The following is a 40,805-nucleotide window of genomic DNA, read 5'->3' on the forward strand; positions in this document are numbered from 1 at the left end:
CATACACACTATCTACCCATTTTTTTTGCTGAAGATAATCTTCTGCAAACAATGGATTTTTAGTCTGTGAAATTCCTGAAAAGGAGATAAGTAAGAAAAATAAAAATGCGTAAAACCTTTGGGCTTGCTTCAACTTCATTAATTCAGAAAACGTTTATGCCAGCTTTCAGATGCCGGAACTTCCCAGTCTGAAAGGTATTCGGCTTTATTATTTACAAGATTATTAAAAACGATCGTGTTTGGTGACACCGCCTTTTCTTTGGCCATTTTCCTAAAATCGGTAAGGCTTTTATATGCGACAAATTCTCCCTGCTTATAAGATACATTCATCTTATCTAAAAGATCAACGTTATAATCTTTCTCTAATTGTTGAATAAATTGAACGGAAGCATCTATAGAGCATCCAGAAGCAGCATTTAACTGCTGATCCAGACCTATCGTGATAAAACGCCTGTATTTTATATCGTAAGAAGCTTTTAGATCGGCTCCATGGGCGGTCCACTTCTCGATGAAGATATCTAACTTATTTGAAATTTCCTGAATTTCTTCTTCTGTAAAAGACCTGTTTGCCTGATAAATCCACACTCGGGAACTATCGGGCAGGCTTTCAAAGGGTACTAACATAAGGGCTAAAATTGAGTTGTTACAAATCTAATTTATTTAGCCTTCAGGTCAAATATAGTACCGGGATTTAACTTTTAGAATTTCATCTAGAGATCTTCTGCGCTGGCGATCATTTCAGCAACGTCCATTACCGCCACACTGTCTTCTTTCTCCTTGTTTTTCACACCGTCTGTCATCATCGTATTGCAGAAAGGACAACCCGCAGCAATAATTTCAGGCTTTACTTCTAGTGCCTGCTCCGTTCTTTCAATATTTACATCTTTATTTCCCGGTTCCGGCTCTTTAAACATCTGTCCGCCACCAGCACCGCAACATAGACCGTCTTTTTTGCATTTACGCATCTCCACAAGCTCTACTTCAAGTTTTCTTAATAGATCCCGTGGTGCTTCATATTCATTATTTGCACGACCTAAATAGCACGGATCGTGAAATGTGATTTTCTTACCCTTAAATTTCCCGCCTTCAACTTTTAATCTGCCTTCGTTCAAAAGCGCTTTCAAAAATTGAGTATGGTGCATCACTTCGTAATTCCCACCTAAAGCAGGATATTCATTCTTTATGGTATTAAAACAGTGTGGACACGCGGTAACCACTTTTTTTATTTCGTATCCATTGAGGACTTCAATGTTAGTGGCTGCCTGCATTTGAAACAGAAATTCATTTCCGGCCCTTTTTGCAGGGTCACCTGTACAGCTTTCTTCAGTTCCTAAAACAGCAAAATCTACTCCGGCTTTATGAAGTAACTTTACAAAAGCCTTACTGATCTTTTTAGCTCGATCATCAAAACTTCCGGAGCAACCAACCCAGAATAAGACTTCGGGCTTTTTACCTTCCGCCATATATTCGGCCATTGTAGGAACCTTTAGTGCTTCTGCCATATTGTTGATCTTTATCTTATTCTTTAATTCTTAATTTTTTTCCTGTGCCCAGTTCAAACGATCCATCTGATTATAAGGCCATGGAGCTCCGTTATTTTCGATATTGGTCATCGCAATGGCCAATTCGTTTGGTGCGGCACTTTCTTCCATTACCAGGTATCTTCTCATATCTACAATGATAGACAGAGGATCTATCCCTACGGGACAAGCTTCTACACATGCATTACAGGTAGTACAGGCCCATAGTTCTTCTCTTAAAATATAATCATCCAGCAATTTCTTGCCATCATCTTCAAATTTCCCATTCTTATTAATGAGTTCTCCTACCTCCTCAACCCTATCGCGGGTATCCATCATAATCTTTCGAGGAGATAGTTTTTTTCCTGTCTGATTAGCAGGGCATTCAGAGGTACACCGCCCACATTCAGTACAGGTATATGCATTTAATAACTGTACCTGGTTTAGATCAAATATATCTGAAGCTCCAAATTTTTCAGGTTCGCCTTCGTCTTCCCCTTCAGCCGGAGCCGCAAAAGGATCAGCATTTGGATCCATCATGAGCTCTACTTCTTTTTTAACAGATTCCAGATTATCAAATTTTCCCTGTGGTGTTAATTTTGACAAATAAACATTTGGAAAGGCAAGGATAATATGCAGATGTTTGGAATAGTAAAGATAATTTAGGAAAAATAAGATTCCTAAAATATGTAACCACCAGGCGGTTCTTTCAATAATGATTAATGTTGCATTGCTGAAACCATCCAGCAGCGGCAACAAAAACTGACTCACAGGAAAGCTTCCCATAATTCCTGCTTCTGAAGCATAGTGATCTGCACCGTTTAATTGCAATTGGTAATCGGCCGCATTCATGGTAAGAAACAGGATCATCAGTACCATTTCAAAATAAAGGATATAATTGGCATCATTTTTAGGCCATCCCTTTAATTCCCTGGCTAAAAATCTTCGAATATTATTTATATTTCGTCTTATCCAAAAAATAACCACTCCTACAAAAACTAATAAGGCGAGTATTTCAAAGCTGGCAATAAGGATATTATAGAAGCCTCCCATAAAAGAGAAAATTCGGTGGGTACCAAAAATCCCGTCAATAATGATTTCAAGGACTTCAATATTGATGATAATAAAACCAATGTAAACGATAATATGAAGAATTCCTGCAATAGGCCTTTTTACCATTTTGCTTTGACCCAAGGCTATTCTCGCCATTTTGCCGAAGCGTTCCCCGGGATTATCTGAACGATCAACTTCTTTCCCAAGTTTTATATTTCGAATTACTCGTCTAATGTTCCTGGCGAAAAAACCAATTCCTGCCACGAGGGCAATTACGAAAAGGATTTGGGCAGCAATTTGCATGGTTGGTTATTTTAGAGAATCTTTCGGCTCGTCATATGGACCCGGATTTTTACCAAATACGGAAAAATGAACATATCGTTTAGGATTCAACTTGATATCCTGTAATAATTCTTCAAGTTGTTTGGTGGCCCTATCCAGATTATTATAAACGGCGTCATCATTAATAAGTTTCGCAGCAGTTCCTTCTCCATTATTTAGTTTATCTGAAACTGCCTCAAAGTCTGCAATTACCTTTTCAAGATCGTTGGTGATCTTGTTAATATTCATATTGGTAAGCGTATCTGAAAACTTATTGAAATTGGTAGACATTTCATCAAGATTGGTAAAAGTCCTGTCCAGTTTTTCAGAATTACCCTGAACCAGCCCCTGTAGTTCGTTAGCGGTTATCTTAAAGGAAGAAACCGTAGCATCAAGATTTTTAAAAGTACCTCTAATGTTATTTCTGGTAGAATCATCTAAAATTTCTGAAATTGCGGTTAACATGGAATCGGCACTTACGATAGTTCCTTCCAGTTTATTTTGGAGCGGTGTAAGCCTGTCATTGACCAGCTCCATGATACCTTCCTCCTTATCGCCTGGAAGTGTATCCCCAGATTTCGCCATTCCAACTTTAGCATCATATTCCGGTACAATGGCTAAAGATTTCCCGCCAATAATACTTCCTCCATATATCTGAGCCCGGCTATTTTTAGAAAATTGAAAATCTTTTTTTATCGTAAAGCTTACGATTAGGTCTCCCGAATTATTCAGAAAGTCTATTCCTGTAATCTGCCCAACTTTAAGTCCATTAATAGTGACTTCTGAAGATGGGGATAATCCCTCAACATCCTCATAGACTGCATAGAAGGTTCGACTGTTATCCAGCAGATTTTCCCCCTTCAGAAAACTATACCCGAAAATTAAAATAACTATAGCAGTAATAGCTAATAAGGCAGTCTTGACCTCTCTGGAATATTTCAAAAGCAATTTTTTTAATGAATACGCACAAATTTAGAAATAAAAATAGAAAAGCCGTTCTATTTAAGCTTAGATTTTAACGCGTCATTAACCGTTATTTTTTGATCATCCTTAAAAGCAACTATATAACTTGTTGAATATCCTTTCTTTATAGCATCCTGATGTAACTGCTGTATTTTCAAATAATCAGAGGTTTCTCCATAATAGTACTTGTATAATTTTCCTTCTTTAGCCCGGTCTACGTTATTGAGGCCTTTAAAATTATAGGGTTTGGGATCTATTTTTTTTGAACCAGCCGCTAACTGAATCCTAAATAACACGTCCTCATAAATTTGAGAAGTTGGTTTGTGGGCTGTTTCATTATTACTTAAAGGATGGCTCTTTGCAATACTTTCCAGAAGATTAAGGTTAATAGTATGGCTATATTCTATAATGGCAGCGGTGATCGCCCTGGCCATATCTTCCTGACCTCTATTACTGTTCAAATAGGGCCCTTCCTGATTGTTGGTTAAAAAACCTGTTTCTACCAGTACACTGGGCATGTAAGTTTGATGCAAAACTATCAATCCCATTTGCTTTACCCCCCTATTCTTTCTTTTAAGATCATTGGTAAACTCTTTTTGTACCATATCTGCCAGGAGGATACTTTGATCCAGGTATTCTTCCTGCATAATAGTGAGTCCTATAAAAGACTCTGGTGAGTTGGGATCGTAACCTTCATATTTAACCTCGTAGTTCTCTTCCAGGTAGATTACCGAATTTTCCTTCTTGGCCACTTCAAAATTTGTTTCATTCCTGTTGAGTCCAAGAACAAAAGTTTCGGTTCCCGAAGCCTGTGAATTATGAGAGTTACAATGGACAGATACAAAAAGATCTGCATTTGCTTCGTTTGCAATCCTTCCTCTTTCAAAAAGTTCTACGAATACATCTGTTTTTCGGGTATAGACAACTTTTACTCCGTCATACTTTTCCAGGGCTTTTCCTATTTTCAGGATAATACTCAAAGCAATATCCTTTTCTTTAAATCCATTACCCATGTTACCAGGATCCTTACCTCCATGGCCTGCATCTAAAACCACTACAAATTCTTCTTTTCCCGGTGGGACTTCTGCGGAAAAACCGGTACTGGAAAGACTGAATAAGATAATTGTGAATACGAAAAGTTTAAGTAAGTTCGTTCTCATAAAAAGCTAACGCTTATGTGTGGTGAATATTTTAATTGATATTTTTGCTGCACTCTCAAAACTCAGCTTAAAAAATATATGTAATTTTGAATTTGCAAAAAGCAAGCCAATCTGTACAAAAATAGCACTTAAAGCATTGCAAACAAATATCCCGAATAGTCTTTTTTGCTTAGTTTTCATGCTGCTCTTTTCCCACGTTTTATACCCGCAGGAGGTCGAAACTTCATCTATTCCTGTGCCCGCGGAAAAGGATACCATAGCCCCTGCCATAAATGCACAGGAAATATCCCAGCAATTGCAATTACAGGATACTGTGAAAACAGACAGCCTTAGAAGACCACAATTTTTAACTGATATTGTTGACTATACCGCTAAAGATTATATGAGACTGAGTCCCAAGGAAAATAAAATGTACCTGTATAATGAAGCCAAAATCATTTATGGTGATATGACTATAGAAGCGGGACTCATTATTATTGATAATGCGAAGAATGAGGTCTACGCCTATGGAATCCCTGATTCTACAGACACCTATTCACAGGCTCCCATCTTTACTCAGGCTCAACGAACAGTAGAACCCGACTCCATTAGATTCAATTTTGACACGCAGAGAGCACTGGTATATAATTCCCGCACCCAGGAATCTGAGTTTAATGTTAAGGGAATGGTGACCAAACGGGAGAATGACTCGGTGTATTTTATGAAAAACGTACGTTTTACCACCTCTGAAGATGTAGATGATCCCGATTATTTCTTTTATGCCCGAAGGATAAAATTTGTTCCGGATAAGAAGATCGTATCCGGTCTGGTAAATATGTATATCGCAGATGTACCCACTCCGCTTGGTTTGCCTTTTGGTTATTTCCCGCTGACAGATGAAGAAACTTCAGGTTTCATTATCCCGTCTTTTGGGGACAGTCAATTTGGTTATAATCTACAAAATGGCGGTTATTATTTCGCGATTAGTGATTATGTAGATCTATTAACCCTGGGTAGTTATTACACCAATGGTTCTTATACTTTGGAATTTTCTTCTAATTATGCCAACCGATACAAATATAGAGGGAATGCCAGGATACGATATGAAAAACTTTTTAATAGCCAGCGTGGGTTTCCAGATTTTAGTGAACGTTCAAGTTATAATATTCAATGGTCCCATAGTCAGGATGCTAAAGCCAATCCAACTTCGAGATTTTCAGCCTCTGTAAACCTGGGGAGTAGTGAATATTATCAGGAATCGATAAATCAGGCTAATCAGGGAAATTATTTAAACAACACCTTAAGTTCCTCGGTTTCATATAGCAAGACCTTTGCAGGAGAACCTCAGGTAAACCTTAGTCTTGCCGCTAGACACTCTCAAAATACAAGGACAGGTGACGTAAACCTTAGCCTACCTACCCTACAGTTAAGTATGTCTCGAATTTATCCGTTTGCACCTCAGGGAGGAGCCAAGAATGGAATAATTGAAAATATTAATTTACAATACAGTTTAAGAGGAGAAAATCAAATAAATACTGTTGACTCCCTATTTTTCAAACCTGAAATGTTTGATGCTGCCAGGTTGGGCGCTCAACATTCTATTCCTATTTCTACCAATTTTAAAATCTTTAAATTCTTAAGTGTTAGTACAGGAACCAGTTATGAAGAGACCTGGGTTTCTAAAACCTTCGAAAGGAGCTTTGATCCTACTTTAGACGAGGTGGTGATTGACACGATTAGCGGATTTGATTCTTACAGAACCTATAATTTTAATGCGAGTATAGGTACTACCGTATATGGTTTAAAGAATTTTGGAAAGGATAAGAAAATACAAGCGATTAGACATGTAATGCGTCCTTCTGTAAGTTATAATATTAATCCTGCTTTTGATCAGTTTTATGATTCGTATGGAGTACCTGATCCTTTAGACGAGAACCAGATAGAACTTGTGGATTATTCAAGATTTGACGGCACACTCTATGGTGCGCCCGGAAGAACTTTTTCCAGTGCTCTTGGATTTAGCCTCAGTAATACTTTTGAGGCAAAAGTGAGAGATAAGGACAGTACTGCAACAGAACCTAAGAAGATAACGCTCTTAAATAATTTTAGCCTTAGTACCAGCTATAATCTTGCCGGGGATTCTCTTAAATTATCCCCTATCTCTGTAAGAGGTTCCATTCCCATTATTCAAAAAAAATTAGATATAAATTTTGGTGGTAGCCTGGATCCTTATGCTTTGGATAATAACAATAGAAGGATTGATAAACTGAATATTGAAAACGGAGGGAGTCTTTTCAGGCTTACAAGCGGTAGTGTTAATTTTGGATATTCCTTCTCGAATAAAGATTTTGAAGGTAAGAATGAAGAAGATACCGATGAGATGGACAACGAAACTTATAGAAATGGAGGTAGGCCAGATGATCTATTTGGCAAAGGAATGGGGCTGGATGGGGATTTATTTGAAGATGAACCATTTGAGGGAGATGAAGAAGAAAATGAAAGTGAATGGTATAATTACACAATTCCCTGGGATGTTCGACTGGCCTATTCAATGAATTATTCGAACAGAACCAGACAAAGTGAAATTTCAGCTCATTCCATCATGTTCAACGGAAATGTAGAGCTTGCCCCTAAATGGCAGGTGGGGGTTAGTTCGGGATACGATATTGTGAACAATGGTGTGACCCCTACGCAGTTTAGATTTCAGAGAGATTTAGACAGTTTTACGATGAGCTTCAGCTGGGTACCCTTTGGCCCTAGAAGATCCTGGAATTTTTTAATCAGAATTAAATCCAGTATCCTGAGCGATATTAAATACGATAAACGAAGAGCTCCAGATAGGAGGTTGTAGTGAGTTTTGAGTAAATTACTATTTCTTAATAAGAATAAGGACAGAAAAAGTTTTCTTTAAAAAATTTCTAAATCAATTAAAATGAAAAAAGTTGTAAAAACAGAGAATGCGCCTGCACCTATCGGGCCATATAATCAGGCGATATTGGCGGGGAATACGCTATACATTTCTGGACAGATCGCATTAGACCCTGGAAGCGGTGAATTAAAAATTGATGATCTTGAAGAGGAGACTGTACTGGTTTTAGAAAATTTAAAAGCTATTCTAAAAGAAGCCGGGTTAAACCTTAACCATGTAGTAAAAACCTCTATTTTTATTAGTGATATGAATAACTTCGGAAAGATTAATGAGGTTTATTCCCGTTATTTCAATGCAGATAATGCCCCGGCACGCGAAACTTTAGAAGTAGCAAACCTTCCAAAATTTGTAAATGTGGAGATTAGTGCAATTGCGGTGAAATTCTAGTTAAGCCAAACCTTTAATCAGCAATCTGGCTGTTGCAGGATTGGTTGCTAAAGGAACATTATGCACATCACATAACCGCATTAACATAAAGATATCTGGCTCATGCGGGTGCTTATCCAACGGATCCCTGAAAAAAATAACCATATCTACCAAGCCTTCAGCAATCCTGGCGGCTATCTGAGCATCACCTCCCAAAGGGCCGGAAAGCAACTTTTCTACCTCATACCCTGCAGCCTCAGTTTTGGCTCCTGTGGTTCCAGTGGCAATGATTTTTAATTGTTTAGATTGAAGTGTCTCGCGGTTCTCATTAAGAAACTGGACCATTTCAGGCTTTTTCCCATCGTGGGCGATAATAGCGATCGTTTTCATCTGTTTTTATTTATTCTTTTTATTGTCCCGATGCAATTCGTAAATTTTTATATATGTAGATATCGGAAATTTTGGTTCCTATCCTATTAGGTAGATAATATTTCAGAAATTCTTAGTAGATCTTTGTTTATGTTATGCTTTCCTTTTAAAGCCTGGTCAAGGCTACAGGACTCCATTTCATTGTTCAGCATTCCTACCATAAGGTCTTTTTTACCATCTAATAGTAATTCCACCGCTTTAACCGAAAGTCGGCTTGCCAATACCCGATCAAAGCAACTGGGTCTTCCCCCTCTTTGTATATGTCCCAACACCGTAACTCTGGCATCGTAATAAGGAAGGTTCTTCTTAACATATTCAGCGAGCTGAAAAACATTTTTCCCAATCTTATCACCTTCAGAAACGACTACGATACTGGAAGTTTTTCCTGCTCTTCTACTTCTTTCCAGAGAATCTAATAATCTTTCTAATCCGAGATTTTCTTCGGGAATAAGAATTTCTTCAGCACCTGCACCAATACCGCTATTCAGCGCAATAAAACCAGCATCACGACCCATCACTTCCACAAAAAACAACCTGTTATGGGAACTTGCCGTATCCCTTATTTTATCAATGGCTTCCACCACCGTATTTAAAGCTGTATCGTAACCTATCGTATAGTGAGTGCCATAGATGTCATTATCTATGGTCCCGGGTACGCCAATTACAGGAATCCCATGTTCCTGGCTCAATACCTGCCCCCCTCGAAAGGTACCATCTCCACCAATAAGGATCATGGCATCTACATTTGCTGCTTTCAAATTTTTAGCGGCTTTCGCCCTTCCCTCTTCAGTGAGAAATTCTTTTGAACGTGCAGATTGTAAAATAGTTCCTCCCTGATTCACAATATTACGAACACTTCTGGCATTCATATTTATAGAATTCCCGTTGATCATTCCCTGAAATCCCTGGTAATATCCTACGCAATCTGTATGATAATAAGCACAGGTCCTTACTACTGCCCTTATTGCGGCATTCATCCCGGGAGCATCACCTCCAGAAGTCATTACTCCTATTCGTCTTATTTTGTTACTCATAAAAAATCTTATTGAAATTTAAATCTACAAACTATATTTCAGGAAGCAAGTATGTATCCCTGTTTACCCCAAAAATATAGGGAAAGATTAGAAAGAAAATTAATCGAATAATAAACTTTCAATTCTCATCTGCTTCAGGAAAGTTTATATAATCTGGCGCAAGTGATTTTGCTGATTCCTTTCTTTCTTCTTCTTCTTCTTCTTCTTCTGAATTAGATTTAGCAATCTCGGTATTGGCAATCTTTCGGATCAATTCTTTGAAGGTATTAAAATCTACGTTGTAAGATAATCCTACCCCCTGCGTAAAACCTATCTCCTCCCCTATAAACTGAATATTATTTTCCCTATTAAATACCTTAGCTCGAAGTGTTCCATCTTCATTCAGTAAAAATTCTATTTCCAGGTCTCCAATAATCACCGATTCTGTTACCCCGCCTATAGGAACTCCTACCTGACCATTAATAATCACCCGGTCTGAAATCTGGGTAGAAAGGGTTAACCCAAACCTATCTACGGTTTGTTGATCTGGAGTACGATCCCCCTGCACATAATTCACCCCAACCTGAAATTTACCATCATCATCTGCAAAGATATCATTAACGATACTCGAGGCACGTTCAGCAAGTGTTCCATAAATTGCAGCTCCCCGAAGACCAAACTCACTATAAAAGGTACCCTGGGTAACTAGAAATAGTGCCTGCAACTCGGTAGTTGCACGGTCATCGATTCTATATTGTAACTCTGATTTTACTGTAGAACTGGCATTAGGAAAATCTATTTCAAAACCAATGTCCGGCTGTTCAATTTGTCCCTGAAGGTTGATTACCACTTCCACGGGGATTTTTCTATTAACAGATGGGTTTTCCAGCAAGACCGCGGGATTTGCATTTAAGGAATAAATAGCACTTACATCTAATTGGGCATCTGTAGGATCGCCATCCCAATTGATACTACCACCAGATTCAACCGTAAAAACTTTTTGAACCAGACCGGCATACTTAAAGTTATAAACACCTTCATAGACTATAAAATCGCCCCACATATTGAACTTACCATTGGTGTTTATTTCAAGCAGAAGGTTACCGGAGCCACGACCTCTTAGGGTACTGCCACTGGTTTTATCTACCACAACTTCTACTTCAGCATCATTAGTAATATCCAGGTCGAAGATCATCTCTATTCCCTTCACCTCTGGTAATTCCAATTCTTCACCAGCCAGTCTTGCTGCTTTTTCTTCAGGGCTTAAAAATCTTATAAACGAATTATCACCTACAGATTCTGTATCGCTCAAAGGGATTTTAAAAACAGTGCCTCTTTCAGTAGCGGCATTCACATCAATAATAAGCTCATCTGTAGGGCCTTTTATACTTGCTTCCCCATCAATAAATGCAGTTCCATAATAGAGGGCATCTTCATCTGCTTCTGTATCCAGTACCAGGAGTCGGTCTGAAGTAAGGGAGAGATCAAGAAACCATTTTGAAAAATTACGGTGCGAAATAATACCATCTAAAACTCCCCTGGTATTATATTTTGTATCAATAATATCAATATTATCAAATACAAATTGCTGCTTGGTAAGGTTAACTCTGGCCTCATCCTGGAAATCAAGATCTACGTTTAAATATGGGATTTTAAGCCCGGCTTTGTTTAATCTTAAACTCCCCGAAAAATCGGGATTTTTATAATTACCCGTAACGAATGCACGACCCGATGCAAAACCTCTGATATCAGTAAGCACGTCTGCTCCCAGCGCTGTAAAAATAGACATATTAAGCCTGTTAAGGTTTAATTCAAGGTCTATGGCAGGTTCACTTCCGCTAACATCAATGTTACCAATTGCTGAAAGGGACTCCAGGCCTTCTTTTTGCAAAACGGAATACACAGAATAATTGGTAAGATCGGTATTTCCTTCAACCTCCATTTTAAGATTTCCCATGTAGGTGTCGTTTACCTTTAGTGAATCTATCTTAAGATTGGTATTGGGATAATAGGCGCCTTCTTCCTGAAGCAGATCCAGGTCACCATTTAAAGTACCAGCAAGATCCAGACTATCAATTTCAGGAGTTATTTTACCAATATCCACATTCTCAAATTTCATTTTGAAATTTTTATAGGTAGAATCCCTCATTTCTCCACTTAAGCGTATTTCTTCGTTTTGATGGCTTAATACCAGAGAATCTATTTGCAGATCTCTAAAATTGTTGTCAAAAATAATTTTATTGCTGCGATCCCTGTCTTCATTTAGATACCAAACCTTATCCTTGAATTTTAAATCGGATTGCTGAATTCCAACCACCGATTTATTGTTTTCATTTATCGTATGGAAAAGATTCAAATTAAAGGCATCATTATTATTTTTTCCGCCTTTAAATTCTGAACGAATAAAAAGGGTATCCCTTTGCGTTACATTGATAAAACTGAATTCAGAAAAATTATAAAAATCGGTCGCTACACTATCAGCTTCAAAGAAAGTATTATAGATAGGATTGGTATTATCTACCTGCAGGTTGATCTCTTCGGCCATATTATCAAAAAGATCAATTCTGGGTGATTTAAAAGTCAGTCGGAATTCCGACTCGTCCGATTCTACCCTTCCTCGGATAAAGGTGTTTGGGGCCAGTTCTATTTCAGGATAAAAAACCTCCACGATTTGATTATAAATATCAAAATCGAATTCCATGTACTGATTCGTCGTGATAGTCTTCGGTTGATAGTTGGTATAAATACTACCAATCGAGTTTTCTACAAGTGCCCCCACTTCATTCAGTTTAAAAATACCGGTCACTTCCCCATTGATCACATCAGGAGAATTTATAGTAATTGTTCTAACCGGGCCTTCAAAACTGGAGGAGACAGTTAAATCATCAAAATAATAAAGATCGTTTTGATTCTTATAAGAAGTATTCAGGAGCATTATATTTCCAAAGGCATTATCTATGGTGGTTCCCTTCATGTTCATGATCACATCTCCCTTAAAAACTGAAATGCTATCCCTATTTACAAAATTTAAGGTGCTGAGATCTGCATATTCTATAGAAGCTTCAAAATCATAAACGTTAATATCTTTAGATAAATCTGCCAGCCCGTTGAATTCCATTTGCAGATTAGGGTCATCAGAAACAAAATACCCATTGAACAAAGGGGTTCTAAGATTTCCTATTACCCGAATATTAGAATAGGTATATTTATTATATGTGAATTTTGAAATAGTACCTTTTAGCTGTGTGTTGAGATCTTCGCTGGTTAAACCGCCCCCGTCAAAATTTAGATTGAAACTGGTTTTTCCAAGTTGGTCATTATCTATTAATCTTCCAAGATTGAAGTTTTTGAAGATCAGTTTTCCCTGGTAAGTAGATGCCGAAGAATTATTAAAGTTACGCAACTCAAAATCGGCTTCCGCAGAACCTAACTGGCTGGTTAAATAAACATCTGCGTCCAGGGAAGAATTGGTTACCAGCGTATTTCCTTTCATGTTCACATTCCCAAAATCCCGGAGCGATTCTGGCAATTTACTCAATAAAGCATCGGGAAGGAAATTCACCATATCGTAATAATTGGTATTAAAATCTGAATAACTTCCATTCAAACTAAAATCTCCCGACTGCTTTGAAAATGATCCTTTAACCTGAAATTCACCATAAATCTCTGTTCTATCCAATCCCTGAAGCCTGAAATTGGCCAGATGAAAATCATTGAGAGTTCCTGTAAGTTTTGTTTGAAATTTTAATAACTGGTCATCTCCAAAACCGTCATAAAATGCTTTTAGATCGTTACTGGATAAAGTACTTTCTCTAAAATCTGCCTCTACCTGAACCAAATTCTCAAAATCGGAAAAATCTGAAAGGTTATAATTAAAATAAAGATCAGCATCAATTAATGAACCTGGGGTTTGAAGTTCCATATTTACCAGGTTCATCTTATTTGGGTCATAATGGAACTGAGTAGAGAGGTTTTCTATTTCTATTCCACGGTGTTCATATCCTTTTAAACTACCAATATTTATATCTATATTTTCATCATTTATTAAAAGTTCATTGGCATATATGTTCAGGTTATCTATCACCAACACATCCTTTTTATCAAGGTTTTCATCAAAGTAACTATATTTGCTGTTGAGAATTTGAACGTTTTCAGCACGCAATTCAAAATGGGAAGGATTACCGGTAGGCTCTTTCCTTAGCTTCTCTATAAGAACGCCCAGATTATCTTTATCTTCATTTTTATAGCGCCTCATCTGCATATTTAATCCTTCAATCCGGGTATCTACTAAATTAGGAGAATTGTTGATAAGGTTGGTAAAGCTAATGATGGAAGAACGTATCTCTTCAGCAGTTAATAAGGTATCCTTATGATGATCTTCCACATATACCTCGTTGAGTTTTATATCTCCAAAATAGCCAAGGGAAACCCTGCCAATGGAGATATTCACATCATTCTTTTCACGAAGGGAGTCGGTAAGCCTTTTTGCCACAGAGGTTTGTACGGCAGGGATAGAAAAAACTATCAATAAAATAATGAATAACAAAACGAGGGCTACCAGCGTTTTAGTTAGTATTTTCAATAATTTTTTGATACGTTTTTATGTTTTAACTTTGCGACTAATTTACAACTTCTATGCCCAATAATTTGTGATGCCAAACCAAAAAATAAACATTCTCGCGATAGAATCATCCTGTGATGATACAGCCGCTGCCGTACTCTGCAACGGAAAAATCCTTTCAAATATTGTTGCCACTCAAAAAGTACATCAACAATATGGCGGAGTGGTTCCCGAACTTGCCTCCAGGGCGCATCAGCAAAATATTGTCCCGGTAATCCACCAGGCACTGGCGGGGGCAAATATCGATAAAAAAGATGTTTCTGCAATTGCCTTTACCAGAGGCCCGGGATTAATGGGTTCTTTATTGGTTGGCACCTCTTTTGCCAAGTCGCTATCCATGGGATTAAATATTCCCCTCATCGAGGTTAATCACATGCAGGCACACATCCTTGCTCATTTTATTGAAGAAGATAATTTTGAAAAACCTGTATTTCCTTTTCTGGCCATGACCATTAGTGGCGGGCATACGCAAATAGTACAAGTTTCTGATTATTTTGAAATGGAAATCATAGGAGAAACTTTGGATGATGCAGTTGGGGAAGCTTTTGATAAGAGTGCTAAAATCCTTGGGCTGCCTTATCCCGGCGGACCTTTAATAGATAAATATGCCCAGGAAGGAGATCCTAAGGCTTTTAAATTTCCCAAACCAAAAGTTGAAGGCTTAAATTTCAGCTTCAGCGGATTTAAAACCGCCGTGCTTTATTTTGTGCAGCGGGAAACTAAAAATGATCCTGAATTTATTGAAAAAAACCTGAAGGATATTTGTTCGTCCATTCAATATAGCATCATTGGTATTTTAATGGACAAGCTAAAGAAAGCGGTAAAAGAAACAGGGATCAATCAGGTTGCCATTGGTGGTGGGGTTTCGGCTAATAGTGGCATAAGACAGGCACTAAAGGATGCTGAAAAGAAATGGGGATGGAAATGTTATATTCCAAAATTTGAATATACTACAGATAATGCGGCAATGATAGGAATTGCAGGATATCACAAATTTTTAAAAGAAGATTTCGCAGATTTTTCCATCACCGCCCAATCCAGATATAAATTTTAATATGCAGCTATTCTATAATCCTGAAATTTCTGAAAAGGATACCCAAATCATTTTTCCCCGAGATGAAAGCAAGCATATAGTGAAAGTGCTTCGTAAACAGGAGGGGGATATTTTAAATATCACCAACGGCAACGGGTTTCTCTTTGAAGCTGAGATCATAAAAGCAGATCTTAGACAATGCCTGGCGAAAGTTATCACAGTAGAAAAACAACCTGCACCACCCTTTTATGTACATATGGTCGTAGCTCCCACCAAAATGAACGATCGCTACGAGTGGTTTTTAGAAAAGGCCATGGAAATTGGGGTGCATGAAATCACCCCAATTATTTGTGAGCATAGTGAGAGAAAAGTGGTGAAAATAAATCGTTTCGAGCGCGTGCTTCAAAGTGCGATGAAGCAATCCCTGCATTATAGAATGCCTAAACTGAATGAACCTATAAATTTTTCAGAGTTTATGACTGAAGAAATATCAGGTGCTAAATTCATTGCGCATTGCGAGGAGGAAACTGAAAAAGCCTATCTTCAGAATAAAATTAAACCTAAGGAAAAAGTAAATATCTTAATAGGCCCCGAAGGCGATTTTAGTATAGGAGAAATTGAAGAAGCTTTGAAGAATGGCTGGGAAGCGGTAAGTTTAGGAGACAGCAGGTTAAGGACTGAGACTGCTGCCATTGTTGCCTGTCATAGTGTAGCTTTGGTAAATCAGTTAACATAAGAATGCAAAATTTAAAATACTTAATATTAATTTTAATTTTCGCGGTATCCAGCGTGGGAAATACCCAGGAAATCGCAGTTTTAAAATATAATGGTGGTGGTGACTGGTATGCGAACCCTACTGCCCTGCCCAATCTTATTAAATTCTGCAATGCCAATATCAATACCCGGATAAAAAACAAACCAGAAACCGTAGAGCCGGGCAGTATTGATATTTTTAGATTTCCTTATGTGCACATGACAGGACATGGGAATGTGATTTTTAGTGATGATGAAATCGAAAATCTAAGAAATTATCTTTTAAGCGGCGGATTACTTCATATTGATGACAATTACGGTATGAATGAATATATAAGAAAAGAGATCAAAAAATTGTTTCCTGAAAAAGACTTAATGGAATTACCCGCGAACCATCCTATTTTTACGACTGCTTTTAATTTCCCAAACGGACTTCCTAAAATTCATGAGCATGATGCATTAAGACCTCAGGCTTTTGGAATTATGGAAGATGATCGATTGGTTTTACTTTTCACATTTGAAAGTGATCTGGGTGACGGTTGGGAAAGCCCTGAAGTTCACAATGATTCGGAAGAAGTACGCCAAAAAGCCTTAAAAATGGGTGCAAATATTCTTAAATATGCTTTTGAAAATTGATGGACCAACTTACTCACAACGAAATTACTTTTCAAAAACAAAAGTTTCCAGTTGTACTTTTGCTGGATAATATTACTGGGGAAGCAAACCTTGGAAGTATGTTCCGGCTTGCTGATGCTTTTGGAATTGAGAAAATTATATTTTGTGGTAGTAAGCCTAACCTTAATAGTAACCGACTTAAACGCACGGCCAGAAACAGCTATAGAACGGTAACTTTCGAGTTCGAAGAAGACCCAATAAGAAGTATTAAATATTTTAAAGACAAAGGTTTTAAATCTTTCGCCATCGAGATCACTTCTTTCAGTAAACCTATGCACAAAATTGACCTAAACACACACGATAAATTACTGCTGGTTGCTGGTAATGAGCGACATGGCATTAGCCAGGAAGTATTAAACCTGTGCGAAAAGCATTTCCATATAGAAATGTTCGGAAAAAATAGCAGTATGAATGTGGCACAGTCTGTTGGCATTGCGTTATACGAAATCACCAATAGATTCAACAAGTTTCATAAGAAATAATATATTTACGCTGTGAAAGCACATGATTTTGCAAACGGAATTCTAAGAGCTACAGGTATCATGATTGGTATCGTTCTGTTGCTCTATTTTTTATGGGAAGTACAATCGGTGATCGTTTATGTTGCAGTAGCGGCAGTTATCGCCCTTATTGGTAGACCTATTGTTATTTTTCTTCGGAATAAATTAAGACTGCCTAATCAATTAGCCGTTATTATTGTCTTAATTTTGGTTCTGGCGATATTTATTGGAATAATATTCGTTTTTGTTCCAATTATTATTGAACAAAGCAAATACCTGGGGCAGATAGATATTGAAGCATTTAAAAGCGACTTAAACGCTTTAAATGACCAGGTTAATAATTATCTGGGTGTTGAAGAAATCAATATTATTGAAGGCCTAAAAAGAAGTGAGTTTATTCGCAATTTCGACGTAAGCTTAATTCCACAATTCTTAAATAATGTATTTGGAATACTTGGTGCCACTTTGGTCGCAGTTTTTTCCATCCTGTTTATTTCCTTTTTCTTTCTAAAAGATAGCAAGCTAATGCTGAATAGCATTTTGGTCTTTGCGAATCGAGGGGATGAACAAAAATTTCAAAGGGTATTTAATAAAATTAAAGTACTTCTATCGAGGTATTTTGTAGGCTTAACCATGCAAATTGCTGTATTATTTATACTTTATACTATTCTGCTTTCGGTTTTTGAAATTAACAATCCTATCGCTATTGCTTTTATCTGTGCTTTTTTAAATCTTGTTCCATATTTAGGCCCTCTATTAGCGGGGATTCTAATGGCATTATTTGTGATTTCAAGTTTCCTGGGAGCAGATTTCAGTAGTATCATCCTCCCAAGGCTTATCTACGTGATGCTGGGTTACGGAATTTGCCAATTGATAGATAATTTTATTTCACAACCCATGATTTTTGGGGCAAGTGTAAAATCACACCCGTTGGAAATCTTTCTTATTATCCTCATTTCAGGACTTATGTTTGGAATTACGGGAATGGTGGTGGCTGTTCCTTTTTATACTGCTTTAAAGGTAATTGCAAAGGAAACACTTAGTGAATATAAGATCGTAAAAAGGTTAACAAGAGATCTCTAAAAGTATGCTGAATAAGGCACTGCTAGATCCTGAAGTTTTAAAGTTCATACAGGAAAATTTTAAAAAAGATCTTCCTTCCCTTATTTTAAAGGGAAGTCCGTTTAAGTATATTACAATTAAGGATCTGGCAATTCAATTAAAAGGATTGAAGATTGCCGAAAAGAAATTTCCGGAGCTATATCAAAATCCCAAAATCCTCTATCCCCCAAAACTCAATCTGGAGCAAACGTCTTCTGAAATTACTGCTAAATATAAAGCTTCGCTTATTTCAGGAAAATATGGGATCGACCTTACCGGAGGTTTAGGGATCGACAGTTATTTTATTTCTCAAAATTTTAAACAATTTCAATATTGTGAACTGAATGGGGAGCTGGCAGAAATAGCCAAACATAATTTTAAAGCCTTAGGTGCTGATAACATTACAGTGAGTATCGGTGACGGACTTTCAATCCTGAACAATTTTAAAACAAATTTTGACTGGATCTATGCAGATCCTGCAAGAAGGAACGACCATGGTGGCAAGGTTTTTAAATTTGAAGACTGTGAGCCTAATATTCCTAAACATCTGGATTTAATTTTTAGTCGGTCGAACAACCTGATGCTGAAAAGCTCACCTCTTGTGGATATTACTGCCGGAATCAACGAATTAAAATTTGTTAAGGAAATTCATATTGTTGCGGTTAAAAATGAGGTAAAAGAATTGCTCTGGATCCTTGAAAAGGATTATAAGGAAAATCCCATAATCAAAACGATCAATTTTGAAAAGGATGAGGTTCAGGAATTTTCAGGTATGTATGCCAGTGAAGTCGATGATACGGAATTCAGCTTACCCAAAAGCTTTTTGTATGAACCAAACGCAGCTATGATGAAAAGTGCTTTGTTTGAACAACTTGCATTAAAAACCAGGACGCAAAAGCTTCATCAGCATTCCCATTTATATACTTCAGAAAAGTTGCTGGAGTTTCCAGGTAGAAAATTTCAAGTATCTGATATTAAAGAATATAAACCATCATACTTAAAAAAATACTTTAAGAATAAAAAAGCTAATATCACAACCCGAAATTTTCCTGATTCCGTAGAAAATATTAGAAAAAAATTCAAAATTAAAGATGGAGGAACTGATTATATTTTCTTCACTACAAATAAGCATGAAGAGAAGATCGTTATTTTTTGTAAAAAAACTAATGATCCCGGGTAAAAATGAGTTGCAAAAATATCTCTATTACTTTTTTCCATTGATGAAAAAAGTAATCAAAAAAATCTAGGCTTACGAAACTTTATCTAAATTTATCTTTCACTGGCTAAATTTTAGGAACTCGCGAAAGTTTATTTTTCAAAGTAAAAATTTTAGATTCGCTCAAACAGCCTAAAATTTTACGCCAGTTTCACTTCAAATTTTACTATAAACTTTCGGTATGCCATTAAAAGATGTACTACTTCAATTCAATAAAATCTCTGCCTGCTATTTAAATGTAGAATTACTCAATAATGAGTTTGTAAATCATTCAATCTTCTAATATCTAAAGTCTCTGAAAACCACAGGTTTTCTACTCCCTTTTGTGAACTTCAGTTGTGTAATTTCTTCTGATTTAATAGTTTTAATTTCCGGAGCAACATTAAGTTGTGATCTAAAATAATCTTTTAACTCATCCGTATCTTTAAAGGAATCAGGAACTATAACCTGAACCTGATCATTACCAACTTCATCTAACCTGGCTTCAATCAAAAATGAATGAATCCTACCATAACTATTCAACACTTCAATAATATGCTGAGGATATAGACTGGTGCCCTTCAGCTTGATCTTTTGTTGCTTTCTGCCAATTACAGGGCTTAATCTTCTCGTATTTCTTCCGCATTTACAGGTGGAATCATGATAGCTAAGTATATCACCGGTTGCGAACCTTAAGAGCGGCATGGTTTGGCTACCTAATGGCGTGACCACTAATTCGCCGGTTTCACCAGGCTGAACATTCTTTCCATTTTCATCAAGAATTTCAGTGTAAATAAGATTTTCCTGAACGTGATTTCCCTTATGTTCAGGACACTCAGTAAAAGCAGTAGCCATTTCGGTGGAAGCATAGGTAGAAAAAAGTTCAATATCCCATAATTCTTTGATCTTACGCCCCAAAGAATTTAGTTGAAAGTCTTGATCCCTCAATGGTTCACCAATGCAAATCGCAGCCTTTATGGAAGAATTTTCATAATCTATATGATGATCTTCAGCATACTGAATCATTTTTAATAAAAAAGACGGCACTGCGACCAGGTAATTTGGCTGAAACCTTTGAATACTTTCCCATTGCAATTGAGGTAAACCACTACCTGTTCTTATAATTCCCGCGCCGAGTTTTCTTAAACCCAGAAAATAAGCCAGGCCGGCCATAAACCTCCTATCCAGCGTGGTAGTGATCTGAACTTTATCTGATTTCTTAACCCCGGCAAGCTTGAAAGATTGATATTCATTTTCTGCCAGCCGATTTAAATCTGCCTCATTCAGTGCAAAATTCACAGGATTTCCAAGCGTTCCGGAAGTAGTTACAAAATCGATAATATCGTCTTCAGGAACGGCGATAAAATCCTTATTGAATTGCTGTAGCTCCTCCTTCGTGGTCACAGGAATTTTATACAGATCATCAGGAGAGTTGATTTCTTCTAGCGAAATAGAATATTGCTTAAAAATTCTTTTATAATAAGGCGAATTTTGAGAAATATATTCCAGTTGCTTTTTAAACAATCTCCATTGTTCCGCTTTTAAGTGTGCAGAATTTTTAAAGGATTCATCTCCCATATTATAATTTTCGATAACTTTTTTCGATCATTTTCTCGATCATTTCTACATCCGAAGCAGTGGTAACTTCTCTTTTCCCGGCTTGCTTAAAATGAATAATGGCATTATTAAAATCGGCATTACTAAAATATACTTTTCCGGCAAGAAACCAGGCTTCCCAAAAATCTGGATTTAGATTCACTAATCTTTCTGCCGATGCTTCTGGAACCGCAATTTTATTTGATAATTGCTCTTTTACCTGTATTTCAAGTTTTCGAAATTCTTCATATTCCTGAAATTTTTTAGTGTGAATAAAATCACTTTCCGCTATATTTTCTTCAGTAACAGCAACAGATTTATCTATGATTCCGTATTGAAACTTAGAGAAAGCATCCTCCAGGTCATAGGCGACAAATTCACCCATTTGATAAGGATTGGAAGAAACCCATACTTTCCTTTCCTTCGGCTTAAAAATAATCCCATGATGAGCCAGAAGCTGGTTGATCGCTTTCTCATTGCCATAGCCAATTTTTTTATCCTCCAGCCCTTTCATATTTCGCAATACGGCCACAGCTTTCTCCGGATTTAGCTTTTCGGCTTTAGAGATCAGCTCCTGCATCCTGTTATAACGATATTTGGAGTGGCTTTCTTTAATAGTTCGTAAGTTCCGCTTATCTCTTTTATAGGCTTCACTTTGAAAGTGATTACTGCAAATTAGCTGGTTAGAATTCTGAACTTCAAATACTCCAAAATTGGTCGGAGAAACTTCAATTAAAATCGTTTTACGTTCATCACCGCTTCCTACCATTATAGATTCTGAAACAAAAACCTCCCTTTTTTTGGCAATTTCAATCGCTTCAGCAGTGCTACCGGCATATTGTAAAATCTCTCTTGCCACCAGACTGATTGGAGTTTTCGCCAGAAGCGGCATTTTAGATTTTCCTGCATTAATGGTAACCGTAATTCCTTTTTCGTTCATGCCGCTAACCGCACCAATGAATCCGCCCCAGGTGTACATCATAAATTTATGTCCCTGATCTGGATTCACAAAAGCAGCAATTTTCTGTTCTCCAAAATCATCTCCTGCATAAAAGTCAAAATTTCTTCCTAGCAGTAACTCCCCATCCTCAGTTTTAGAATCCCAGGCAGCAAAAGAAGTACAACCCACCAGCATAAGATCCTGCAAAGCGTGACCAATATCATGGGCTCCGTGAAAATATAGCATTCTAATATAAGCCGGGGCAAAGTCTTCATAGCGTTTTAACCCATATCGGGAAACGCCATAGATCTCTGTTTTAAATTCTTCTGGGACGTGTAAATACATTTTTCTATTGAACCAGGAAACAACAGATTTTAAAAATCCCCTATAGTTTTCAGAAGGCACCATCTCCTGAAGTTTATCCATAAAAGCAATTTCCTGATGATGAATAAGCTCCCGGGTTAAACTTCCGTTGGCCACACCCCTTTCTAAAGCGTCTCCTTCCAGGTAAAGCTCCCAAATTCCCTGCTCATTTTGATAAAGCTGATTATTTCCCAAACTGTAAAAAGAATCATGATGTTTTATCCTTGTGGTATCAATTTTTTCAATTCCTGAAATATCCGGTCTTTGCTCCATAGATCTCTTTACCCCGCAAGAAGCAAGGCAAAAAAAGATGATTACTAAAAGGAGGCACCTTAATTTCATTTATTCAGCTTTTTTTAGCACCAGAATATTATTTTGCCTGTAAATAATTTCAAAGTTTTGATCCAGCAGCCATCTGTTAGGAAATTCGGAATCTATAAAAATCACCTTTTCTGCGTTTTTACTAATAAGTTGCTTCAATAGTTTTTCCTCCTGAAAATTCCCGTAGATCACATAAACCTTCGTTCCGGGCAATTCTTCAGGAAGATCATAAAAAGAAATATCTGCGGAATTAGTGCGTGCTGTATTTCTGGCAATATGGAGCGCTTCGGTATCGGCCTCGAAAGCCTGGATTTTGGAAGATCCAAATTTATAGGATAAAAATAGGGGAATGATGCCGTAACCCGAATTGATTACGCTGATAGTTTCACCATTTTCAATATATCTGCTTATACGTAAATTCTTTTCTTTTATAATTCTGAATCTGCTCTTTATGTGCGGATAGATTTTTTTATAGCGGTAATTATCCAGCACTGCACGTTTCCTATATAATCTTTCACTTTGAGTAATCCTTCCTTTGAAATCACCAAGCTTCCGAAGGTACAAAGGCGATTTTCCTGCCTGTACCCTATTTAAAACGAACTTTCTGAAGATTGCCCGTTGCAATACAAAACTTACAAAAACTGCCGTAATTACCCCGATTATAGAAACAATGGAAACAGATCTTAAAGCGGGATGTTGGGCGAATATCAAAGCTCCCATTCCAAGTAAAGTGGTAATAACTGAAATTAAAATAGAGGTTTGATAGGTTTTTAAATCATACTTTCCGGTTTCATATTCGTTCAAACAGGCATTGGTAATAAAAATACTGTAATCCAGACCCAAACCAAAAATAAAAGTAGATATGATGATATTCAAAATATTGAAATCAATATTAAAAACAGCCATTATTCCTAAAGCACAAATCCAGGTAACCGCGATAGGCAATAATGTAAAAAGGCTAATTTCCAGATTTCGATAAGAGATAAATAAGATTATAAATACGGCCAGAACAGAGATGAGGATCAATTTATTAAAATCGGCTTTTAAATTCCCCAGGAAATTCTGATTCATCGCTTTACGGTCTAAAGTAAAGACTCCTGGTTCATCCTTAAAATAAGAAACAAATTCATCGGCTTTGTCTTCACCTAAATTTACCGTGCTGGTCACAGTAGCAAGGTCTTCTCCTTCCGAAATAAAATCATCTAAATAAATAGAACCAGCATTCTTATAATCATTAAGGCCAATGGTTCCAAAATTGCTTCCAAGCTGATTATAAAATCTACTGAAGGTTTCTTCCCTAAATCCATATTCCTGTGAAATATTAATAAGATTGGTTTCCAGACTATCAATTTTTGGAGGGGTCCAGAAAGAATTCCAGTTTTCAATCTTTTCATTTTGGGTGTTGGTAGAATGAATCACTCCGCCTATACTGCTGAAATTTTGTATGAGACCCTTATCCTCAAATTCCCTAAGTTGATTATATAACCTGCTGTTTTGCTGTAGTGCTTCGTCTACCGTGTTCCCAAATGCGACCATATAAACCCTCTTTCCCGACCTGCCGGCAAGATCTTCTACCCTTTCTTCTACTTTTTTAATTTCAGAAGGTTGATAATTTAAAGTGGAGAGATCATTATTAAATTCAACTTTATTAAAAAAGAATACAGAAATTACTAATACCAACACCACTCCAATCAGCAAAGGCTTTAAGCGGGAATAGTCTATCGCCGCCAGTTTATCAAGAAAAGTGGTTTTATTAGCTTTTTCAGTACCGGGTTTGTAGAATAACGGAATCGTGACTAATGCAAAGACTGAAGAAAGCAGCACACTTATTGCCGCAAAAATACCCAAATCATTCAGCGCTTCACTTTTAACGAAGATGAGGCACAAAAAAGCGACAGCAGTAGTGACACTGCTCATTAAAATGGGCTTCGTAATATCTTTATATAACTGATTTACTTCCCGGTTATTTCTGAAGTGAGTTAAGATATGCAGCGAATAATCCAGGGTGACACCCAGTAAAATTGCCCCAATTCCCAGCGAAATCGCTGAAATAGAACCTTTAAAAATGCTCAATATAGCGATTGCGGAAATTCCCGCCAGAAGACTGGGTAGAAACAATAAAACGGGAACATAGATTTTTCGATAAAAAAAGATAAGCAAAAGTAAAAGAAGGCTTATTGCTATTCCCATAGTAAGCTGAATATCCTTTTTTATTCGGTTGGCATTTGCCAGGGAATAGAGCACACCACCGAAAAAGCTTGCACCTACAGATGTATATTTAGCATTTAAATTCTGGACTGTTTCCTGAAGGGAATTGATAAATTTTTCATTGTTATTGGTTTCGGAAGCAGGATAGACCGGCTCTAAAAAAAGAATAATATGCTGCCTGTCTTTGGTAGCCAGGTAATTATTGTAAATACTAAAATTATCGCCAATCTGTAATTCCCTAAGTTTTTCCAGTCCGAGATTTGTAAAATTTAAAGGATCACTTAAAAAATAATCTTTAGTAACAAAACCAGTAGGCGACATTAATTGCCTGTAACCAGATTTAATACTTCTCTCAATACTATCGGTAGCCAGGCGATCCTGAATTTTAAGATAATCGTCTTCATGTAAGAAAATCGGTAAATTCTCATACACAAAATTGTAGACCTGTTTAATATCTTTTTCAGGAACTTTCCCTTTTATCTCAACTATATAATCTGAGTAATCTTCTGTGAGGATTTGGGTTAATTCGTTGGCATATTGGACCAGCGAATCTGGATCTACTTCCTCAGACTCTGCAGAAATACTTAGAATTATTTTATCTGAAAAATCTGCTTCCTTTATGATCTGTTTCAGTAATTCCTGCTTTTCTCCGGCAGGAATTAAACTGGTAATATCTTCTTCTAAATCAATATTCCAGGCAAAAAAAGAAATAAGAATCGTATATAGAAATAGAATAGAAAAACCAATTGCTTTGTGGTTTTTCAGGTAATGATGAATATTAAAAAAGGTTTTATGCATTAAGGTTTTATCACCTGCTTTTGGTTAGATACCGAAAATAAAAAATAAAAGACAATCCAGAGACTAACAGCAAGAACAATTGCAAGGGCAAAACTACCCATAATATATTGCCAAAGGCCTAAAAAAATATCGGCTCCATTATCGAATTTCTGAAGTTTAAGACCCCAATCAAAACCATTTCCGGTAATCAATGAACCTGCCTGATAGCTTGCGTAGATGATAAATGGAATAAAAGGCGGTATGCTTATATTGGAGAATAAAAAGGCTATAACCTTATTTAACTTGAAAACTGCAGCGAGAGTAAATACCAGAAGTGTATGAATTCCCCAAAATGGTGAAATTCCTACAAATATTCCCAGGGCTATGGCAGCTGCTTTTTTATGTGGAGGTTCCTGGCTTTTAATAATATCTTCTTTCCAGAATTTTTTAAAACCTTTATTTTTAAAATCCTGGTATTTATTTCTTGGATGTATATAGAAAAAACTAACCAGTACAAACCACATATAAAGCAGGACGATCCTTACAATGTCCCAAAAAGGCCTGAAATGGGTTACTCTCTTCCCTTCCTGGTATAAAACTTTAATTGGTATATTCTTTACTTCTGCCTTTTTCCACGCAGCTTTTACCAGTACTTCAATTTCCAACTCAAACTTCCAGGTAATAAGCCTCAGCGAATTAGTAAGTTTTACAGGATATAACCTATAACCACTTTGTGTATCATTCAATTCAATACCCGTAACCACTAAAAACCAAAAGTTCGAAAACCGGTTGCCTTTGCTACTTTTTCCAGGGATCCCATCGCGTCCCATATTTCTGTCTCCAACCAGCAAAATTTCAGGATCAGATTCTTTTCTGCCTTCTAATTCAGTTAAAAAAACATCGAGATCATCAGGGTAATGCTGACCGTCAGAATCTATGGTTATGGCGTAATCATACCCTAAATTTTCAGCCAGCCGGAAACCGGTTTTTAATGCCATTCCCTTTCCTTTATTCTCCGGATGGGTTTTTATATAAAAATCTTGATGCTGAGCAAGAATTTCAGGGGTAGCATCTGTAGAACCATCATTTATGATGATGAGGTTATTCGTGTAGAGTTTAAGATCGGTTAGAAAATGATCAAGGGAATGTGCATTGTTATACGTAGGTACAATCACGCAACAATTAAGATCCTCAAATCTTTTTTGAAAAACCGGCTCTTTTTTCACAAGGAAATCGTTTCCTGCAAAAGTATTATTTATTCAGGAAGCACAATAACGGTTTTGAAGAATTAGGAAGCTTTATAAAGGGAATTGATCTTTAGAACTATACCCTTTTTATTCTTCGCAATACCTTTAAGCTTTATGAATTCACCAGTCTCATTTAATTGAGAGTCCAGGATTAATTCATTATCTTCTGTAGGATCAAAAACAGCAGTGAATTTCACATTATCTGCCCTTACTAATTGAAGTTTTTTATCAAAGATTCTCTCTGCCTCCTCTTTAAACAATTGCATTAGAACAACCCCTGGAGTTACCGGTCTTCCAGGAAAATGGCCTTTATAGATCTCATGATCTTTATTAACTTTAAGTGTAGTCACTGCGTGGTCACCCGCAAGGGCAGTATTGGAAACCTGGTACAAACTGTCTAAAATCATAAATTATATTTGGCAGGTCAAGATAGCTTAGTTTTGAAAAACGGAAGAAGGAATTGGTTGATTAATTTTGATATTCTTCATGCTAATTTCAGTATAATCACCGGAAGGATCAATTAATTTAACCGAATTTATAAGATGCTTCCTATTAAAGTATATCCAAATTTCTTTAAACATGCCTTTAAGGTTTTCATCTTTTGGAATAATTAGAGCTTTTACATTCTCCCCTGCATGATGATAGGAAATATCAAAATCTTTATCGGCCATTAAAATTTTTCCATTCACGCTTCCAGCAACCAACTCGCCCATTTTATCGAAAAGCTTATTTGAAGAAAGATCTACTTCAGATAATTGTCCATCTTCGACAATAAACAATTTTGAATTTTTAAACAATAGCTGATAATCATAAGGCCGGGTATATTCCCATTTAAGGGTGTTTGGCGATCTATAGTAAACTTTTCCGTGGCTTTCTGGAGTACCAGCCATCATCTTCATATGTTTCACCTGTAAAAAATCTGCGGAAAAGCTGTTTATATCATTCGATTTTTCAATGACATTGGCTTTGAAAGTTTTAGTTTCAGAATTATTTAAAGCAGCATTTTGCGACAGAAGATTAAGACTGAAGAGAAATATAAAAAGTTTAATTATACGCATGAATATCAAATAATTTATCTGGCCTTACGGTGCCGAAATTACGTTGTTCTAGAATTACCAATAATTGTTCCAATATAGCCGTGGTCTTAGGCTTATTATCGTGGAGTAAAATAAGATCTCCTTTTTTCAGGTTTTTAGTTATGCGCAGGATAATCTTATCAGGAGATTTAGTTACTGCGTCATAGGGACGAATATTCCATCCTATTACCCGGTGGCCGGTCTTTTGAAGCGCTCTTTTAGTTTTGGGGTTTATTATTCCGAAGGGTGGCCTGAAAAGTTTCATTTTTACACCCCCCATATTTTCAGCTATTTTATTGCATTGCTCAATTTCTTTCTGAATTATTTTAGTCCTTAAAAACCCCATTTTCCTGGTATGGGAATAGGTATGATTTCCTACAATATGACCTCGTTTAATGATTTCCCTGAAAATTTCAGGATGTTTCTCTATATTCCTCCCAATACAGAAAAAAGCTGCTTTTGTTTGATACTTATCCAAAACTTCTAAAATCTCCAGCGTGTTTTCGGTTGGGCCATCGTCAAAACTAAAGGCTACGGAATTATCAGGATAAGCCGGGTTATTATTATAGGCTTTAACGAAAAAATTAAACTGAACATTTGTGGAAAGAATTAATACCACCAATATATAGCTTATACAAATTAACAGTACAGGCCAGAATGGCCAGATTTCTCTATAGAATTGGAAAATTGCAGCAATTGCTGCAACTCCAAAAAGAATTTTAATAAGTTTAAAAGTCAAAGGTCCTGTAAAAGAATTAATCCATGATTTCGACCCAGATATTGATTATAGATCAAAATATTCCTGGGCCTGGCGCAATTTAAAGCATTCAGCTTAAAAATTCGGGGAATCTTTTTTTCTTTTAAAATTTTTGAAGCCAGCCAGAAAGCATAGGACGAGATCGCGTTATTATCTCCCACTAAATGTTTATACCCCAGCTGACAGGTAGCCGAAAACATTCCATTTTGAAGCTGATCATAATATTGATCAAAGCGAATATCTCCATTTTTTCCCAGGATTACGGCATCTATTTGAGAAACCAAGAGATCATTCCGTTTTAGAAAATTTTCAATTCTAGACTCGAGAATTTTTTCATCTAATGAATTAATTATTTCAACATCCTTAAATTCAGCGTAAGAATGCTTTAATTTTTCTGATCCAAGAGCAAAGAATGCAGCAGCTTCTGAAATAATAGTGCCTGATGTTTGTGAACTGTAAAGTTCCAGGTTTCTATGCCCCTCCTTTTTTATTTGTCCGTCTAATCGTTGAAATCCAGTAAGCTCGTTAGAAGTTTCGTCTACACCTCCAACCAGGATATTTTTTATATTTTGATCATTTTGTTGAAGCAGGGCATCGATAAGTGCACTTTCAAAAGAAACCGAATTTTGAGTGAAAGTCATATTATGCCCATTACAGTTCAAATCTAAAGCGATTTGCCCGGCTACTGTGTTATGAGTAGACTGTATAAACGAAGTTGGGCTAAGTAAACCTTCTTCAGATTCAAGCATATTTGACAGGAATTTTTCAGTATCCTCCATGCAACCCTGGCCGGTGCCTACCAGTATTACGTCTGGGATTTTCACTTCTGCTTCATCCAAAGCTTTTTTAGCGCAAAAAAGCCCCATTTTTACCCCCTTCGACATTCTTCTAAGCATCATTGGCTGGAGTAAGGACTTATAATCCTGAGCCTGGGCAGGAAGAATATTATTTTCGTATTGCTGTGGAGTGCTGCCTTTGAAAATAGCTTCATTTTGAGGAGAAATAGACGATATACCATTGATGTAAAGCTTACGCATCTTTCTGAAATATTAAAGAGGTACAATTTCCACCGAAGCCGAATGAATTTGAAAGCACTGTTCTTATTTTTTTCTTCTGAAAGTTTGTGACAGGAGTTAAACCTGTTTCGCTCATTTCAGTATCAAAATTTAGGTTAGGGAATATCTCGTTATTCTGAATGGAGAGCAAACTAAAAACAGCTTCTACCGCACCGGCAGCACCAAGGCTATGTCCCGTAAATGATTTCGTGGAACTAAAATCTGGAACATTCCTGCCAAATATCCTTTTTAACGCCACACTTTCAGAAAGATCATTATTCCTGGTAGCTGTTCCGTGAACATTGATATAATCGATTTCAGAGCTTAAAATACCAGCTTTTTTAATTGCTTTTGATATCGCCTGGAACGCACCTTCTCCATTTTCAGAAGAGGCGGTTTGATGGAATGCATCATTTGAATTTCCATATCCCTTTACTCTACCCAACACAGGCTTACCTTTTATACAATCTTCCGCTTCTAATAGGAGATACGCCGCAGCTTCCCCTAAATTAAGTCCTTCCCGATCGTTATCGAAAGGACGGTTTTTATTTTCTGATAGTATCTTTAATGAACTAAATCCATTTAAGGTGAATTTTGTTAAGCAGTCGCTTCCACCAACGATAACGCGTTTCAATCTCCCGGATTCAATCAATTGAGCCCCCATCATAATGGCATTTGCTGATGAAGAACAGGCTGTGCTAATAGTAGTAACTGTTTGTGTAAGACCAAAATATTCCGCAATTTTTTCCGTAGTAAAACCAGGATGTTGCGCCTGAATATATTTTCTATATTCTACAATATCCTGAAAGTCATAAAAATGTGCTTCTATTTTATCAATTCCACCCACACTGGTTCCCGAAATAAAACCCGTGTCTTCAGGAAATTGTGCTAATTCACTCTTTTTCAACAACTCCTTTATCGCGTGCATAGCCAATAAGGCAGTTCGGGTATAAAAATGAGCTTTAGGCAAATTTAGAATTTCACTTAATTCTAAATCACTCAGTTTAATCTCTCCAACCGGTAAATTGGTGTGATTTGTAGCAAGTATTTCTGGATAACTAATTCCGTCTTTTCCGGATATAAGAGAAGAGTAAATTTCTTCTAAATTGCTGCCAATGGCAGAAATTATTCCCATTCCGGTAACGGCGATGCCTTTCATATATTAACGTGTCCTGTTTTTCTCAATAAAGTCGGCCATGGTATTAATAGAATTAAAGATCTCCTTTCCCTGGTTTGGGTCAGTTAGTTTTATCCCGTAATCTTTTTCCAGAAGAACGATAAGTTCCAGGGCGTCGATACTATCTAGCCCCAGCCCATCTCCAAAAAGATGCTCATCATTTTCAATTTCGCTCACCTCCATATCTTCGAGGTTAAGTTGTTCAATAATACTTTTTTTTAATTCGGTATGCAGGTCACTCATGTGTAGGCAAGTATAATTTCTTTAGCTCCTCTTCGTTAAAATCGGTTCCGCCGCTAAGGGCAATCTGGCACAAAAATACATCATAATCGTTATTGTGCAAGTCAACCCAACCACAAAGCACATTTTCTATTTTTTCCTGCTGAAATAATATCTTCGTGTACCCTATAAACAGTTCCGGATCAAAGCTTTCAGAAATGAAAAATGAATTTTCAGACCTTAACTCGTGTCTTATACTTAGCTCCCCCAACATGATATTTGGCAGCGTATACACAAAAAGTGAAGGTGAGGGAAATTTCTTCATAGAGGCTGCATAAGCCTCATCTGTTTCAAGGCTGGAAGTGGAATTGGCGAAAACCAATGCAGTTTGCTTATCTGCAATATTTCCTTTAGATAAGATTTCCACACCTAAATATCCTAGTTTAGAAAGGCTGTCCATTTTAAAGAATTTCGGATATTTTAGATTTTGCTCCTTATAAATAGCTTTCAAGAAGCTGGAAAGACTTAAACCTTCATTGGTTTTAAGCAAGAGCTCTTCGTTTCTAAAAATTTTAGAATCACGAATTACCACAGAATTCTTTATATAAAGTTTCCTGCTCATTATCCTTCTTTTTTTAAGAGCATAGCCAGGTTACAACCTCCAAACCCTGAAGCTGTTTTAAGAGCAACATTCAATTCTTTTTTTTCAGTATGTTGAATAATATTCAATTCCTCTGAAACTCCTAATTCAGTAAAATTCATTGACTCATATAATTCATTATTCAGCAAAGAATGTTTGGTCAAAATACTTTCGATCAGGGCTGAAGCGCCAAGTGTATGTCCGTAATAACTTTTAAAACTATTTACGGGGGTCATAGATAAACCAGCTCTATTAAATGCTATCGCTTCCATCTCATCATTATAAATCGTGGCGGTTCCATGAGCTGATAAGAAATCTATTTCACCGGGATTCATCTTATTTCGTTCCAATAAGCTGGAAATACTTTTGTAAAGACCTTCTCCGGTCCTGCTTGGCCCTGAAATATGATTCGCATCATTCGCCGTGACCGCATCGATATATTGAATTTGTTCCTCGTCTTTCGATTTACCTGTACCTATGAGAACGGCTGCGGCAGCTTCTCCCAAACTTATTCCTTTTCTGTCTCTTGAAAATGGCCTACATGGCTGCGGACTTATTGCCTGAAAGGATTGAAATCCTGATAGCACAAAATCTGAAACCAGGTCTCCCCCGGCTACAATGGCATTTTCAAATTTATTGATATTGATAAAATCATTCGCGACCTTAATAGCCAGCGCCCCGGAAACACAAGCATTAGAAACAATAATTGATTTACTTTTAAAGCCAAAAAAATCAGAAATCATATTTCCCATTTTCCATAGATAAAGTCTATCAGCTGAAAAATTATTTTTCCCAAGCTCAGCAATATTTCCTTTGGTGGTAGAAATAATAAGACCGGTTTTAATCAAATCCAGATCGGGTTGCTGATCCAAAACCTTTTGAATCGCCAGAATAATAAGTTTTTCAAGTTTAGTATATAAATAGACATCGCCTATTTTTACAAATTTTTCATCTAAAAGCTCATCACCTATCAAACCGGCATAGTAACCTTCTTCAAAAAACCGGGGATGCTTGTGTAATTTTAGAGCTGATTCAGAATTTCTAATGGCTGCCAGGTTTTCTGTAGTGCCAAATCCTAAAGGAGAAATTATTGAATCGCTTAGAAGATAGTTCCTGCTCATTTAACCAATCCCATTTTCTTTTTCCAATCTAAGAAAAATGGTGGATTGGTAAGCACCAATTCAGAATTTTTATCGGTAAAAACCTGAGTTGTGCTGCCGGTACAGATTAGTTTTTTTGAAGAAAATATTTTATAGTGAAAGATCATTTTAGCAGCTTCTGAATTGATAAAAGTGGTTTCCACTTCAAATTCATCTCCATATTGCAAAGGAAGTTTATGCTCACATTCTGTCTTTACAATAGGCGTTGCGAAACCGTGCTGCTGAGCATGCAGATAGGAGATACTATTATTTTTACAAAAATCTTCTCGACCTTCCTCAAAATATTTAAAATAGTTACCGTGCCATACAATTTGCATAGGATCACATTCCTGAAAGCGAACTTTTAGATTGGTAATGCTTGATAAACCCATATTACTCATTCTACCGTAACAGTTTTCATTTCTGAAATTGCAATTATTTCACCTTTTTCATTTTCAGTCCTTGCGGAAACCGATGTTACATTCATGATCTCATGAAGAATCTCTACGTAGGTTTTTAGTTTTTCTCCAACTTCAGGCAAACCAAGAATTTCCACAGTTTTAATTACTCCAATAAATCCGGTTTTTGGTTTGGTTTGCCCACTCAACGAGCCCTGATACCCGCGATGCAGGGACATACTCTGCGCCATGTGCTCGATCAAGCCACTTTCCGAAAGTTTATTACCGTCTAATAAAATGCAATTTTCAGGAACCTTAAAACCAGTTATGCCGGTAAGAGCAGTATATTCAAAAAGTGTATCCACAAATACAAAAGGTTCTTTCTGCGGAATCAAATTAATAATCTGTTCGTGTTCGGTTATAGGATGATGTAAGAGATTTTCTGCCATTTTTAACTAAAATCGTTCCAGTAATCGTAATAATTGTACCACTGATGAGGATATTTTTTTACCATCTTTTCAAGATCGTCAAGATATGATTTTAAAATTTCCCGTGAAGTATACTCTTCAGATTTATACGGTCTGGCATAGAAATGATAATGAAAATTCTTTTCACGCATAAGGTGTACGAACAACACCGGAATTTTATTTCTGGCCGCAAGTTTAAAAGGACCCTGCGGAAATTTCACCTGTTCCCCCAGAAATTCTGCTTTAAATGTTTTAGAATGTTTTAAAAACCTGTCGGCAGCAAAAACCAAAAGTTCATTCTTTGCCAGCGCTTCTTTCATTTTAAAAACGTGGCTTAGATCATCATTTAAAACGATGATCTTTACTTCTGAAGATCCGGTAATAGATTGCATATAGTCTTTGATCTGTCTATGTTCAAAGTCGGTTACTACCAGATTTACTACCGCTTCAGAATGTTTTTCTTCAAAAAAATGTTTAGCCAGATTAAAATTACCAATATGTGCGGTGAGTAAAATTCCACCTCTTCTTTGTTTTAAGAGGTTGTCTATATGTTCTATTCCGTCAAATTCAAAAGTGAACTTATGTTTCAAACCAGTGGTAATCGCGATCCTGTCCAGCTGAATCCTTCCAAAGGTGAAATAACTATGATACACATTTAAGGCAGATCTAATTGGGGAATATCCTAATCTTTTCCTGAAAAGATAGTAGGTACTTTTAGTAGAATTGAAAGAGAAAAAAATAAAATAGAGAGCAACAAAAAGGAGTACGAAATATGCAGAATAGAGTCCGGTTTTTTTTATTATTTGAACGTAAATCCTAAATCCTAAAAGTGTACCTCGGGATTTTCCTTTCCAGGTAGCCATATATCTAAGAGTATAATCCGCCGTTAATATTAATCACCTCTCCCGTTATATAAGAGGACTTTTTGGAAGCAAGAAAACTTACCAGATTAGCCACTTCTTCAGCTTCCCCGAAGCGATTCAGCGGAATATGTTTTTTTAAGTCATCTTCGTCAAAATCCTTCGTCATGTCAGACTGAATAAATCCTGGAGCCACTGCATTTACGGTTACCTTTCTTTTTCCTATTTCCTGAGCAAGTGCTTTGGTAGCAGCTATAACAGCGCCCTTTGCTGCGGAATAATTTACCTGTCCGGGATTTCCTTTTAATCCTGAAAGGGAAACAATATTAATCACCCTACCAAACCTGCTACGAAGCATATCTTTTAATATTGCCTGAGTAACATTATAGAATCCCTTCAAACTGGTATCTACCACCGAATTCCATGATTCATTATTTGTAAAAATAAATAAGCCGTCTTTTGTTATTCCCGCATTGTTTACCAGGATTTCAATTTTGCTATCTGAATTTTCAAATTTCCAGGTATCAATAGAGGTTTTTGTTTCTTCATTATTGGAAACATCGAATTTTAAAATTTCACATGTTACTCCCAAAGCTTCGATTTCAGATTTGGTTGATTCTGCAGCTTTTGAGTTTGAATGATAATTAAGAAGAATATTATAGCCAAGATCTTCTGCCAGTTTTAAACAGATAGCTTTTCCAATTCCCCTGGATCCCCCTGTAACCAATGCGTATTTCATACTTTGTAATTAATAAGCTTCGTTATTTCTAAGAAAATCCTTCAATTTACCTATTTCATTATATAATGGCCTGTCTTCTTTAACCGGCGGAATAATACTTCTTAATTTCCCTAATTTCTTTTTGGTAGCAAGAGATAAACGATTATCAAAATCCAGATAATAAAGCGCCTGTACGATAGTGGCAAGTTCCGTAGAAATTACCTCAAAACAATTATCGATCACCTTTTTGGTCATATTGGCCGAATTTGCCCCCATACTTACAATATCCTGGTTATCATTATTATTAGGAATGCTATGCACGTACATGGAATTTGATAACATCTGGTTTTCGGCCGTAGTAGAAACCGCGGTGAACTGAGCGCCCTGCATTCCAAAATTCAATCCCAATTTCCCTAAATTCACAAATGGAGGAAGAATATCATTTAGTTTAGAATTCAGAAGATAGTTAAGTTGCCTTTCTGCCAGCATGGAAGTTTTGGTCATCACCAGCCTTAGTTTGTCCATCTCAAGAGATATATAATCCCCATGAAAATTTCCCCCATGATAAACATGCTTCGTTTCTACGTCTATAATTGGATTATCGTTGGCAGAATTTACTTCTTCCATTAAAATCTTTAGCGAGTTCTCAATAGTATCTGAAACAGGTCCCAGAATTTGTGGTACACATCTCAAACTATAATATTCCTGTACTTTTTCCTGAAAAAAGCTGTTCTTATCAGCCCCATTAGCATACAAATGATCATTACGATCCCGAGTAAGCCGGGAATCCGCTAAATGCTTTCGCATTCTTTTAGCGATCTTCTGCTGCCCGGGGTGAAGCTTCGAAGAGTTTAATTCTTCGGAAAGGTGATCATCATATGCCTCTACAATTTCATTGATCACCGCGCTGCAAAATACAGCCCAGCCAAGAAGTCTTTTTGCATAAATAAGATTTACAATCCCAATTCCTGTCATTGCTGAAGTGCCATTCATCACAGCAAGACCTTCCCTTATTTTTATTTCTGCAGGCTTAATATCCAGTTCTTCAAAAACAGTTTTTGTAAGCCTGCGTTCACCTTTATAGATCACTTCTCCTTCTCCAATCAAGACCAAAGCTAAATGGGCCAGCTGTACCAGGTCTCCTGAAGCCCCTACTCCACCATGCTCAAATATCACTGGTGTTACCTCATGATTAATCAAATTAATCAGGCAATCTACCACCGAGGTATGAATGCCAGATTTGCCGAGACAAAGGGTATTTAAACGAGCAAGCATTAAGGCCTTTACATATATAGGTTCCATTAAAGCACCGGCACCAGTGGAATGGCTTCGAATAAGGTTTAATTGTAATTTTATTTTGTCCTGCTCATCAATTTTATATTGAGCCATGGGGCCAAATCCTGTATTTACACCATAAATGATTTTATTATTCGCAAATTCTTGTAGAAAATCAAAACTTTCCTGTAGTTTTTTTTGACTAAAACTCCCTAACTCAAGCTTTTCATTTTTGAAAATAACCTGGTGAAAATCAGTAAATTTTAGTGCAGTATCTAGATTCAGCATATACCGTTTCTGCTAGTATTTATAGGTTTGGGATCGCTGTTAAAGCTTTTAACAAATGTAATATAATTAATAGAAAACCATAGGATAGTATTTCCCTGAAATTTAAAAAATCAGATCCTGACTGAATCATATGTTAGCGCTAATCTTATTAAAAGATAAATTTAATCTTATCGAATTATGCTCGTTTTAAAAAATGGTTAGGTATTTACTTCACCTTCTTTAATTTAAAGCTCATCTAATATATTTGTGACAAGATTGTTTGTATTTACGTAACTACATCAATCTTTTGCTTATATCTCAAGAAAGTCCTGACAATCATGTTAGGGCTTTTTTTGATTAAGTTCATTACTTCCTTTCACACTTTCTGATTAAGTTTGCCTGAAGCCTAGACAACTTTTATGCAAAATGAATTCAGGGATATCGTAATTATCGGTGCAGGACCGTCGGGAAGTGTAGCTGCAGGATATTTACAAAAACAGAATGCTTCTATAATAGTGCTTGAAAAGCAGAAATTTCCAAGATTTGCTATCGGGGAAAGTCTGCTGCCACGATGCATGGATAATTTTGAAGAAGCTGGCTTCATTAATATATTAAGAGACCAGGGATTTCAGAAAAAAACGGGTGCCCGCTTTATTAGGAACAATGAAATTGCTGAATTTGATTTCAGTAAAAAATTTGGTAAAGGCTGGGACTGGACCTGGCAGGTACCCCGAGCCGACTTTGACAAGGTGCTTACCGATAATCTCATCTCCAGGGGCGTTGATATTAAATTTGAAACTGAAGTTATTTCTGTAGTTTATATTGGGAATCTCTGGCATATAAAAACTATATCTGCAACCGGAGAAAAAACTGAAATGACCTGTAAGTTTATAATCGATTCCAGCGGAAACGGTCGTGTTCTTGCCAAACAATTAGCTTTAGAAGCTCCGCCGAAGATCTACCAGCATTCTTCGATTTTTACTCACATTAATGAAACAAGTCGCCCAAAAGGTATAGAAGGCAGTTTAATTACCTTTGAGATCATCAATACTGAAACCTGGTTCTGGTACATTCCTTTTTCTAATGGTGACTCCAGTCTTGGTTTTGTAGGCCCAAATTCCTGGTTACAGCAATTTATAGGAAATTCAGAGGAAATCTTCAAAAAAATGCTTCAGAAGACTAATTATTACAAAAGCAGGTTTGACAATTATCCATTGATATTTCAGCCAGTTAAACTTAGGAATATTTCAAAGAATGTAAAATACACCTATGGTAATGGCTTTGTATTAACGGGGAATTCAGCAGAGTTTTTAGATCCCGTTTTTTCATCTGGTGTCGCATTTGCTACAGAATCCGGATTATTAGCCGCAAAGCTTGCGTTAAGAGAAGTAACGGGAGAAAAAGTAGATTGGGCAAACGAATATGAGAAGTATATTAAAAAAGGAATTGATGTTTTTTCTACGTATGTAAAAGAATGGTATTCTGGAAAGTTACAGGAAATTTTTTTTCACCCGAAGCCTAGTCCTCAAATTAAGGAACAAATATGTGCTGTTCTCGCGGGATATGTTTGGAATAATCATAATCCATTTGTGAGGAACCACGAAAGAATACTTGGTCATGTTTACAAAATAGTAGAGAATGAAAAAATTCTCTAAAATTGCTTAAAGTCTTATAATACTGATGTCAAGACTTTTAAAAATTTCAGCTCTGGTTTTTCCTTTTTTATAACGAAAAAAGGAATAAAAGGTTTGGATGGTTTATAAGTAAAAGTTACATTTGCAACCGCAAAAATACTTGCGAAGTTCTTAAATAACGGAGAGGTGGCAGAGTGGTAATGCAGCAGCCTGCTAAGCTGTCATCCTTCTTGGATGCCCGGGTTCGAATCCCGGTCTCTCCGCTGAGATTTTTTAGTCTGGGGTTTTTTAATCTCTTTTCCTGCGGGAAAAATCGGGTTAACTTCCCTCCGCTTCCCGGCTGTCTTTTGATGATTTGGAACGGAAAAGGCTAAAAAATGAATATGTTTCGGGGTGTAGCGTAGCCCGGTTATCGCGCCTGCTTTGGGAGCAGGAGGCCGCAGGTTCGAATCCTGCCACCCCGACGAACCACCTGATAAGTGGATATAAAACACTGTTAATCTATTGATTTTCAGTGTTTTTTGTTTTTAGGGATATCAAAGAATATCATTTAATAGCAAAAGTTTGGTGAATCATTCGGTGAATCATTCATTGCAGATAATTCCGTAACTTCATAAGGCATTTTAGTTGATTTGACTTTCGTCTTTGCAAACTGATTGTTTCATTAAAGACGCTTGAGATGCCTAATTACACTACCTTTTCCGTATTATTCTTTGTCCGTAAACATCACGATGAGACGAAGAAATTATTTATTTACGCCCGAATTACTGTCAATGGAAGACGCTCCGAAATCAGTCTAAAAAGATCAATTTCGGTGAATCAATGGGACGCCTCAAAAGGACGCGCCAGGGGAACCGCTCCAAAATCACGAATTCTGAACCAGTATTTAGACCAGGTTTACAATAAGTTGCTTGACTGCCACAAACAACTATCCGCAGAGAATAAAGTAATCTCCTCCCATAGTATCAAAGCTCGTTTCTATGGGAATGATGATCACCAGAAAACCTTGTTGGAACTGATGGATTATCATAATTCTCATATGAAAAATGTGTTGAAGCCCGGAACGCTCAAAAATTATTATACGACTGAAACTTACTTAAAAGAGTTTTTAAAGAAGAAAGTGAGCTGCAATGATATTTGCCTTAAACAGATCAATTACCGCTTTGTAACCGACTTTGAACAGTTCCTACGCAAGTATTCCGCAAAGATTTCCAGGAAGACTTGTGGGAATAACGGCACTATGAAACACTTGGAACGTTTTAAAAAGATGCTCAACCTGGCAATTAAACTAGAGTGGTTAGTTAGAAATCCTTTTGACAACTTTAAATTCCGGTTTGAAAAGAATGAACGGCAGTATTTAAGCAAGCGGGAGCTTCAAATAGTAGAGGCTACCGAATTTACCAGAAGTAGCTTGCAGAGAGTAAAAGATATTTTTATTTTTTCTTGCTATACTGGGCTTTCTTATGTTGATATTAAAGAATTAACCATTCACCAAATTGTTAAAGGAATTGATGGGAGCAACTGGATCTATACTAAACGGGAAAAAACAGATGAAACCGTAAAAGTGCCATTACTTCCCCAGGCGCAAATCCTATTAGATAAATACAAAAACCGAATTGCTTCAGATGATTATTTGTTTCCTGTTTGTTCCAATCAAAAGGTCAATAAATATTTAAAGGAGATTATGCTGCAATTGAAAATAAAAAAGACTATTACTTTCCATTCTGCCAGGCATACTTTTGCTACCACTGTAACCTTATCCAACGGAGTACCTATTGAAACAGTTTCCAAGCTATTAGGCCATACGAAATTATCGACTACACAAATTTATGCACGGGTTTTAGAAAATAAATTAAGTGAAGATATGCTGGCATTGAAAGATAAACTTAGTTCATGATTTCAGTAATTCAAAATGTGTGCCTGTGGGCACAATCTTGATTGCTCCCGATGGTCGCAATGAAAAAAGAGATGTTTAAGGGCAACATCTACTATAAAAATCTTCCTATTTCAGGAAGATAATTGTATTTTAAAATCGAAACTTGAGTTTCTTAATATAATCC

General features: G+C 36.7%; 35 protein-coding genes and 2 tRNA genes. 12 read left to right on the forward strand and 25 right to left on the reverse strand.

Translation table 11 applies throughout. The features are described from left to right. Positions 1-138: 138 nt before the first annotated feature. The 5 genes from Q1K34_RS09220 to Q1K34_RS09240 form a co-directional block, all read right to left on the reverse strand. Positions 139-624, reverse strand: coding sequence for an ABC transporter ATPase (locus tag Q1K34_RS09220; protein WP_300437585.1), 486 nt, complete (start codon positions 622-624; stop codon positions 139-141). Positions 625-710: 86 nt separating this feature from the next. Further along, on the reverse strand, positions 711-1,502 hold the full coding sequence (locus Q1K34_RS09225) for a (Fe-S)-binding protein (protein ID WP_300437588.1): 792 nt from the start codon (positions 1,500-1,502) through the stop codon (positions 711-713). Between the two features lie 30 nt (positions 1,503-1,532). Continuing rightward, positions 1,533-2,876, reverse strand: coding sequence for a (Fe-S)-binding protein (locus tag Q1K34_RS09230; RefSeq protein WP_300437591.1), 1,344 nt, complete (start codon positions 2,874-2,876; stop codon positions 1,533-1,535). A gap of 6 nt (positions 2,877-2,882) precedes the next feature. Further along, positions 2,883-3,836 carry an MlaD family protein gene (locus Q1K34_RS09235; RefSeq protein WP_300437593.1) on the reverse strand — a complete coding sequence of 318 codons (954 nt, stop codon included), beginning with the start codon at positions 3,834-3,836 and terminating at the stop codon, positions 2,883-2,885. Positions 3,837-3,892: 56 nt separating this feature from the next. After that, positions 3,893-5,017 (reverse strand): N-acetylmuramoyl-L-alanine amidase, encoded by a 1,125-nt coding sequence (locus tag Q1K34_RS09240; RefSeq protein WP_300437596.1) that lies wholly within the window; start codon positions 5,015-5,017, stop codon positions 3,893-3,895. A 178-nt stretch (positions 5,018-5,195) separates the two neighbouring features. Between Q1K34_RS09240 and Q1K34_RS09245 the strand changes: the two genes are divergently transcribed. Both Q1K34_RS09245 and Q1K34_RS09250 read left to right on the forward strand, forming a co-directional pair. Beyond that, the gene (locus tag Q1K34_RS09245) at positions 5,196-7,847 is read left to right on the forward strand and encodes a putative LPS assembly protein LptD (protein ID WP_300437599.1); all 2,652 of its coding nucleotides are present in this window, start codon (positions 5,196-5,198) and stop codon (positions 7,845-7,847) included. 81 nt (positions 7,848-7,928) lie between these two features. Next, positions 7,929-8,312, forward strand: coding sequence for a RidA family protein (locus Q1K34_RS09250; protein ID WP_300437601.1), 384 nt, complete (start codon positions 7,929-7,931; stop codon positions 8,310-8,312). Here the strand turns inward: Q1K34_RS09250 and Q1K34_RS09255 are convergent, their stop codons facing one another. From Q1K34_RS09255 to Q1K34_RS09265, 3 genes are all read right to left on the reverse strand, one after another. Beyond that, positions 8,313-8,681 carry a methylglyoxal synthase gene (locus Q1K34_RS09255; RefSeq protein WP_300437604.1) on the reverse strand — a complete coding sequence of 123 codons (369 nt, stop codon included), beginning with the start codon at positions 8,679-8,681 and terminating at the stop codon, positions 8,313-8,315. Positions 8,682-8,767: 86 nt separating this feature from the next. Further along, positions 8,768-9,754: a 6-phosphofructokinase gene (gene pfkA, locus Q1K34_RS09260; RefSeq protein ID WP_300437607.1), complete on the reverse strand. Its 987-nt coding sequence runs from the start codon at positions 9,752-9,754 to the stop codon at positions 8,768-8,770. Between the two features lie 118 nt (positions 9,755-9,872). Further along, the gene (locus Q1K34_RS09265; protein ID WP_300437610.1) at positions 9,873-14,315 is read right to left on the reverse strand and encodes a translocation/assembly module TamB domain-containing protein; all 4,443 of its coding nucleotides are present in this window, start codon (positions 14,313-14,315) and stop codon (positions 9,873-9,875) included. Between the two features lie 70 nt (positions 14,316-14,385). On the opposite strand from Q1K34_RS09265, the gene tsaD reads away from it, so the two are divergent. The 6 genes from tsaD to Q1K34_RS09295 are packed head-to-tail and all read left to right on the forward strand — an operon-like array spanning position 14,386 to position 19,596. Then, positions 14,386-15,408, forward strand: a complete 1,023-nt coding sequence (gene tsaD, locus Q1K34_RS09270) for a tRNA (adenosine(37)-N6)-threonylcarbamoyltransferase complex transferase subunit TsaD (protein ID WP_300437613.1) — start codon at positions 14,386-14,388, stop codon at positions 15,406-15,408. 1 nt (position 15,409) lies between these two features. Next, positions 15,410-16,123, forward strand: a complete 714-nt coding sequence (locus Q1K34_RS09275) for a 16S rRNA (uracil(1498)-N(3))-methyltransferase (RefSeq protein ID WP_300437616.1) — start codon at positions 15,410-15,412, stop codon at positions 16,121-16,123. Positions 16,124-16,125: 2 nt separating this feature from the next. Further along, positions 16,126-16,776 carry a DUF4159 domain-containing protein gene (locus tag Q1K34_RS09280; protein ID WP_300437619.1) on the forward strand — a complete coding sequence of 217 codons (651 nt, stop codon included), beginning with the start codon at positions 16,126-16,128 and terminating at the stop codon, positions 16,774-16,776. Further along, a complete protein-coding gene (locus Q1K34_RS09285) occupies positions 16,776-17,297 on the forward strand; it encodes a TrmH family RNA methyltransferase (RefSeq protein ID WP_300437622.1) in 522 nt (173 codons plus the stop codon). Before Q1K34_RS09280 ends, Q1K34_RS09285 begins: the two co-directional genes overlap by 1 nt. 12 nt (positions 17,298-17,309) lie before the next feature. Then, positions 17,310-18,398: an AI-2E family transporter gene (locus Q1K34_RS09290; RefSeq protein ID WP_300437624.1), complete on the forward strand. Its 1,089-nt coding sequence runs from the start codon at positions 17,310-17,312 to the stop codon at positions 18,396-18,398. 4 nt (positions 18,399-18,402) lie between these two features. Next, positions 18,403-19,596, forward strand: coding sequence for a class I SAM-dependent methyltransferase (locus Q1K34_RS09295; protein WP_300437626.1), 1,194 nt, complete (start codon positions 18,403-18,405; stop codon positions 19,594-19,596). A 315-nt stretch (positions 19,597-19,911) separates the two neighbouring features. Here the strand turns inward: Q1K34_RS09295 and Q1K34_RS09300 are convergent, their stop codons facing one another. The 17 genes from Q1K34_RS09300 to Q1K34_RS09380 all read right to left on the reverse strand — a co-directional run bounded on the left by Q1K34_RS09300 (position 19,912) and on the right by Q1K34_RS09380 (position 37,132). Beyond that, entirely contained in the window at positions 19,912-21,189 is a 1,278-nt protein-coding gene (locus Q1K34_RS09300) for a phenylacetate--CoA ligase family protein (RefSeq protein WP_300437628.1), read from the reverse strand. Position 21,190: 1 nt separating this feature from the next. Then, complete coding sequence (locus Q1K34_RS09305; protein WP_300437631.1) at positions 21,191-22,852, reverse strand: C45 family peptidase; 1,662 nt, start codon at positions 22,850-22,852, stop codon at positions 21,191-21,193. Beyond that, a complete protein-coding gene (locus Q1K34_RS09310; RefSeq protein WP_300437634.1) occupies positions 22,853-25,837 on the reverse strand; it encodes an MMPL family transporter in 2,985 nt (994 codons plus the stop codon). Beyond that, positions 25,837-27,042, reverse strand: a complete 1,206-nt coding sequence (locus Q1K34_RS09315) for a DUF2062 domain-containing protein (RefSeq protein WP_300437637.1) — start codon at positions 27,040-27,042, stop codon at positions 25,837-25,839. Before Q1K34_RS09315 ends, Q1K34_RS09310 begins: the two co-directional genes overlap by 1 nt. Before the next feature lie 62 nt (positions 27,043-27,104). Further along, positions 27,105-27,470 (reverse strand): hydroxymyristoyl-ACP dehydratase, encoded by a 366-nt coding sequence (locus tag Q1K34_RS09320; RefSeq protein ID WP_300437640.1) that lies wholly within the window; start codon positions 27,468-27,470, stop codon positions 27,105-27,107. 27 nt (positions 27,471-27,497) lie between these two features. Next, positions 27,498-28,121, reverse strand: coding sequence for an outer membrane lipoprotein carrier protein LolA (locus Q1K34_RS09325; protein WP_300437643.1), 624 nt, complete (start codon positions 28,119-28,121; stop codon positions 27,498-27,500). Continuing rightward, positions 28,108-28,878, reverse strand: coding sequence for a polysaccharide deacetylase family protein (locus Q1K34_RS09330; RefSeq protein WP_300437646.1), 771 nt, complete (start codon positions 28,876-28,878; stop codon positions 28,108-28,110). Before Q1K34_RS09330 ends, Q1K34_RS09325 begins: the two co-directional genes overlap by 14 nt. After that, on the reverse strand, positions 28,875-29,933 hold the full coding sequence (locus tag Q1K34_RS09335; RefSeq protein ID WP_300437649.1) for a beta-ketoacyl synthase chain length factor: 1,059 nt from the start codon (positions 29,931-29,933) through the stop codon (positions 28,875-28,877). The genes Q1K34_RS09330 and Q1K34_RS09335 overlap by 4 nt, the downstream gene beginning before the upstream one ends. Next, positions 29,926-31,110 carry a beta-ketoacyl-[acyl-carrier-protein] synthase family protein gene (locus Q1K34_RS09340; RefSeq protein ID WP_300437652.1) on the reverse strand — a complete coding sequence of 395 codons (1,185 nt, stop codon included), beginning with the start codon at positions 31,108-31,110 and terminating at the stop codon, positions 29,926-29,928. The genes Q1K34_RS09335 and Q1K34_RS09340 overlap by 8 nt, the downstream gene beginning before the upstream one ends. Positions 31,111-31,113: 3 nt before the next feature. Beyond that, the gene (locus Q1K34_RS09345; protein WP_108171490.1) at positions 31,114-31,371 is read right to left on the reverse strand and encodes a phosphopantetheine-binding protein; all 258 of its coding nucleotides are present in this window, start codon (positions 31,369-31,371) and stop codon (positions 31,114-31,116) included. Continuing rightward, on the reverse strand, positions 31,364-31,969 hold the full coding sequence (locus Q1K34_RS09350; RefSeq protein ID WP_300437658.1) for a hypothetical protein: 606 nt from the start codon (positions 31,967-31,969) through the stop codon (positions 31,364-31,366). Before Q1K34_RS09350 ends, Q1K34_RS09345 begins: the two co-directional genes overlap by 8 nt. Further along, positions 31,969-33,108 (reverse strand): beta-ketoacyl synthase N-terminal-like domain-containing protein, encoded by a 1,140-nt coding sequence (locus Q1K34_RS09355; RefSeq protein ID WP_300437661.1) that lies wholly within the window; start codon positions 33,106-33,108, stop codon positions 31,969-31,971. The genes Q1K34_RS09350 and Q1K34_RS09355 overlap by 1 nt, the downstream gene beginning before the upstream one ends. After that, the gene (locus Q1K34_RS09360) at positions 33,105-33,527 is read right to left on the reverse strand and encodes a thioesterase family protein (RefSeq protein WP_300437664.1); all 423 of its coding nucleotides are present in this window, start codon (positions 33,525-33,527) and stop codon (positions 33,105-33,107) included. Before Q1K34_RS09360 ends, Q1K34_RS09355 begins: the two co-directional genes overlap by 4 nt. After that, on the reverse strand, positions 33,524-33,973 hold the full coding sequence (locus Q1K34_RS09365) for a hypothetical protein (protein WP_300437666.1): 450 nt from the start codon (positions 33,971-33,973) through the stop codon (positions 33,524-33,526). Before Q1K34_RS09365 ends, Q1K34_RS09360 begins: the two co-directional genes overlap by 4 nt. A gap of 2 nt (positions 33,974-33,975) precedes the next feature. Then, positions 33,976-34,854, reverse strand: coding sequence for a lipid A biosynthesis acyltransferase (locus Q1K34_RS09370; RefSeq protein ID WP_300437669.1), 879 nt, complete (start codon positions 34,852-34,854; stop codon positions 33,976-33,978). A 4-nt stretch (positions 34,855-34,858) separates the two neighbouring features. Continuing rightward, entirely contained in the window at positions 34,859-35,590 is a 732-nt protein-coding gene (gene fabG / locus Q1K34_RS09375) for a 3-oxoacyl-ACP reductase FabG (protein WP_300437672.1), read from the reverse strand. A gap of 9 nt (positions 35,591-35,599) precedes the next feature. Continuing rightward, positions 35,600-37,132, reverse strand: coding sequence for an aromatic amino acid ammonia-lyase (locus Q1K34_RS09380; protein WP_300437673.1), 1,533 nt, complete (start codon positions 37,130-37,132; stop codon positions 35,600-35,602). A gap of 398 nt (positions 37,133-37,530) precedes the next feature. On the opposite strand from Q1K34_RS09380, the gene Q1K34_RS09385 reads away from it, so the two are divergent. From Q1K34_RS09385 to Q1K34_RS09400, 4 genes are all read left to right on the forward strand, one after another. After that, on the forward strand, positions 37,531-38,766 hold the full coding sequence (locus Q1K34_RS09385) for an NAD(P)/FAD-dependent oxidoreductase (RefSeq protein ID WP_300437676.1): 1,236 nt from the start codon (positions 37,531-37,533) through the stop codon (positions 38,764-38,766). Between the two features lie 159 nt (positions 38,767-38,925). Next, positions 38,926-39,008 (forward strand) — tRNA-Ser (locus Q1K34_RS09390). Between the two features lie 126 nt (positions 39,009-39,134). Continuing rightward, positions 39,135-39,209 (forward strand) — tRNA-Pro (locus tag Q1K34_RS09395). A gap of 215 nt (positions 39,210-39,424) precedes the next feature. Then, on the forward strand, positions 39,425-40,642 hold the full coding sequence (locus Q1K34_RS09400; RefSeq protein WP_300437679.1) for a site-specific integrase: 1,218 nt from the start codon (positions 39,425-39,427) through the stop codon (positions 40,640-40,642). Positions 40,643-40,805 lie beyond the last annotated feature (163 nt).

The organism is Christiangramia sp. (assembly GCF_029937855.1).
Classification (GTDB): domain Bacteria; phylum Bacteroidota; class Bacteroidia; order Flavobacteriales; family Flavobacteriaceae; genus Christiangramia.

What these genes read in the sequence shown, in the direction of transcription:
- Q1K34_RS09220 (WP_300437585.1), bottom strand. Translation starts at nt 624, where the DNA reads ATGTTAGTACCCTTTGAAAGCCTGCCCGATAGTTCCCGAGTGTGGATT.
- Q1K34_RS09225 (WP_300437588.1), bottom strand. Translation starts at nt 1,502, where the DNA reads ATGGCAGAAGCACTAAAGGTTCCTACAATGGCCGAATATATGGCGGAA.
- Q1K34_RS09230 (WP_300437591.1), bottom strand. Translation starts at nt 2,876, where the DNA reads ATGCAAATTGCTGCCCAAATCCTTTTCGTAATTGCCCTCGTGGCAGGA.
- Q1K34_RS09240 (WP_300437596.1), bottom strand. Translation starts at nt 5,017, where the DNA reads ATGAGAACGAACTTACTTAAACTTTTCGTATTCACAATTATCTTATTC.
- Q1K34_RS09245 (WP_300437599.1), top strand. Translation starts at nt 5,196, where the DNA reads ATGCTGCTCTTTTCCCACGTTTTATACCCGCAGGAGGTCGAAACTTCA.
- Q1K34_RS09250 (WP_300437601.1), top strand. Translation starts at nt 7,929, where the DNA reads ATGAAAAAAGTTGTAAAAACAGAGAATGCGCCTGCACCTATCGGGCCA.
- Q1K34_RS09255 (WP_300437604.1), bottom strand. Translation starts at nt 8,681, where the DNA reads ATGAAAACGATCGCTATTATCGCCCACGATGGGAAAAAGCCTGAAATG.
- pfkA (WP_300437607.1), bottom strand. Translation starts at nt 9,754, where the DNA reads ATGAGTAACAAAATAAGACGAATAGGAGTAATGACTTCTGGAGGTGAT.
- tsaD (WP_300437613.1), top strand. Translation starts at nt 14,386, where the DNA reads ATGCCAAACCAAAAAATAAACATTCTCGCGATAGAATCATCCTGTGAT.
- Q1K34_RS09275 (WP_300437616.1), top strand. Translation starts at nt 15,410, where the DNA reads ATGCAGCTATTCTATAATCCTGAAATTTCTGAAAAGGATACCCAAATC.
- Q1K34_RS09280 (WP_300437619.1), top strand. Translation starts at nt 16,126, where the DNA reads ATGCAAAATTTAAAATACTTAATATTAATTTTAATTTTCGCGGTATCC.
- Q1K34_RS09285 (WP_300437622.1), top strand. Translation starts at nt 16,776, where the DNA reads ATGGACCAACTTACTCACAACGAAATTACTTTTCAAAAACAAAAGTTT.
- Q1K34_RS09295 (WP_300437626.1), top strand. Translation starts at nt 18,403, where the DNA reads ATGCTGAATAAGGCACTGCTAGATCCTGAAGTTTTAAAGTTCATACAG.
- Q1K34_RS09300 (WP_300437628.1), bottom strand. Translation starts at nt 21,189, where the DNA reads ATGGGAGATGAATCCTTTAAAAATTCTGCACACTTAAAAGCGGAACAA.
- Q1K34_RS09305 (WP_300437631.1), bottom strand. Translation starts at nt 22,852, where the DNA reads ATGAAATTAAGGTGCCTCCTTTTAGTAATCATCTTTTTTTGCCTTGCT.
- Q1K34_RS09310 (WP_300437634.1), bottom strand. Translation starts at nt 25,837, where the DNA reads ATGCATAAAACCTTTTTTAATATTCATCATTACCTGAAAAACCACAAA.
- Q1K34_RS09320 (WP_300437640.1), bottom strand. Translation starts at nt 27,470, where the DNA reads ATGATTTTAGACAGTTTGTACCAGGTTTCCAATACTGCCCTTGCGGGT.
- Q1K34_RS09325 (WP_300437643.1), bottom strand. Translation starts at nt 28,121, where the DNA reads ATGCGTATAATTAAACTTTTTATATTTCTCTTCAGTCTTAATCTTCTG.
- Q1K34_RS09335 (WP_300437649.1), bottom strand. Translation starts at nt 29,933, where the DNA reads ATGCGTAAGCTTTACATCAATGGTATATCGTCTATTTCTCCTCAAAAT.
- Q1K34_RS09340 (WP_300437652.1), bottom strand. Translation starts at nt 31,110, where the DNA reads ATGAAAGGCATCGCCGTTACCGGAATGGGAATAATTTCTGCCATTGGC.
- Q1K34_RS09345 (WP_108171490.1), bottom strand. Translation starts at nt 31,371, where the DNA reads ATGAGTGACCTGCATACCGAATTAAAAAAAAGTATTATTGAACAACTT.
- Q1K34_RS09350 (WP_300437658.1), bottom strand. Translation starts at nt 31,969, where the DNA reads ATGAGCAGGAAACTTTATATAAAGAATTCTGTGGTAATTCGTGATTCT.
- Q1K34_RS09355 (WP_300437661.1), bottom strand. Translation starts at nt 33,108, where the DNA reads ATGAGCAGGAACTATCTTCTAAGCGATTCAATAATTTCTCCTTTAGGA.
- Q1K34_RS09360 (WP_300437664.1), bottom strand. Translation starts at nt 33,527, where the DNA reads ATGAGTAATATGGGTTTATCAAGCATTACCAATCTAAAAGTTCGCTTT.
- Q1K34_RS09365 (WP_300437666.1), bottom strand. Translation starts at nt 33,973, where the DNA reads ATGGCAGAAAATCTCTTACATCATCCTATAACCGAACACGAACAGATT.
- Q1K34_RS09370 (WP_300437669.1), bottom strand. Translation starts at nt 34,854, where the DNA reads ATGGCTACCTGGAAAGGAAAATCCCGAGGTACACTTTTAGGATTTAGG.
- fabG (WP_300437672.1), bottom strand. Translation starts at nt 35,590, where the DNA reads ATGAAATACGCATTGGTTACAGGGGGATCCAGGGGAATTGGAAAAGCT.
- Q1K34_RS09380 (WP_300437673.1), bottom strand. Translation starts at nt 37,132, where the DNA reads ATGCTGAATCTAGATACTGCACTAAAATTTACTGATTTTCACCAGGTT.
- Q1K34_RS09385 (WP_300437676.1), top strand. Translation starts at nt 37,531, where the DNA reads ATGCAAAATGAATTCAGGGATATCGTAATTATCGGTGCAGGACCGTCG.
- Q1K34_RS09400 (WP_300437679.1), top strand. Translation starts at nt 39,425, where the DNA reads ATGCCTAATTACACTACCTTTTCCGTATTATTCTTTGTCCGTAAACAT.